This window comes from Methanoregula sp. (assembly GCF_028712425.1).
Taxonomy (GTDB): Archaea; Halobacteriota; Methanomicrobia; order Methanomicrobiales; family Methanospirillaceae; genus Methanoregula.
This window is the reverse complement of the sequence record NZ_JAQTQD010000004.1, coordinates 34,925-92,595: the sequence shown is the minus strand read 5'-3', so window position 1 is coordinate 92,595 and position 57,671 is coordinate 34,925. Positions and strand designations below refer to the sequence as shown.

The window sequence follows — 57,671 nt, the reverse complement described above, 5'->3', positions numbered from 1 at the left end:
AATCGGTACAGGAGATTCTTGACGGTATGAACCAGATCCAGCGCCAGATGGATATGGTTGGAATGAACGTCATCAAGCTCTCCGAGCAGAGCCAGGCAATCGGTGAGATCATCGCAACCGTGACGGACATCTCGGAGCAGTCCAACCTGCTTGCCGTCAACGCATCGATTGAAGCGGCCAAGGCCGGAGAACTCGGGAAAGGTTTTGCCGTGGTTGCCCACGAAATCCATAATCTTGCAGAGCAATCGAAGCAGGCGACATCAAATATCCGTACCATCTTAACAGATATCCAGCGGGGCGTTTCGTCGACGGTGATATCAACCGAACGGGGCACAAAATCCGTAGCCGATGCAGTCCGGCTCACAAGCGATGCCCGGGAGGCAATCGAGGTCCTCACGCGATCGACCGCCGAATCGTCACGGCAGGCCATTGATATCGCCTCATCCATCCATGAACAGGCAACCGGCATGGATCAGATATCCCTTGCCATGGAGAAGATCCGGGACGCAGCCCAGAAGAACCTCGAGATCACCCGGAAAGCAGAGAAAACGGCAGAAGACCTCCACGAGCTGGGTCTCCGGTTAAAGAAACTCACCGTCCAGTACCATGTCTGAAGTGCACCTTCCATGAAAGGAACGGATGCTGAATTCACGAAAAAACTCCTTGCCACGTTCCGCGAGGAAGCACGGGAACACCTGGACGTCATCGTCGCAATACTCCTCGAGCTGGAGAAAACACTCCCCGTACCGGATAGTGCAACGGTCGAGCGGATTTACCGGACAACCCACAGCCTCAAGGGTGCGGCACGGGCTGTGGGGCAGAAGGAGATCGAATCCGTCTGCCAGAACCTGGAGAACATCTTCTCCCGCATGAAAAAAGGGACCTATGTCCCTGATGCAGATGATTTCGATATCTTCCACCAGGCAGTGAGGGTGATCCAGTGCCTCCTGGATGGAGGTGGGCAACCCGTTACCCCGGTAACGGATATTGTTTCTTCACTCAGGTCCCTTTCCCGGAAAGAATCATCTCCTGATAGTTCCGGGACTCATGGGAAACAGGAACGGGGAAAACCTCAGGAGATTATCACTGCAAAATCCCCTGAGGGTAAGCCGGGAGCAAAATCCTCCTTACTGGAGAGGGATCGTGGTGATATCCGGAAACCTCCTGCGCTCCTCTCGACCACAGGCAGACCAGAGAGGGACGGTGCAACGGTGCGCATTGCAGCACACAAACTTGACCGGCTCATCGCGGGTTCTGACGATCTTCTCACAACGCGCCTTTTTATAACGCACCGCATGCGGGAACTCGAGGAATGGCTGGCACGCTTCACCATCTGGCGATGGAACCAGGCCGCCATATCCTCGGATATCCATCGTATCCGCGAGCGATCATATGGGTCCGGAAAGGCGGACCTTCCGGCAGATCTCGTCCTGCCGCTCCAGCGGCTGGTGGAGTTTTTGGACTATGACCGCGAGTTCGTCACCTACCTCCAGCATGATCTTGCGGAATTTATTCGCGCAACAGACCGGGATCGGGCTGCACTCGAAGCCAGCACATCGGAGATCTCCGAACTCATCCATGATGCCGTCCTCCTGCCGGTTTCAAGCGTTCTTGCTCCGTTCCATGGCCTAGTGAGGGAGTATTCCCGCACTACCGGAAAGCAGGTTGAGCTGGTGATCGAAGGCGGGGAGATTGAGGTAGACCGTCGTATCCTTGACAGCCTCAAGGATCCCCTGATGCACCTGATCTACAACAGTATCGACCACGGGATCGAATACCCGGATTTACGGGCCCCGCACAATAAATCCATACGGGGAACGGTCCGTATCCGCGTTGTACTTGTCTCCGGGGGGAAAGTTGACATCGAGGTATCCGATGACGGAAAGGGTATCGACGGGAGCGAGATCAGAAAAGCAGCAGTCAGGATCGGTCTTATCACGGAACAGGAAGATGCACGGCTTACCGATGCCGAAGCGATCTGGCTGATCTTCCGGTCCGGCTTCTCGACCAGCCCCATTATTACGGAAGTCTCCGGAAGGGGTCTTGGTCTTGCCATTGTGGAAGATACCATCACCCGTCTTGGCGGGTATGTAACCATCGCGTCCGAGCACGGGAAGGGTACAACCACCACCCTGCGTGTCCCGGTCCGCCTTGTGACCTTCCGCGGCGTTGTGGTCCGGTCCGGAAGCCAGGTCTATGTCATCCCCATGCAGCAGGTTCGGCAGGTCTTACGGATAAAGCCCGATACCATCTTCACCCGGGGCAGACGCCAGTACATCAGGGTTGACGACCAGACTATCGGCATTGTCAAACTATCCGATATCCTTGATGTACCGCCATCCAGCCTGCCACATGGGAAAGATGCCCCGGTCTCCCTTATCGTTATCGCATACGGTGCCGGCCAGGTCGCGTGCCAGGTGGACGAGATCGTGCATGTCCAGGAGATTGTTGTCCGGCCGCTCGGGAGCCAGCTCAGGAGGATACGCCGGATTGCCGGAGCGGCGATCCTTGGCGACGGGACGCTTGCGCTTGTGCTCGATCCTCCTGAACTGATCCAGGAATCGCTCAGGATCAGCACCCGCGGGGCAGCGCCGGTGCAAAAAGGCGCTCCCGCACCAGTTGTCCTTGTTGTCGAAGACTCCGTGACCTCGCGGGCGTTCCTCCAGATGCTCCTGGAGCGCGAGGGGTACCGGGTGATGACAGCCACTGACGGAATGGTGGCTTTCGCAATTCTTAAAGAGCATCAGGTCGATATTGTCGTATCGGATGTTGACATGCCCCGCATGAACGGATTTGTACTTACCGAGAAGATACGGAGCGATCCAAAACTCCACTCCCTTCCGGTCGTTCTCGTAACCTCGCTGGACTCGGCAGAAGACCAGAACCACGGGATGGCTGTCGGAGCGGATGCATATATTGTCAAAAGCAGTTTTGAGAGAAGCGCCCTGCTTGCCGTTGTCAGGAACCTGATCAGGACAAAAAGGCCGCAGGGTCGTTGAGGAGCAGGACGCTGAATCATGGAACAGATTGCCAAAAAAATCGTAAAGATCCTGATCGTGGAAGACAGCCGCACCCAGGCGGAATACCTCCGCCACATCCTTGAAACTGAGGGCTATCGCGTCCTGCTGGCCGAGAATGGCAGGGACGCACTTGAGAGTGTCACAAGCTTCCTCCCCACCATGATCCTCTCGGATATCGTTATGCCCGAGATGGACGGGTATGAACTCTGCACAAGAATCAGGCAGGATGACAAGACCCGCGATATCCCGGTCATCCTTGTCTCCCAGCTCTTCGATCCTGCTGACGTGATCCGCGGCCTCGAATGTGGGGCTGATGATTTCATTGTCAAACCCTATGACCCGGACTATATCCGGGCCCGAATTACCGGCATCCTTGAAGCGATCGACCAGCCGGATCCGGAAGGAGTCCCGTCCCCCCTCGACATCTCCCTTGCAGGAAAGACCCACCGGATCACGGCAAGCAGGCTCCGGATCATCCGGATCCTGCTCTCAACGTACGAAGTCGCGGTCCGAAGGAACACCGAACTCGAGGAGGCACGGGAGCAGCTCAATGCCATGAACGAACAACTCCATGGTGCCGTCGATGACATGAGGCAGTCAAATGCCCGGCTTGAATCGGAGAACAGCGAGCGGAGGAGGGTGGAAAAAGCGCTCGATGAGGCCAACAAGAAACTGAACCTGATGGCAAGCATCACCCGGCATGACGTGGTAAACCAGCTCACAACCCAGAACGAATCCCTCGAATATGCACTCAGGCTGAAAGATACCGACGCACCAAAGGCATGGGAATATGTCTCCGCCGCAGCCCAGATCGGGACCCGTACCCTCAACTCCATAAAATTCACCGGGGACTACCAGAAAGTCGGGGTCAAGTCACCCCAGTGGCAGGATGTCCGTTCCCTTGTCGATGCCGCAGCCGAAGAGAAAGTCCCCGGTAACCTGAAGGTCAGAAACGAAATTCCCGCCGGAACCAAGATTTATGCCGATCCACTCATCGGCAAGGTATTCTCCAACCTGATGGAGAATTCGGTGAAATATGGTGAGAATGTGACGATGCTCCGTGTCAGCCTGGAAAACACCCCTGCCGGGTCAACAATAGTCTGCGAGGACGATGGCATCGGGATCCCTGACGGGAGAAAGGAGTCGATATTCACCTACGAACACGGTATGACCATGGGTCTTGGTCTCTTTCTGGCCCGGGAGATCCTGGCCATCACCGGGATCACCCTGCACGAGACCGGGACCAGCGGCTCCGGGGCCCGCTTCGAGATCCGCTGCCCGGAACAAGCCATCCGCAACCATGATCCCGCATCCGCGTAATCCCTCCCACGGGGGCTGCATCCGCAAGAAAAAAACCTGTCTGCCCGTTTGCATCTGAACCAGCATCTGAGTTGAGTGTCAAGGACGCCCTGCCATGAACATCCCCTACCTGTCCGTTATCTCCCATCCCACCCAGAAAAACCGTATCCTCCTGCTCTCGACAGTCACTGCATGCACCCTTGCCGTAAACCTCTTTGGTATCCTTGCCGGGCTCACGGCAGTCCTCTCCCACCTGCTCTACTTCCCCATCATCCTTGCCTCCTACTGGTATCCCCGTCGGGGCCTTTCTTTCTCCCTCCTGGTCGCAGCTCTCTTTGCCCTGCAGGTAATTCTCTTTGCCCCGCTCGATCTCGTGCTCGGCCTCGCCACCATCACGCGATGCGCGATCCTCGTGCTTGTCGGGTGTGTTGTCTCGCTCCTGTCGTGGAACCTGGCACAGTCTGAAAAGCAGCTCCAGGACATCATCGAGTTTTTGCCCGATGCTACCTTTGCCATCGACAAGGAGGGGAAGATCATTGCCTGGAACCGTGCACTGGAGCTTATGACAGGGCGGCTGAAAGCCTCGATGCTCAACCGCGGCAATCACGAGTACGCGCTTGCGTTTTATGGCGATCGCCGCCCGATGCTTGCTGGTCTGATCATCGGTGACGGAAGCGACATCCCGAAAAAATATCCCCAGGTAAGAAACGAATCCGGGACACTGATCTCAGAGATATTTCTCCCGCAGATGCAGGGCGACCGGGGCATGCACCTCCGCTTCTCCGCCTCACCGCTCCTGGATGCAAACGGGAACATTGCCGGTGCCATCGAATCCATCCGGGATATTACCGACCGGGTCATGACCGCATCCGCGCTGGAGAAGACCAGCCACCGCCTCAACACGCTTGCCGGCATCCTGAGGCACGATATCTCCCGGAAACTTGCTGTCCTCTACGGCCAGCTCCGGTTTGGCGTCATGAAGTTCTCGGATCCCGAGATCATCGCGTACATTGGAGACCTGAAGGTTGCTGCTGACGGGATAACACGGCAGATCGATATCTCCCGCGAGTTCCGCGATATCGGTGGTACTCCCCCATCATGGATCGCTGTGCAGAATGCAATTGCCACAGCCGCCGATCGCCTTGAGTTCAGGAACGTGACATTCCATGCATGGACCGACCGGCTCTGTGCCTTCTCGGACCCGCACCTGCCCACGGTCTTCTACCACATTCTCCACAACTCGCTCCAGGAGTCAACGCATGCAACAAAGATCGTCATCACGTACCAGGTCCGGCCTGAGGGCTGCGCCATCATCATCGAGGACGATGGGACGGGCATTCCGGAGCATCAGAAAGACGCCCTGTTCGTGCAGCGGGAGGACAGTTACGGCAGGGGGCTTTTCCTCGCCGCAGAGATTGTATCCCTGACCGGCATGACCCTTCGCGAGACGGGGGAGTACCGCAAAGGTGCACGGTTTGAGATCCTGGTCCCCCCCGAAGGGTACCGGATAGAAAACGCTGTCACCAGGATTGCGGTGCCCCAGCGGTACACATCTCCCGATGAGAAGGGGGGCCCGGTGGGACGGGAATTGCTCGCAGGCGAATTCTCTCTTGCCGATGAAATCTGGAAGGAGTACCATGACACCAGCGGCGATCCCGCGGTGGACCGTATTTTCGGCGTATACCAGTCCGGTGAACTGGTCTCCATTGCCCGCTGCCGGCGGCACCCGGACGGGCTTGAGGTGGACGGCGTCTTTACACCGGCCTCATTCCGGAAGAAGGGATACTCCCGCATTGTCGTTGGCGCGCTGGTGGAGGCCTGCCATAATGACGACCTCTTCATGTACGCAGTCCGCCATCTTGAAGGATTCTACCACCATTACGGCTTTGAGCCCATACCGGAAACCCTGCTTCCCCCGGCGATCCGCGAACGATACACGTGGGCTGCCGGCAATCTGGAGGGGGCCGAGGTTCTCCCCATGCGGCGGAAGGCCGGGCTCTGACCGCAGAGAAATATAATTAAAAGCTCTGAAAAAATCCTTCCCTCAACATACTCGACTGAAGTACGAGTGTGACACCCACTCTCCTCAGACCAAGAGCCAGCCTAAGAGGACAAGCCTCCTTGATTCCCCAGTTTTTTTTGCTCTGTGGAAAATCTTTGAAGTAATGATGGGGGCTGATGCCCCCATACCCCAGGTTGAGATGAACGGCCGCTGCCAAAGTCGAAGGCTGATGCCTTCTCCAGGTAATCCTCGCTGATGCCCCTATACCCCCGGTTGAGATGAACGGCCGCCGCCATAGTCGAAGGCTGATGCCTTCTCCAGGTAATCCTCGCTGATGCCCCCATACCCCAGGTTGAGATGAACGGCCGCCGCCAAAGTCGAAGGCTGATGCCTTCTCCAGGTAATCCTCGCTGATGCCCCCATACCCCCGGTTGAGATGAACGGCCGCTGCCAAAGTCGAAGGCTGATGCCTTCTCCAGCTAATCCTCGCTGATGCGACGATTACCTTCCCGAAGGGCACCCCGCGGCGGCATCAATTTCTTATACGAGACAACGCTTTGTAAAAGTATCCATTTCAGGTAATACAGAGGCATCGCCTGCCCCCCCGCCCCCTTTGGGGGGTGTTGAATCTCATCAGAGATGAGACACGAGAAGAACCTGCAAGGTTCTTCGAGTCAGGGGAAGTTCGAAGATTTCCCAAAGGGAAATCTTCTCATCCTCCAGGTCTGATGACCTGTCGGAGGCGCAAGGGGGGTCAATCATCTGGAAGGAGAGATTCTACAGAGGAGCATAATTAAAAAAAATGAATGCGGGACGTCCCTGTTACTTGTGACGGAAGAGAGGGATCATTGGTTTAAGGGGATCGTACGAACCCCGTGCCGAGAGATCATAGGTCCGTAAGAAGGCGCCCCCCATCACGTTCTCGAAGCTTGCAACAGCCTTTGCCTCCGGAAGCATCGCCTCCAGCGGGTACTCGTTGACCTGGTCGGCGGCAAGTGCCTGGATGCAATACTCAATATTGACCGGGACAAGCGAGACGTGGACGTTTACGGCATCGGCATTGCCGGAATTCCGGATGATGATCCCCTTTGCATCATCCTTCAGTTCAACGACAATGTCGGGCAGGTTCTTTGTATCCTGCATGATGAAGAGAGACATGGCAATAACTGCAACAAGGACAAGGACAACGCCGCCAGCGTAGATACTGATGTAGGATGCGACAATCGTGAGGATTATCCCGGCACCGGCCAGGATCAGGATTTTCCGGTCCATAGTTTTCATTGTCCCGTTCCCTTCATCTGTTTAACGGTTTTTTGCCGGGATTTGCTTTTCGTGTTCCTCATGTGACAGTTGCATCCACGATCTGCCCGTCCCAACTCGTTCACGGGAGGTTATGGAGCTTTTTTAAGAGATCGATGGTCTTCCGGTTGGCTTTTTTGACCGGCTCCTCCGGGACCCGGGCCGGATTTGTCGATCCCAGTGTGTCGAATACCGAGCGGATCGCTTCAGGCTGGGACGGGCCGTAACCCCCTTCGAGCACGAACGCCAGGGGACAATCCCTCCCGTCACGGACCAGCGCTGCGAGCGTCCCGATATCTGCGGGCTTAAGGAGCATGCACTCCTGCGGATCATCGGACAGGGTGTCCTGTCCCGCGGACACGATGACAAGGTCGGGACGGAAGCGCTCCACAGCCGGGAGGATCACTTCCGTGAAGACCGCGTAATAATCGGCGATACCGGACTTGTGGACAAGGGGGGCATTGACATTGAAGCCCATGCCTTCGTTACTGCCGATCTCCTGTAAGGTCCCGGTATGAGGAAAATTGTCCATCTCGTGGGTTGAACAGTAGAGCACCCTGTTGCTGGAGTAAAAAATATTCTGTGTTCCGTTGCCGTGGTGGGCATCCCAGTCGATGATCGCAACGCGGTCGACCTGCTGCAGCGCATGGGCGGCAGCCACCGCGGCGTTATTCAGGAGGCAGAACCCCATTGCCCGGTCCGCCTCTGCGTGATGGCCCGGGGGGCGTACGAGAGCAAAACAGCACTCCCCGTCAAACGACCGGTCCACGGCAGCAATGGCGGACCCGACCGCGTAGGTGGCCACTTCATAGGAACAGGGATTGATGTACGTGTTCTGGTCAAGGTATCCCTGCTTGATCTGGTTGTTCTCGAAATACCCGCCGGTGTAGATGTACTCGTCGAGCGTACAGAAGTCAACGTGTTTCACGCACTGCCGCTCAAGCCAGGTGAGGTACCCGGGAACATGCACCCGCTGAAGTTCCTCAAAGGTAGCGGGAACCGGGGGGTAGATAAAGAGACCTTTTGGCAGGCGTTCAAGGATGCTGACCAGCCGGTCATGGCATTCCTTGTGCCCTTTGCAGTCATGGTTGGCAAAGATATCCCCGGTTATCGCTGAGCACTTCATGGTACCGTATGGAGCCCTGTATTGCAGTAGTCTTCTCCTTTTTCCTGTTTGAACCTTATTACTGTAACACCCGGTCCCAACGAAAAGTGACTGCACGGATGCAGTGAAAAGCAGCAATGCTTGGCGCTGTACCTGTTTGCTCGTCCCAGTTTATGTCTTTCCGGCTTCTGGGCGCGCAAACAAAAAACTATCCAGATTAAGCCTCCACATGTTCCCGTTATAACCGAGAAAAGACCATCAAAAGTGAATTACTGAACGAAAATACCGAGAAAAACCTTTTTCTTCTCTATCCACGGCGGACATTGCAGGACTATTACTGTTGCCTGAGCCCTGTCCGGACGGCGAACGATTCGAAAATTATTAATAACAACATACCCGAGATTCTGTTTAACCTATACGAGACCCGTAATGTCAGTTGCTGGTATAGGTGATTGATTCAGAGGTGTGTAAAAAAATGGTGTTTCATCCACCGGTAGCTATCACGGCCAAGGCCGGAGATGCCGGGAAGTACAAAGTTGGCCTGCCGGCCTGGAACATGGTCCTCCGTGGATTCATGTCCGGTGCATACATCGCCATGGGTGCTGCTCTTGCGACGGTCTGTTCAACCGGTATTCAGGCAAGCGATCCAGCGCTTGCATTCGGCACGGCAAGTGCCGGTTTTGCCCAGTTAATCCTGGGTGCTGTGTTCCCTGTTGGGCTTATTATCACCGTGCTTACCGGTGCTGAGCTCTTCACGGGCGACGCAATGCTCGCCCCGATGGCCGCGTTCGTCCACAAGGTCACCTGGACCCAGGTCCTGAACCTGTGGCTCTGGGTATACATCGGGAACTTCATCGGATCGGTTGTCTTTGCCTACATCATGGCAAACGGGCCGTTCGTCAGCTTCGATGCAGCAGGTGTCGGTACCCTGACAGCCTTTGGTACACGCGCCATTGCGATTGCCAAGGCCAAGACCGCATATGTCGGCCTTATGGGCTTCTGGTCTGCGTTCCTCAAGGGCATTGCGTGCAACTGGCTCGTCAACCTCGCCATCCTGCTCGGTATCTGTGCAGATGACGCGGTCGGCAAGTTCTTCGGTATCTGGTTCCCGATCATGGCCTTCGTTTCCAGCGGATTCGAACACTCGGTCGCGAACATGTACTTTATCCCCGCGGGTATCTTCGCGCAGGGTTTTGTTACAGATCCCACCAAGATCGTTGCAAGTGTCAACTGGGTCACGATGTGGACTGCGAACGTCATACCGGTTACGCTCGGTAACATCGTCGGAGGCCTGCTCTTCGTTGGTGTGATCTACTGGGTCGCATTCCGGAAAGAGATCGCAGCGCTGAAGTAGATCCTTAATCATAACATTTTTCGATGAAGATCGGAAATGTTGATGTAAAGGTCTCAATTCTCGCAATTGCGGTCTTTGTAATCTTTACTATACTCGTAATAATCGCCTCAATATACAGTCCGGCAGTCAGGTCACACCTGATCTGGCTTGTTCCGGTCCTTTTTATGCTGATCATCCTTCCCGTTGCTCTCAACTACATGAGCCAGCGGCAATATGCTGATCTGAGGCCGGAGTATGAACGGCAGGCAAAAACCGTCCGCGTGAGACTGATCAACGAGAGCATGATCGGCAAGATCGTCCGGATCGAAGGTGTTGTTGAACACGCCCGCTTCCAGTTCCTGAACCGTCCGCAGTATTCTGTTGCCGACCGGACCGGTGCAATTCCGGTCAAGATGTTCACGAATCCTGAAGAAGATATCAAGGTCAATGATATCGTCGAGGTCCTCGGCCAGGTCATCCGGCGGTATATCGTCACCGGTGATCCCATCATTAATTGTGTCTCCATCAGGAAGACGGGAAAGAAACCGGGGAATTAGAAAAATCCGGGATTGTCAGGCAGCCAGGGGAATTTTCCATGTCTACGACAGATTCTGAAGGGGCTCCCTCCCAGGGTGCAGGACGATATTTCGAAGCGGCCGTGCCGATCATCGCATTTGGCGTGACGGGTGTCGGGATACTCTTCTGGAGCGCGGGATACCCAGTTGATTTCCAGTACGTCTCGATCGGCTGCACGATCAGTTCGTTCATCCTTGCATACCTTGCCTGGATCCGGCCGCGGAAGGATATCGTTGCGCTCTCGACCCCGATTTACGGCATCGTTTTTCTGGCCACCCCCATCGAGGCTGCGGCTGGGGCTGTACTCCAGCTTCTCTATGCTGCAGGACTGACGGTCCTCCTTTTCAGGCTGAAACGTCGTTTCAGTGCCGGGATGGGCAGACCTGCGGCATTATCTTCCGATGAGCCGCTGGGAAAGTACCAGGCCCGCATTCTTGCGGAAATGCCCGCGGTCTCTCCCGCGCTCGCGCTTGCGGCTGCCAGGATCTTTATCCGGTTTTCAGAGGGGGAATATGATGAGTCCGGCAGGCTCGCTTCAACGGTGCCGGAGGTTGCAGCCGGGACTGCTCCCCACCTGTTGGCACAGGCTTTTGCGATCATCTCCTTCCAGGCAGGCCGCATGGGTGAAAAAGAATCCGTTCCCGGTGAGTACCCGGTCTTTTCCGCAGAAGAACAGCACCTGCTTTTCTTCCCCCTTCCTGACTCTACGGACAAGGAAAGGGCGTACAGTCTCCAGCTGGATAACGCCCTGGTCCTGCTCTACGTAGTCGCTCTTCGCTGCACAGAAACCGAGATTCAGGTGAGCCTTGACAGGCTCTGCCTCTTTGCGCGACGCCTTGTCGGGGAGTGAGAGGCAGACGGATAATTCCGCATCCGGATTATTTCAGGGAAAATGAAATGGTGAGAAAGAGTGATGGGATCAGTCCTGGTACCTGGTGATATGGTTCAGAGGTGTGTATATCATCCATGAAAAAGGCAGGTACTGCCCATCTGACCGGTATGCTGTGCGCTAGTGCACAAACACTATGCACGATATCTATGTATATCACAGCCACTAAATAAGCGTTATTACATATCTTTCACAATAGCAGCCGATCTGTGCAGGGGACAGATTTGATGGGAGACATTCAGAGTACAGATGAAGCCGCACGGATCCGCGCCGTGTTGAAAGATCATCCCCTTGGCATGAGTATCAAGGAGATCTCCGCTGCCGTGAACATGAGCCGTAATTCCGTGGCAAAGTATGCCGAGGTCATGACAACTGCCGGGCAGCTTGACGTCCGCCATGTTGGAAATGCCAAACTCTATACCCTCTCACACCGCGTCCCGGTCTCGGACCTCTTAAACCATGCAAAGGAACTCATCATCGTCCTTGACAACGATCTCCGGATCATCCAGGCCAGCAGTTCATTCTGTATGTTTGCCGGTGTGACAAGAGAAGCAGTCCTCAATACCCGGCTCAGCGCCCTCCCGTTTCCCCTGCTCTCTCCCGAGGACGAGCGCGAGATAGTCGCTCTCCTTGCCGGCGGGCCCCTGTGGAAAAAGGAGATCACCGTCTCCCATAACGGCAGAGAGGTGTATTTTGAGGGAAGGTTCATCCCGACAACCCTGGAGAACGGGTCCTTTGGAATAACTCTTATCCTGGAGGACACCACCGAACGCACGATCGCCCGCCGCGCATCCGAGGAGCGCGACCGGCTCCTCCGTACGCTCTTCCAGATCCCGACAACTCCCCGGTTCTTCATCGACAAGAACCACAAGGTCGTATACTGGGACCGGGCCCTGGAGATCCTCACCGGGATCAAGGCTGAGGATGTCGTGGGGACAAGCGACCACTGGAAAGCGTTCTACTCCCTGCCCCGGGTGTGCCTGATTGACCTGGTGGTTGATGGCAATGTGGAAATGATCGCCCGCCAGTTCAGCGGCATGGGTGCGCCAGGTGACGGGACGGACGGCAGAGTAGAGTGCACGGACTTCTTCCCGGATATGCATGGCGGGGGGAGATGGCTCCGCGTTACAGCGTCGCTGATCCGGGATACCACGGGAACGGTAACCGGCGCGATGGAGACCGTTGAGGATGTCACCCACCTGAGGAAAGGCCAGTTCATCATCCAGAAGGCGTGACAGAAAAGGCAAGCCGTTCCCCTGAAAACAAGACTTGATTAAACGAACGATAATTTTCAGGGTGTCCCGGATACCGCATCAGGCTTTCCCGGCTCCCTCCGCATGGGTGTGACCTGGATGCTGTCAAGGTCCCCGAAAACGAAATCGAACCGGTCGCGGATGCTTGTCGGGAGTTCCACTTCCGGGATGAGCCGGAACCCGAGACTGCCATAGAAGTTGACCAGTTCTGTCTTGGAATGCATGTACAGCGTCTCGTTCCTCCCGCATTCCTCGATGAGGAGGATCATGACCGAGCGGGCAAACCCCCGCAGCCGGTACTCCTCCAGGACATAGACCGCATCCACCTCAAGGCCGTCCTCGTGCCGCGAGCACCGGGCCACACCGATAATCCGCTGGCCCGAGAAGACCGCGAAGAGCCGGTCGTGCGACGGGTCAGCCTTCTGCTGGTGATAGTGGATCCAGAGCTCCCGTTCGGCCCGGACCATCTCTGCCGGCGTGAGTTCCCGGACCGTGACAGCCTCGACCATCCGTCCCGCAGAGGGCGTTGTCTTCTCCGAGAAGATGACCTGCCCGAGGTGACGGATGAAATGCGGGTGGATGGCATGAAAGCCGCTGCTCTCCTCGCCGGCAAGCGAATAGAGCGTGAGGAGAGTTAAGTCTTCGTTGTAGCGATCGGACTTTCCCGGTGCGGTGATCGTTGGCATGGTCTGGGACTCTTTTTGGGCATCCTTGGCTGCCGGTTGTTCTTTACATGTTGCCAGTCATCCACAATAATGGTGATGTTCGCAGGATCCATGAGATCCGGAAACCCGGTTCAGGAAAATGATTGCCAGCCCCTTCGGATCTCAGCAGTTCAAACGCCACAGGACTCTTCACCCCTCCAGCTATCGATTAAAACGCGCGGGATTGATGGTCCATCTGTCCCTGCGTTCTCGTGATTCACCCCTTCGGATCTCATCGGACCGTAACCTTCTTTTCTGCTCCGGACAAGTATCAATACATCATACGCCGGTGCGTGCGCCGGTCTATGTACACTGTCAGAGGTGTGTGTATGGCGATTGATAAATTATTACTAGGGAACCTCAGGTTTCGGGAATCGGATTTCACCCCGAATATCGATTACTACAAGGAACTGGTTGGCAGCCAGCACCCGGAGACTCTCTGGATCGGATGCTCGGACTCCCGGCTCCAGACCGGGCACATCACGCAGGCCCGGGCCGGCGAACTCTTCATCCAGCGGAACATCGGCAACATTGTGCCGGTCCATGACTGGAACTTTGCAACCGTGCTCGAATACGCGGTCATGCACCTGAAGGTAAAAGACGTCGTGATCTGCGGGCACTCGAACTGCGGGGCAATCCGGGCGCTCGACAAAGAGAGCACGGATGCGTATATCCCGCTCTGGCTGAACAATGCCCGCGAGGCAAAAGACCGGGTTGACTCGAAGATCGAAATGCCGCACACCCCCGCCGAGCAGGAGAAACGGTACCGGATGATCGAGCAGGAGAATATACGGCTCCAGATCGAGCACCTGTTCACGTACCCGCTCTTAAAAAAGGCAGTTGCAGAGAACCGGGTGGCAGTCCACGGCCTCTACTATGACCTTGGCACCGGTGCGCTGAGCCGGGTCTCCTGAACCATCGGTGCCCGGACCTGGATGTGTCGGCTCCCTGAGGCCGGTCCAATCATTTTTTCGCATTTAACAAAAGAACAACGGGACATTATCTGCCAGTCCCCGATGAGGACTGCGGACGGGAGCCTCCCGGAACCTTCCGGTACGCATTCTCCGCAGGTGTTTTTTCCACCACGGGTTCAGGGAGAAAGATCGGCTTTGACCGCGAAGTCTAAATCAAACTGCCCGCCGGGTAACCCGGCTTTTACACGGAGCAGGTAACCTTACGAGAAACCGGTCGTGAGCCCCTCGCGGGCATCCTTCTTCTTTACTGCATTGAGTGTCGCGATGTAGTCCTCGTACCGGTGGATCCGGGTGCTGACCGGGAACGGGATGCCAATAGTGGAGATGATCGCCTCGCCCCGGTCGAGAGTCTGGATCTCGATCTCCATCTTGCTTAAGTCCTGCTTGGCACTTCCCATGATGATCTCGCGGTCGCCCCGGTCTCCAAGACCCATAACAACGAACGTGTTGATCTGGGCGAGCACTTTTGCGTCCACATTCTTTGGCTGCTGGGTGATGACACAAAGCCCCACGCCGAACTTCCGGCCTTCCATGGCACACTCGCGGAACATCTGGGTGGAAGCACCGCCCGCGGCAAGCACCCGCTGCGCCTCCTCGATAGTGATGAGCACCTGGTGGCTTGCCTCCTGTTTCTCATCAATACCAAAGCCCCGGGCCTCGCTGCGGTGCTTTTCCATGATCATCCGGGTGATGATGGAGAGGACAAAGAGTTCGCTCCGCTCGCCCATGTCCGGGATATCGATCAAAACCACCCGGTTGTTGTGGAGATTTTTGATGATCTCGCCGATGGACGACCCGCTCTGCCGGAAGAATGCGCTGTTGGACTTGGTGATGTTCTCGATATGGCGCTGGATGACCCGGACCGGGCCTGCCATGGAGTTCCGGATCAGCCACGCGAGGCTCCCTTCCTGTACGCCGGCCGCAAGAGGGTCCTTGATGGGGAAGATCTCCGGATCAACCTGCTCGAAGAACCGGATCGCCTCGTTCCCGCTGACCCGGGAGAAAGCCTCGATGATATCGTACTGGGCGGAGGTGAGGTCGTACAGGATGGAGAGGTCGCTGATCCGGAAATCGTCATACTCCAGCCAGAGCCTGTTCATGGCGTACTTTTTCCGGTCCGCCTCGCCCCGGATTGTGAAGATGGCAAGCCCGTCTTTCCCGTTTGTGTAATGGACAAGCCCTTTTGTCGGATCTCCCGTGGAAGACTTGCCACCGCTGACATACTCGCCATGCGGGTCCACGATCAGGAGCCCGAACTTCTGCTCTTTCATGCAGGAGGCACAGAAGGTCTTCATGAAATTGGACTTGCCCATGCCAGTAGTGGCAAAGACGCCCATGTGCTGCGGGAGCACTTTTGCCGGGATGCGAACGGCTACATCACGGATCACGCCCTGCCCGCTCCGCATCAGGCCCACCTCGATCTCGCCCATCTGTTCGGTGAGGAACCGGAAATCCTCTGCCGTCGGGTCCTCAACCACAGAAAACTTGGAGGGGATGGTACGGGGCTTGTGGAACTTCCCGTCACGATCCACGAACCCGAGCGGCACCGCGTCGACGGTGATGAAGACATCCTCCCCAAGCCCGTAGAACTGCTCGGCATACACCCGCGTGTCCCATTTCGGGTCGGTGAAGTTGGAGTCGTGCGAGAGATCAGTGACCTTGGCAAAGAAGGTGGCACCCTTGGTCCGGTCCACGATCTTCTTAATGTCACCGATATAGAGCGTCTCGTCATGAGGGGCGATGAAGCGGTAGGAGAGCACGCTCCTGCCGATGAGCCGGTACTTGGAGAGGTCGGTTGTTTCAGTATCGCGCAAATGCATCATGGTAATCTCCGAACAGGATCTCATAGGTCTGCCGATCGATACCGGCGTTCGTGAGGCTCAAAAGAAGGTCGCCTTTGATCTGGTCGGTAATCTCCTTTGTCAGCACAACAGTGCGGTGGGCGTCAAGAAGGGGATACGGGTACCCCGGGATCCGGCCGTCTCCGGAACACGCGGCGAGCCGGTCCATGACCGACGCTGCGTTCCGTGTGTCCCGGGGAAGTTCGATCTTGAGCGGCCCTGCCGCGTGCCCGTGCAGGCAGGCCACGTACATTGCGCCATGCTGCCACTGGGCATGGGGCTGGTGGTCGAGGATAGCGGGATCGATTGCGATCCACCAGGGTGCCCGGACTCCGCACTCCTTTGCGAGGCCCGCCACCGCGGGAAGGAGCGGGTGGCCGCCACCCCAGGTCGCTGCCGACCGTTTCGAGATCCCCGCAAGGCTGATCTCCCGGTCGCGGCAGGCGAGCACGATCCTCGTGAGCACCGGATTGTGGCTCTCGTGCGATACCCGCAGGGGCCCGTCCCGCAGCAGGAGAGCGCCCTCCCCGAGCCCGCGGGCCATCGTCTCCGTGACCCAGAACTCAACCGTGTCCCGGAGGACTTCTGCTGCCCGGGCAATGTCCTCATTGTTCAGCGACTTTCCCGGCGGGTGACCGAAACAGTCTGCGTAGAGCACGGGAAAGTCCTGGTTCTCCTCTTGCGGGCCGATGAGGGAGAAATGCAATGGCGTGACGGAACGCTTCGTTCGCTCCATGCCAACAAACGTTGCCTGCGCAGCCCGTACGACCGCGAGCGCCATGCTGCCGGATTCAAGGAGCGTGACATTGGAACCGTCGACAGCGCAGACCTCACCGCAGGCCCGGAGCGTACAGGAGACAAAATCACTGTTCCGGATACCGCAGGTCTGCCGGAACTTTCCGATGAGATCGCCAGGGACCTTTGCCCGGATCCGGCCTGCCGCCTCGTTCACTGCACCCGCGTACTCGTCCTTCATCCGTTGAATCCTAGTTTGGCATGTAATGGGATATAAGGAGGTGGGGGAGGGGGTGAAACTGAAAGACCGGAGTGCGTGGTACGATACGATGCGGTTCTCAGGACCCTTTTTTTATGAACGTCCCGCGCTCGTATTCATCGAAAGCCTGCCGGAGTTCCTCCTGCGTGTTCATCACGATCGGGCCGCCCCAGGCAACCGGTTCGCGGAGGGGCTTTCCGGCAAAGAACAAAAACCTCACGCCTTCTTCCCCGGCACGGACATCGATGGTGTCCCCGTCATGATCATACCGTATCATCGTTCGGTTTCTGAGCGGTTCTGTCATATCGGGCGCAAATAAACCCGAGCCGGAAAACACGTACGCTGCCGCCAGGTACCCCGGTTTCACCGGGTGGGAAAACCGCATCGCCGGCCCCAGCGTTACATCGAGATATTCTGGATCTGCCATCAGGTCCCGGACCGGGCCGGTCACCCCGCCAACAGACCCGCAGATAACCCGGACCTCTGCTCCTTCCGGCAGCGTGACACGCGGGATCTCGTCGGCGCGCAGTTCCTGGTACCGCGGGTCCATCATCTTGCTCTCCCGGGGCAGGTTCACCCAGAGCTGGAAACCACCCATCTTCCCGTCCACCGGTTTTGGCATCTCCTGGTGGATGATCCCCGAGCCGGCCGTCATCCACTGGACGCCCCCGGCCGGCACGTCCCCTTTATGACCCATGCTGTCGCCGTGCTCGACACGTCCCTCAAGCATGTACGTCACCGTCTCGATGCCCCGGTGCGGGTGCCAGGGAAACCCTGCAAGGTACTCGTCCGGGCGGTCTGCCCGGAAATCGTCGAGCATCAGGAACGGGTCATACGCGGGGATCTCGCTGTACCCGAATGCACGGTGGAGCCGGACGCCGGCCCCCTCACGTGTCGGGCGGGAAACCGAGGTTCCTGCAATCCTTCTGGTCCTGTTCATACGGTGCTTTTTGGGACGACTGCACCATAAACCTGCGGGAAGTGCCATGAATGAGAGGGCTGTTGCATGAACGCGTCCGTCAGAATTGGATCTCCTGTTTTTGGTTTTGAGGTGCCACTGCCGCTCCCGGCATGACGGCGTCACAAAAATAAAACACAGCCGCCAGCACCAGCCGCAGGAAACCGGCCGCACGCGGGGAGCCGTTTTCAGTTCAGCAATCGCAGGGCAACACGGATATTCCGTTCGCTGAACGGCTTTAAGATATACCCTTCCGGATCGATTTCACGGGCCCGGTCAATGGTCTCCTTGTTACAACAGCTGGTGAGGAAGATGACCCGCGCATCCGTTGTCTTCCGGATCTCGGCTGCAGCGGCGATCCCGTCCCGTTTCCCCGGCATGTTGATGTCCATGAAGACAAGATAGGGTTGTTTTTCCGCGGCCACGACCACAGCCTCGTCACCGGTCCCGGCTTCGATGATGTTTTCATACCCGAGGTTCTTCAGGTTCTGAATTAAGAGGCTTCGGAGGATGCGGCTGTCATCCACGATAAGAATAAGGATGGACGTATCGCCCGGTTTTTGGGATTCACCCGTTTCCTGCACATCCCCATTCATGGAAGCAGACGCATCTTCACCGCCCTTCCCGTTGCCCGTCTCAGCCGCTGCACCGGCCCGGGCGTTCATGAACGACTTCCTCTGGAACGCGAGACTCTCCCGGATCCGTGTCGCGACCTCATTGTAGGCGTCGAAAGCGCTCCTCCCAAGGCCACTCTTCGGGAACACTTTTTTGAGTTCTTCCTTTGTGAATATCCGCTCGACCGCCTCGATATCGTACACGCTCAGGTCGCCAAGGCCAAAGACGGAAAAGAGGACCGGTATCCCGTCCCGGTCACAGACACCGGCGAGCAGCCGCTTCCCGGCTTTCTCGATAAGGAGCGGACGGGTGTTCTTGTCGCAGATCCTGATGAGCAGGGTGAGAGCCGGTTCCCCGTCCTGCGTGACCAGGGCGAGGTCATTGAGGTTGGCGATGACGACAAGCGCTGCCCGGTCAAGGTCTGCCCCTTTCTGGAGGATAGAGAAGACAAATTTTCCCCCCCGGCGGGCACAGTCCTCGTGGACCACCCGGCTCAGCAGCTCGCGGTCTTCCCGGCTGATCGTATCGATGTCGTCCTGGAGATCCGAGCTCGACAAAAAAAGGTTGGAGAACAGGGTGCCCCATGCCATAAACAGGCTCTCATCATCGGGTCTTTTCTGGCCTTCGGCAAGGGATAATCCTAACAGATCGATCAGTTGCCGGGGCGAAGCCTTCTCGATCCAGGAAAGGCTGGAGTGCGGCATTGCCATGCGGAGGGGTAATCCTTCGGTGGGTTTTGTTGGACCGACTGCATTCTTGATGGTTTTTAAGATCCTGTTCTCCAGTTCCGAGAATTTCGCATCGTACTCTTTCCGGATCCGCTCTACATCCTCCGCTGTATATACTACCGGGGCGGGCCTGCCCTGTTCCTTCCGCATATTGTCACCGGATCGCTGCGCGGGTTTGGTCATACGAGAAGAGCAACCTCATCTTCAGGAAATTATCTGATTTCCCGCTCTAAATAATCCTTCGACACTTCAATACATTAAACTACCGGGACCTGCGGAAGTGGGGCAGCTGTTCCATCATCGCAGACAGCCGGCAGGGTTGCGCGGGATACGCTGCGGTTGCATGCAGGCATCCCCGGCCCGTCATGCAAAGCCCCAGGCGGCAGGCATTTCCGTACGCTTTTTTTACAAGGGAAACACACCTTTCATTATGTCCCGCTGGTCACCTGCCCTCGTCCTTTCTGTCCTTGTTGCTCTCCTGCTCCTTTCTGCCGGCTGTACGCAAGGACCATCCCGCCGGAATCCCTGCCGCAGTCCCCGGCCCGGAGCCTGCCATCATTTTTAACGAGACCCTTGTCGCATTTGTCGATGAAGCGGTCCGGTATGCACAGGCCCACGGGAAAGAAGATGCGCTTTTGGAGTTCTCCAACCCGGACGGTTCCTTTGTGCGGGGCGAACTCTACATCTATGCGTACGACTTCGACGACGTTGTCCTTGCCCACCCGTTCAGCCCGGAACGTATCGGAACGAACCGTACCAATGAACGCGATGCATATGGCAACCTGTATTCGTATAAGTTCATCAACGCCGCAAAGAACGGCTCCGGCTTCGTGCGGTTCGCGTACAGCAATCCGGCCCGCAACAAGACGATCGAGGAAAAACTGGGATACGTGAAGAAGGTGGACGATACCTGGTGGCTGGGGTCGGGCGTGTACACGGGGCCGGCCCGGGACACGGCGTAACATCACAGGAAACCAACCCCCACAGGCATGGCGGAACAACAGCGAAAAACGCGACAGGGATACTGGAGGACCTGGCCGGGCACGACAACACATGGTCCACCTTCCCAAAAAAAACCTGCACTAATGAGCGGTTTTAAGGCATCCCGTTGTGAATAACCAGTTGGTGAACACCAATGTCAGACGAAGCATGTGTTGCATTCCCCATTTTGGGAGAGCCCGCGCCGGACTTTGAAGCGGAAACAACCCAGGGCCCGATCAGGCTTTCTGACCTGAAGGGAAAATGGGTGGTACTCTTCTCGCACCCGGCAGACTTTACACCGGTCTGTACCACCGAGTTCATTGCCTTTGCCGAAATTCACGATGAACTAAAAAGCCTCAATGTCCAGCTGCTCGGCCTTTCCATCGACAGCATCTCGGCCCACCTTGCCTGGATCCGGGCGATCAGGGAGAAGATGGGCGTCTCGATCCCCTTCCCGGTCATTGCGGACCTGAACACGAAGGTGTCGCAAAAATACGGCATGGTCCATCCCGGGCAGTCATCGACCGCCGCAGTCCGGTGTGTCTTCTTTATCGATGACAAGGGGATCATGCGGGCCATGATCTACTACCCGCTCCAGAACGGCCGGTTCATGCCGGAGGTCATCCGCCTGGTAAAAGCACTCCAGACAACCGACAAACACAAGGTATCGACACCGGCTAACTGGCAGCCGGGCGACAAGGTCGTTGTCCCGGCCCCAAAGACTGCCGCAGAGATGGAGAAGCGGGAGACCGAGGGGTACGAGTACAAAGACTGGTATTTGTGCTACAAGAAGATCTGAACACTCTTCTTCCCTTTTTCCCGTTCGTTTGAAAAAATCTGGTGAAAGAAAACCGGGACACATCTTTCGGTTACCGGGCCGCAAAGCCGGAAACCATGTCGCGAATCAATCGCTGATGCTGATGATCTGCACCGGGCAGAGCTCCGCAGCATCCCGGGCACATTCTTCGAGCTCACCTGAGGGAGTGCCTTCCGCGATGTTGCCGTTGCTGCGGAATTTCCCGGTAATCTGGCTGAATGAGTCATCCGGGTTCTCTTCAAACAATCCCGGGCATGCGCCCCGGCAGGACCCGCAGCTCACGCAGGTCACCCGGTCGATTGTAACGTTCATGAATATTACCGCCGATCACGCGGATAGTGGCACACGGGGAACATCAGAGTATCAGCGCCCCTACGAAAAACGCGGTTCAGAGCAGGCCAAAGAGTGCCTGCAAAAGAAGGCTGCTGACCGCAACAAGGACCCAGAGGATCCCACCGAGCGCTACCGGCCGCCAGCCGGCATTCCGGATGGCAGCAAACGAACTGCTCATCCCCACGGCAGCCATGGCTACAGTGATGCCGAAGAATGCAAGGAACCGTATGGTGTCGTTCCATGCCGGGGGGATGAGCCCGGCCGTCTGGATGAGGACGGCGACAAGGAAGAGGACCAGAAAGAGGGGGATGAGCCGGTACCATGCCGTGCTCTTCCGCTCATCTTCGGGCAGCCCGCGGTTCTGGAACCAGGTCTGGAAGAGGGCCAGCGGGACGATGGCAAGTGTCCGGGTCAGTTTCACCACAACGGCGTAGGAAGCAGCAACGACCCCATAGACCGTGGCGGCCGCGACAACCGAGGAGGTGTCGTTGATTGCGGTGCCGGCCCAGAGCCCGAAGGCCGGCTCCGAGAGGCCGAGCAGGTGGCCGAGCATGGGGAAGAGGACCGCTGCCAGGACATTGTAGACAACGATGACCGTGACCGAGATCGCAATGGCCGGGCCGGCCGCCCCGATGACGGCGCTCATGGTGGCAATTGCCGAGGCCCCGCAGATGGCCGTGCCGTACGTGACAAGGATCCGGGTGTCACGCTCGACTCCGAGGGCCCGGCCGACAACGATACCGGCAGCAACGCAGATGACGAGCGTCCCGATCATGACCGGCAGGCCGGCAAGACCGATTGTTGCAACCTGCCAGAGGGACATGCCGGCGCCGAGCAGAACAATAGATGCCTGGAGGATTGTCTTTTGTGCAAACGTCTTTCCGCCTGCCCATTCCTTCCGCTGGCCAAAGATCTGGCCAACAGCAAGGCCGATGAGGATGGCGGCAACAGGCCCGCCGAGGATGGGGATGAATACGCCGATCTCCCAGGCAATGCAGGCGATGATGAACACCGGGAGGAGACCGTACGCTATGCCGAGAGCAGCCGTAATGCGGGGAGGGAATGATGGTGACGGGGTCAACATAGAGATGTCATATGGCATCGCGCATTAAGGTAATCCTGCCCGGTCGCCGCACAGGAATGCAGGACGACCCGATAGAACAGGCACTCTTTTTTGCCCAAACGCTTGCGATCTGTTCGCGGGGAGGTGTCCGTTATTGGCGGGGTGGGACCGGGGCTCTGCGGGAAAAACGTCCGGCGGTTACCGCAGAGATCCGGATCCAGCCGGCATCATTCCGCTTCCCGCACCCGGCTCGCGCTGTCCGTGCCCATCTCGACAACAAGCGTGTTGGCGAATTCACCCTGGATCTCGGCGATGTGCGAGATCAAGAGAATCTGCGGGAACCGGGACTCCTGCGTGCGAAGTGCAGTTAAGAGGTTCGCTCTCCGCTCCTCGTCCTGGCTCCCGAAGATCTCATCAAAGATGAGGAACGTTGACTCGTGGACCTGGTGGAGCTCGGCAAGGTACCGCGAGAGGGCGATTCTTAAGGCGACTGCGATGTCGTCCTGTTCGCCCCCGCTGAAACGCTCGATGGGGTAATCGTTGTCAATGTCCCGCACAAGGAGGTTGAAGATCACATTCGCAAAAATTCTCGATAGGTCATTGAAGCCAATAGTAAATTTCGAATTGGAGGGAATATCGAAGTATTGAAGATTCAATAAAAATAATACCGTCATTACTGGGGGCAAAAAGGATGGTCAGATTTCTTCATACCGCAGATTGGCAGATGGGAATGCGTGCGGTACATACAGGAAATAAATCAAAAGAAATCAGGTTAAAACGATATGTAACCGCTCAAAAAATCGTAAATATTGCTCAACAAAAAAAAGTAGGTTTTGTGCTTATTGCAGGAGATCTTTTTGAACACCCAGACGTCGATGAAGTTGTCGTAAAAAAAACTGTTGACATTCTAAATCAATTTGCTCCAATTCCAGTATTCATACTTCCTGGGAACCATGATCCATATATTCCCGGTGGAATCTGGGATCGTACTAGCTGGCAGAGAGTAGGTTCGCATATCCATTTACTCACTGTTGAGGAGGAGATCGACTTGGGAAGTAATGTGGCTATCTTTCCATGTCCTGTAAAACAAAAGCGTAGCAGTCTTGACCCAACATCATGGATACCGAAAAGAGCCATCACTGATGAGAAAATTCGTATCGGGATAGCTCATGGATCATTGGACAGTTTACCCGGGGAAATAAATTTTCCAATATCAATAAAATGTGCTGATGACAAAGGTCTGGATTATCTCGCTCTTGGGGACTGGCATAGCTTTTCTCAATATGGTCGCAGTATCTATCCAGGTACATTCGAACCGACAAGTTATGATGAACCCGATTCCGGAAATATTGTGATTGTGGATATTCCTGCACCACAGGTTTCCCCAAATTTCGAAAAATTAAGATGTTCCACATTAACTTGGGCAAAATTTTCATTGGATATTCAAGACATTACAGATTTAGAAAAATTTGAAGAGAAATTAAAGGCACTCGGATCATATTCAACATTAGTAATACGAATCAATCTCCGTATTCATATTCAGCACGATGATCGCGTTTTTCAACAGCTGAAAACACTTCGCGATGAATTGGATGAGATGGCATTTTTTTTGCAGTGGGAACAAGTGGAGATCTCTGTTAATCCGGATTTAGAGGCGCAATTGCCTGAAGGTCTTGTTCAAGGAGTGAATGAAGCACTAACTGATATTTTATTGGGGAAGATTCCACAACCCCCCTGCAATGTCTTTGCGGGAGAAGATCGTGCCGTAGTTCAAAAAGCTAAAAGTATGCTTCGTTCATTTCGGAGGGGGGGGATGAAATGATCATTGAACAAATCTCCCTAAAAAATTGGAGAGGATACAGGGAACCCCATACCTTCTCTTTTGATAAGGGGTTTAACCTTGTTGTTGGAAGAAACGAGGCCGGGAAATCAACATTATTCGAAGCACTTGCGAGGGTAATGTTTGATCGTTTTTCATCAAAAGCGGAAGAAATTAGAAAAATTCAACCTTTGAATAGTTCACTAGGTCCCGAAGCTGAGATAATTTTTATTGATAATGGTAAGCGATTAAAAATTAAAAAGCGATTCCTTCATGCCCCAATCAGTGAACTTAGCTCAGAACGAAATGGTCGTTGGGAATTGGATCACGAGGGTGATAAAGCAGATATTGAACTTCAAAAGATCCTTAAGGGAAATTCATCCAGCAGAGCATCTCAACCTGAACACCGGGGATTGGCACAAGCATTGTGGTATTTGCAGAATGAAGATCCCCTCCCAAAAAAAGTGTGGGCTGATGGGATCAAACAAGATCTTGCTGGAATAATCGAATTTGTTATAAAACGTCCTGAAGAAGATGCGATATGCACTTCAATTGATGATCTTTATGATCGATATTGGACATCTCAAAGTGGGAAAATAAAATCTGGTTGTGAGCTTGCCAGCCTTAGAGAAGAAATTAGTCAGAAAGAAAATGAGTTTGAAGATCTTCGGATAAAGGCTTCCAATGTAGAGAACCTTCGTTTAGAACTTGAGGGATTCTACGAGATAAAAAAAGAAAAACAGAATTCCTTGATAACTGCACAACATGAGTTGACCAGTCAAAAACAACAATTAGAGAATGCCGACAGAATTGAAGATCAAAAACGCGTGAAAGACTCTGAAATAACGGAATTAAACAATAAAATAAGTGGCCTTGAGAAAGAATTAAAAACGATCGATCGGCGTATCAAAATAATTTATGAATTAAATCAGAAATTATCTGAAGCAAAAGAAGTTGCAGAACGATGCGAAGCTGATTCCAGGATTGAACAAAATACCGAAGAAAAATATCATCAAAAGTGGAAAAATGATCTTGAACCCCAGTTAAAAAAGATTGAAGATGAGTTGTCGTTGTTACATAAAATAGAAAATCTTTCGCGATTGGAAAACTCAAAAGAAATTTTACATGAATACCTTTCAAAATTATCTAAAGCCGATGAAGAATACAAAATAAAAAAGAAAAAACTTACTGAATTAATTGCGCCCTCAAAACATGAATGGCACGAATTTGAAGAAAGTTGGGATCAATTTCAGAGAGTGGAAGCAGAAGCAAAAGCGAGTGCAATTCGTATAAAATTTGACCTGAACATCGAGGATTCGGATATTAGATCTACACCAACAGCATCCCATACCGATGTTAAACACGAATATTCGGTCCTAACCCCGACAATATTTGACATTAAAAAAATAGGTAAGATTCATGTTAGAGGTGGCGGATCGTCTCTTGAAGAGATCATCGAGAAATCACAATCATTCCAAAAAAGTATCCAAAATACCTTCTCTCGGTTTAATGTCAGAAATAAACAGGATCTTTCTGATCGTTATCAGAATAGGATCGACTTAGAAAGAGAAGTAAAACAACTTAAGAAAAACTTGGATACCCTTCTCGATGAAAATAAAGGTAAGAATTCTGATGACGAGTTCAGACGTTTAGAGCAGGAAATTGCTGAAGAATCGCAATCTATAGAAAGTGCACCAGCGACTTGGAAAAAATTGTCTGGCAAAGGCCTTCGTGAAAAAATTATCCAGACAGAAAAAACAAAAAAACAGCTGGTCGAGGATATAGAAAAAGAACAATTAATGGAAAAATCATCAAGAGATAAATCCCGAGCATTAATTCAGAATGCAATCGATGAACGGAGTAAATTTGAGCGCAGCAATTCAGAAATTAACAGTTTAAATAATGAAAATGTAGAATCGCTTAAAAATTATGGTTCTCGTGATAATTTGGTCACTCTTATTGAGAAAAACCGTAACCTCTTATCGACAGCTACTGGCGATCTTAATCATATTTTAATGGATTATGAAAAAATGGTTGTTCTTCCTCGAAAACTGTATGCTGAAGGAGAACATAAAGTCACAGCTCTCGAAGAGCAAATTAGGACTAATGAAAACCAAATTATTGATCGTAATGCTCGAATTGAAGAGTCAGCTGCACAGGGTTTGTATTCTCAAATATCAGATCTTGAGGGGCTCCTTGAAACAAAAAAACGCAGACTGGCGAGTGTCCAACTCGAAGCAAATTCAATAAAATTATTGCATGATATGGTAATTGCTCTCAGAAAAGAACAATCAACCATGCTTGCTGGACCGATCAGTGAGTTAGTGAATCGGTACCTTGTCATGTTGACCGATGATTCATATGCGGGCTTGGAGCTTAATGAGGAATTATTACCAATTGCAATTCAAAGTAACAGATATGGTACACAATTACCATTGGACAGTTTGAGTTATGGGACGCATGAACAAATTGTCGTGCTTTTAAGATTGGCGTTAGGTGTCATCTTGAGTAAAAATGAACGTAACCTCGTTGTAATCGATGATCGTTTGGTAAATGCCGATCCCATGCGAATGAAACGGTTAAGTTTAATTCTACAAGAAGTGTCAAATAACTCGTGCCAGATAATTGTGGCAACTTGTAATGATACGCCATATACTGGAATTAAGGGACATGTAATTAGTGTTCCATCTGATGGTAAATTGTCATAACATTCAAAAAATTTTGAGATAAAATTTGTTATCATTAAGATGATCGAGACGTCCACACATCTTAATTCTTATAATAAAAATCCCCCATCTTTTTTCTTCCGGCAGGTTGAAAATTACATATCATGCCAGCAAGATTTTCTCCGGAATCCGAGAATCGGGCAGTCACGTTCGATTACGGACTTCCCGGGGAAAAGCTGGATTCGGTTATCGATCGTTTTGTTGCAACTGCAAAGGAAGATTCCTTCACAACATGGCTCCTTCTGCCCACGGAGAGACTTGTCCTTGAGGTTACCGATCACCTGATCAGAAACAATATTCCGTTCATTCCTTCCCGTATCTGTACCCTCAAGGGATTCTGCAGGATCCTGTTTGAAGAGAACCGGACAACCGAACGTCTCCTGTCAAAAAGCGAATCCAAACTATTACTTTCCCGGTTACTGGAAGAGAACAGAGAAAACGTCCGATTCTTTGTAAATCGCAATCATCCTTCCCCAGGAACTGTGGATGATCTCCTGATGTTTATGAACGTCACCTTCACAAGGAAAGTTGCCTTTCCTGAATGTCTCGTCGGTTTACAGAGCGAGAAGAGCGATCAGCTCGATGCGATCATAACCCTTTACCGGGATAGCTTGAGAGATCTCGATCTGGTTGACAGCGATACGATCGTTCAATGGACAATCAATCAGGTAAACCGTTGCGAACTATCCTTGCTCGGAACGATTTTCATCTACGGATTCCATGAACCTTTGCCGATTGAACAGGATCTTTTTGAGGCAATCCGGGACCATGCCGGAACGGTTTTTCAGAGTATTCCCGATGGTCTTGATCGGAATATTTTCCGGAGTCATCTCCCAGATGGACACAATTCCGGACAACCGCCGTCATGCGATCCTTCTTCAGTACGATCTCAGATCACCGGTCTCTTTTCCAGCAGCACACACCTGGATGCGAGAGAATTTTTCCGGCTCCGTACCTTCCCCTCGCGCTATGCCGAAGTATATGGAATCGCGGCTGAAATCCACCGGCTGAATGCCAGCGGGACTCCTCTTTCTTCTATTGCCGTGGCATTTCCGGATCTCCGGGAGAATTATGGAATTATTGAAGAGGTTTTCTCGGATTTTGGGATTCCCTGGAATGCAGGGATCGGCCCCCGGCTTTCCCAGGCGCCGGTCATCCAGTTTCTCATAGCGATTGCCGGTATCGGCGAAAGAGGATTTTCCCGGGAGGATGTTGTCCGGGTTGTGGGCAGCCCTTATTTCCGCTCTGCTGTCCCGGGAGGGACCGCACATCTTGATGCCGCTGAAGTTGATCTTGTATCCCGGTACGCCGGGATTGACGGGCCCCACCCTTCGTGGGACCGGCAGCTGGAATGGCTCCACCGGGAATTGAGAGATCCGAAAAAAGCCAGGAACTACCCGGGTATCTCGGTTCAGACCGTTGAACGTGTTGCGGAAGGATTGAAGGTTTTCCGTTCGGACCTGGAAATTCTGGCAGGAAAGAAAAATCTCCGGGATCATATCCGGGGATTCCGCTCGTTCCTGGCATTGTGGAATATCCCGCACCTGTATTCTGCACCCGATGAACCGACAAAGGACCGGGAGATCCAGAGTTATCAGAAGTTCTGTTCCCGGCTTGAGGCACTTGAAAAGGCTGCATGGCTCCCTGATGATGAGGTAATCACTGCCGGTGCATTCTCCCGCTATATCACTTCCATTACCGAAGAGCCGGATGAGAGCGGGCTTGAAGATTCTGATGGAGTTACGGTGCTTGGCCTTCGCGAATCTCAGCACCTAAGGTTCCCGGTTGTCTTTATCGGGGGACTGGTTGAAGGTACGTTTCCCCGACTGACAACCCGGCTCCCGTTCACCAACACGCTCGAAAATGCCCGCATGGGAACCCGTTCCCTTTCCGAGATCCTCCGGGAGGAACAGTATTTTTTCCTTGCGGCGATTCTCTCTGCGCAGAAGACCGTTTACCTCAGTGCCCCGCTTGCCGACGGGGAAAAGCCCCTGCTCACCTCCGCATTCTTTGAACGCGTAAAGATGAGAATTGGAAATTCTCCCTGGCCCGATGCAGACGCCACCGCACGATCGGCATCCCGTCATACCGCTGCTATCGAAGCGGGTTCCCTGATCCGTGACGCAAAGGTTTGCGAAGCACTTGAAATGATTCCGGATGCTCTCGGGATTGACAATCTCGCAGAACGCGTCAACATGGAACGGTATCACCGGACCGGCGTGTGTGATTCATCGTATGATGGCATCCTGTCCGGCGATGAGACAATTCAGGAAGCACTTGCTGGTCACTATGGGCCGGATCACGTGTATTCCCCGACAAGCCTTGAGACCTATGCCAACTGCCCATTTGCCTACTTCCTAGGCCGGGTGATCAATCTCAAAGAATTACCGGAAGTAGAGCCGAATCTCTCAGCCAGCGATCGCGGAACTGCCATCCACGATATCCTGAGTGCCTTTTACCGGCAGTGGCGTTCTGCCGGTCACAACAAGGTCAGTCTCGCTTCATTGAACGATGCCACGGAAATGATCCTGAAGATCGCATCGGAAGAACTGGCACAGTATTCCTTCCAGAGCCCGCTCTGGGACGCGACCCGGATCCTGATGCTTGGGGACAAATATACCGGGCCCGGATACTTTGAGAGATTTTTAATCAATGAAGCGGGTGAAGAAAATTCACCGCTCATTCCCTCGCGATTTGAATTCTCCTTTGGCATGGAGGCGGGTGAATCAGATGATCCGTCATCTGTTCCGGAACCGGTTGAACTTGTTTCGCAGGATGGCGGACAGAAGATGTTCATCCGGGGCCGGATCGATCGGGTCGATCTTACACCTGATGGGCAGTTCGTGATCTATGATTACAAGTCCGGCCTGCAGCATCCCAAAGCAAAAGAGATCGAGGCCGGAACTGCCCTGCAGTTGCCGCTCTATCTTTCAGCATTCGAAACGATATCCGGCAATCACGGTGTTGGCGGGGGATATTATAAAATACGGCGCGAGATTACCCGGAGTCTCGTGCTCGCGGATCCGTCTGCAAAGGACCTGATGATCTCCCGTGTTCGTCCATCTGCAGATTTTTCCGGCACGATCCAGCACTCCCGTGACTGTGCCTTTGCCTACATCGAAGGGATCCGGAACGGCCGCTTCCCGCTGCCGGCTGAAGAGGAATGCCCGAATACGTATTGTGAATTCAGACAGATCTGCCGCTTCGATCCGTACCGGGTATTCCAGTCGGGGGAGGAGACCTGATATGGCAGCAACACCACGACAGGGCGAAGCGATCACCACCCACGACCGGAGCATGGTAGTCACGGCCGGAGCCGGGACGGGTAAGACCTACGTGCTTGTGCAGAAATATATCGATCTGCTCAAAACCCGGCCCGTCACGGTACCCCAGATCCTTGCGCTGACGTTCACGGATAAGGCCGCAGCCGAGATGAAAGAGCGGATCCGGGCCGAGATTCTCCGGTACGAAGGTCAGCGGTGGGAGAAGGCTGCCGAGGATTTCATGATTGCACCGGTCCAGACGTTCCACTCGTTCTGTGCGCAGGTGCTCCGGGAATTCCCGATCGAAGCCGGCCTTGAGCCGGGATTTATTGTGCTGGACGAACAGCAGGCCACCCGTATCCGCAACCATGCATTCGACGAACTCATTCATTCCCCGCAGGATGGGCCGGTCAATGAGGCACTCGTGCACGTTCTCTCCATCACGGACCAGACCAACCTCCGGAAGATCCTCTCTACAATGTACGAACGGCGGGAGCGCTATGCACAGTTCTTTGCGGCTCTTGATACTGATGAGACGCATGTGCTGAAAACCTGGACGAGAGAAGTCAGCGAATTCCGTGACGATGAGATTGCCGCACTCCGGAACAATCCCTCGTTCTCTTCCAGCGTCCGAACCCTGCTGGGGTTAGCATCCGCGTATGCAGGTGTTGATGACAAGGCTGCACAGTTTTTAGGGGAGATCCAGCCCCTCCTTTCCCGGCTTTCTGATCCTGAAGATACGGAAAAATTCTGTTCGGCTGCTCTTGAGCTGGAGCGGAAGAGACCCGGGAATATCGGGAGCAAAAAGAACTGGAGGGGCAATGATCTTGCTGAGTTCAGGAGTGCACGCAAGTGCCTGAACGACATTCTCGAACAGAAAATTTCCCTCTTCCGGATGACGATGGATCCCTCCGACCCGGTGATCACCGGGTCGATCCGGTTCCTGCACGACCTGTCCCTGGTTTTCTTCCGGTACCTGGAGCTGGTCGGGACCGGCAAGGGTTCTCTTGGGGGCCTGGACTTTTCGGACCTGATCCTCCATGCCCGCCGGCTTTTCCTTGAGCAGCGCGATCTTGTCACCACGCACTTCATGCCCCGGTTCCGGTACATCCTTGTTGACGAGTTCCAGGACACGGACCTGACGCAGTTCGATATCATCCTCTCCATTATCGGGACGCCGTCCCCATCCACGGATTGTCTCTTCATTGTCGGGGATCCCAAACAGTCGATCTATCTCTTCCGCGATGCAGATGTGACCCGGTTCAAGGAAGCACAGGAGATCATCACAACGGCATGCACGGGAAGGAAGATCGATCTCGATACCAGTTTCCGGAGCACGAAAGAGGTGATCGGCCTTGCGAATTTCCTCTTCTCCCGGCTCCTTGCATCCGCAGAAAAACCATGGGAGTTCGGGTACGAACCGGTCAGGATATCCGGAAGCCGTGCGGATCATACCGGTTCCGTTGAACTCCTTCTGCCCCCGAAAGGAAGCGATGCTGCCGGAACCAAACGGAACGAAGCTGCGATGGTTGCCCGGCGGATCCACTGCGCTATCCATTCGCAGCCCCTTACGGTGTACGAGGAACAACCGGATCATTCGTTTGCCCAGCGCCCGGCCCGGTACGGCGATGTCGCGATCCTGCTCGAACAGCGGACCAACCTCCCGCAGTATATTTCTGCGCTGGGCGAGTACGGCATCCCCTTCTATGTCCACGGGGGGACCGGGTTTTACCACCGTCAGGAAGTGTACGATCTTACGAACATCCTCTCGTTCCTTGAATACCGGCATGACAATATCAGCCTTGCCGGCATTCTCCGGTCCCCGTACTTCGGCCTGCCGGATACGGAGCTCTTCCATATTGCACAGGAGAACGGCCGGACGCTCTGGGACAAGCTCGGGAAATACGCAGAGCGGACCGGTCCCGGGCCGGCAACCCGTTCCCGCGATCTTCTCGCTTCCTGGCAAACATATGCCGGCCGGACCGGCCTGGTGTCCCTGCTGCGCCGGATTTTATCGGAGTCCGGTGTATACCCAATCTATGCAGCGCTCCCGGCCGGCGAACAGATCCTTGCCAACATCGAGAAGCTGGTTGCCATGGCCCGGGCCAGAGAGGAGGCCGGGAATTATTCGCTTGCCGATTTCACCGCGGATCTCCGGCTCGCGATGGAGGATGATGAACGGGAGGGCGAGGCCCATCTCGATGCCCTTGCCGAGAATGCCGTCAACATTATGACCGTGCATGCAGCAAAGGGGCTGGAGTTCCCGATTGTTTTTGTGCCGGACATGGGCATGAATTTCCCGAACACTACTTCACCGATCCTGATCGGAGACAACCCGCTGATGGTTGGCGTAAAGGTCCCGAACCCCCGGGAGAATTTCGAGATGACCGAGAGCCCGGTCTTCCTTGCATTGCGAGAGCAGCAGAAGCAGAAGGAGCGGGCTGAACGGAAGCGGCTGCTCTACGTTGCCCTCACCCGGGCCCGGGACCATCTCATCATGAGCGGGACCATGCCGGAGGATTCCGGGTTGTCGTACGATCTTGCCCGGTCCCGGATCGAATGGATCTTCACAGCGTTTGGCGTGACCGGGAATGCTATTACCTCTGGTGGGCTTGATCTCGCACTGCCGGATGGGGCCGGAACGATCCGGTTGTCGATCGTCTCCGATCCCGGATCGATCCCGGCCGAGACCGGGCGGGTGGAGCCGGAACTGATTGTCGTGCCGGAGGAATGTGCGGGAAAGACCGGGACGTGGCAACAACCAAAACCGAAGAAAGGGAGAGAGAGAATTCGACCAGAATCGGTTTCAGCTATCGAAGAGAAAGAAAAGAATCATTTGCAAAAATCCCATAAAACGGTAGAATCAAAATACCTGTCGGAGGTCGAGGGCGCAACGAAGGGAACGATCATCCACGAAGTGCTCCGGGGCCGGGATGTTGCGACGGTTTTGCGCGAGTATGGCGAATATTCGGAGGAGCATGTCCGGCAATGCGAGGAGATCCGTTCTGCTTTTCTCAATTCTGATTTGATGAAGAAGGTGAAGCGGTCGTATTGCGAGGTGCCGTTTGTTGTTACGATTGAAGGGAAGCCGGTGGTGGGGAGGATTGACCGGTTGTGTGAGATGGAGGATGGGAGTTGGGTGGTAGTGGATTATAAGTCAGAGACTATACGTTTGGCTTCGGGTCACTCAAAGAATATAAATTTTTATTCAGTATCAATGGATGTTTACATTAAAGTGGCAAAACAGATGCTTTGTGATATGAGGGTCACTGGGAGATTATACTTTATTGATAGTGGCGATTTTGTGGCGAGTTGAAATGATCGGCTCCCGCTTTTTTTGATTATCTAATACCTTCAAAAAACAATTTTTTAGGAGTATATTTCCGTCACGATGCTTTTGAGTTCAATTGGTATTTCATCTACCCCTTTAGTGCCAAAAAAATCTACTGCTGCGAGTGCTTTACCTTTCTTATCTACCTGATTTAACGAAATGCCCGCAGCTTGTTCAAAATCTTTAGTAATTACAAGCGCAATTCCAAAATCAGGATTAATTTGGGTAGCAATCTCATGGTTCAGTTCGAATGTTTTTGTCTTTTCACGAATTTTATCAGGATTCCAATCGGGTGGAATGGTTGAAGGAAGGGGATCTTCATCATGAACGACAACATGTTTTAGATTAAATGCATTCGCGATTGCAATATACATCGGTAGGTTATGTTTTGACCCGCAGTCGATTATTGAGACGTCGTGTTTAAAACAGCCCATTTTATCGGCTAAAAATGGGAAAATTACTTTTTCCGTCTCACCCTCAACAAAAACGACTTTCTTTGCAAAGAACATTTCACCACGGTCTGGATTTATCCAATGAGCCGCGTGAAATTTCTTTTTTCGATCTTGATGTGTTGTCCCTTCAAAAAGATCTTTCGAACACTGTCGAACAGATGTTCCATCCCTTGGATTTTCTTTTGAAATGATACAAATACTCCGGTATTTTTCAAGGTCTACAAAATGACTTGAATGACTGCATATCAGAACTTGATGTTGAGGAGTAACTGCAATTTCCTGTAATGCTTGTGCCATTTTTCGTTGTGCTTGAGGATGAAGAAATAATTCAGGTTCTTCGATGGCAAAAATCAGTGAATCTGATGATGCGCGAGGGACGGCCGCATCAGGTTGAGTGTTGCTTCTTAAGGTTTTTGCCCATGCTCGAAAGATAGCAAAAATTACTGCTCTCTGCAGACCATGGCCTTTTTGTTCTGCAAGGGTCTTAACACCATCATCCAAACTCAAATTTGTCCCAAGTTCAAAAATTTTTTCAATTTCTGGGGGGATTACTTCAATTTCCACACTAACACCCCAATCACGCAATTCTTCAGATAAGCGTGTTTCGAGATCCACCATTTGCGTAGGTCTATTCTGAGGATCTGCATCAGAACGATTAAGTCTTTTTACAAGTTGCTCAATTCCATTGCATAATTGTTGATATTGGGGATCCCGTTCGGCCATCTCTTGAATTGTTCGCCCAAGTAATTTTCCAAACATTGTGGTATTTTTTATTCTTGTCTCGTCAGATAAATCGCGAACCGCTGGGATGATATAGAAATCTGGAAGGCTGCCTCCTCCAATATTTTTAGGTCCTAAAAAATTGGTTGTTGTGAGATTTTCATGAAAAATAAGCTCTGCTCGATGTTCTTCAATATATTGGGATTGTGCTGTTTTGACCATATCCTGAGTTATTCGTCCAGCTGCAGGGACATATTCCCGAAGCGGGATTGGATTAATTGCATCTCGGGAAGCCAAATTCCTTATTTCTGATTCTTTTAGCCAGGATTGTTCCGGTTCTAACATTGATCCCCGGTATTCGGTCTCGATTTTACCTTCCTGTGATTTCTTTGCAGTTTTCCGTATGAGGAACGTGCCATCATTTCGGAGATATTTTTTAAATGTATTTTTTTCCTGTTCCGATAGTTCATGAAAAGTGAGTTCAACCCAAATTTCGTAGTCTTCTCCGCAAAAAGCATTTAGATCTTCATCTTGAGGTTTCGCTGATGGAGTAAGTGCAAATTCAATAGCAGAAAGGATGTTCGATTTTCCATGGTTATTTGGTCCAAGAAGAATCACCTCCGGTTCGCATAGAACCTCCAAAGAACAGATGCTGCGATAATTGCGGATTTTTACTTTTTGAATTCTCATCCTTTTTCCCCATAAATATATTTTAGATAATCTTACGTTGTTTTATTTAGCGATATTAATTCTGGTTTGAGTCAACGATTATAAAATTGAGTCTTTGCATTAGCACAAAAATCGAATGCAAGTTGGATAATTGTTATAATAATCAAATTTCTATAAGACTCAACAGAGATTTGCGATTAACCTTTCTCAACGGAAAGCAGGATATTATTATCAATAAACCTCCTCGCATACTCCGCAATTTGCAGATCCTCCGGAACAAACTGATCATACTTCTCGTTCGTACGACCTTGGAACTTCGCCGCAATCTCATCCGGAGTCGGACACGATTCAAGTATCTCTTTGTATTTTTCGAGGATCTGCGATGGCGAGACTCCTTTAAACTTAAGGGCAATCTCCTCATCCTCGACATGGAAGCCGGCAAACTCCTTTCCCAGCGTGAAAAGCGTCCGGTGTTTTGCCGAACTGGTCCAAGTGAACCAGTACGTGAAAGGACCGTCAACCACGAATGAAGTCTCTGAGAGATTTACTGATTTAGCTACCTGTTGGGCTTCCTTAAGCATCTCCTGTGCTCCTGAATTGAGATAAGAAGGAATTGAATCCGATATGACAATCTCCTTCATTTTTTCACGGATTCTCTCGTGGATCTCGGCCCCGCCCCCTCCAAAATATTTCGGCACTTTCCCACCTTTAGATGGCTCGACAAGGATCTCGCATCGCTTGAAATCAATCGAGAGGATCTCCCACCGGCGGCCGGCAAGAATCAGGAACTCGCGGGTTTCGAGATCTGGAGCAGACGGGATACTACCGATCTTTCCTCCCTTGTGGACAACACTGAATTCCTTCGGTGTTGCGAATGCCGAATAGAATTCAAAATTGTTCGCAATCCTCTCTCCTTCAAGACCGAGTATCAGTATCCCCCGATCATCTTGTTCAATAAGGTCTGCGGATCCCATGTTTCGCAAGATCTGAATGAAATCCTCCTGTCGGACGTTCTCGAAAGATCCTTCTTTGACAAGAGTATTGAAAAGATCCTTTGCAGTTGATCCGCCATGTTCCCTGATAACACTCAAGATCTGCTGGATCAAAGTAGAGAAATGAAAAAAACCGATCTGGGGCGGTTCGCACCATTTTTCAAAGAGCATGAGTTCCGACATCGCTACCGCCCTGATAAGTTCGGGATGCATCCGTTCGATGAGCGAATCTTCCTTTGTGTCCCTCTCGATGATAAACATAATCAGAATTTGTGCCTCACTCTCCTTGCGCCCGCTCCTGCCGATACGCTGGGCCAGCGAATTCACCGACCAGGGGGCGCCGATCTGTCCGATGCGTGAGACATTCCCGACATCTATTCCCATCTCCAATGTGCTCGAACAGAATGTTGCTGTTGGCTGGTCCGATTTCAGGGCCGCCTCTGTCTCCTCCCGTTCACTTTTCGAGAGCGATCCATGATGAATCCTGAAATAATCCGGGAGGTTTTTTCGTTCGAGATGTCTACGTGTACTATCGGTATAAAATTCAAGAAGTTCCCGACTGTTCACGAAAATCAAGGCGGTTTTTCCATAGAAAAATTTCAGGATATCTTCGATGATAGGTGATGTTTCCGGTTCTCCAAGTGCAGGCTGTTCTTTGGAGGGTTTTTCAAAAACGTATCCCCGGACAAGATACTTGATCTCTTTATGTATCTCGGGATCGGAAATAATCTCGATTGAATCCGGGTTTCTCGGGATGAGCCACTGTTTGACTCGCTCTGGATCACCAAAGGTTGCCGAGAGGCCAATAAACCGGACTCCTTTGGGACTTTTTTGAATGATCCTTGAGAGCAGGCTTTTAAGGTGCGATCCTCGCTCGGAGCCGATGAATGAATGCATTTCATCGATAACAATGAACGACAACGAACCGAAAAGACGGGAGAGTTCATTGGGATGGTTTATGAAAAGTGATTCAATGGATTCCGGGGTGATAAGAAGAATCCCGGAAGGTTTTTTCAGAAACTTTGCCTTTCTGCTGCTACCCACATCCCCATGCCACATAAAGACGGGTATATCTGATAATTCACAGAGTCTTTCCAGCCGCTGGAACTGATCGTTGATGAGGGCCTTGAGAGGACCGACATAGATCGCAGAAATACCAATCCCTTTCTTCTCTACAATCTGCGACAAGATTGGAAGAAATGCAGCTTCAGTTTTTCCGGAAGCAGTTCTTGCAGAGATTATCAGGTTTTTATCCGTTGTAAATAGAAAGCGGATAGCATCCTGTTGGATTGGCCTCAGTTCCGTCCAGCACATCTTGTAGAGTTTTTCTTGAATTGTTGGATGGAGGTAAGAGAATGCGGTTTTTTGCATCGTAGTGTTCCAAAAAATTACAATTTAAAGGAAACCAGTTCATCATCGGGTTTTGATTCAACAGGTTTTTTGGGGATATTCACATCCGGTTTTTCACAGGTTTCATCTGGCTCCTGCGTTTTTTGGATGGGAGTTGTGTTCAACAGGCTTTCCCAAGATGTACCTGGATTCTGTTCAAGAATTGAGAGCATCCGGACGTAACTTCTGATGATGTCCCGTGGTGTAAGATAAAAATCTGCGCCAAGTGTATTCTGGCAATGTGCAAGGAACCCCTCAATTCCCTTATCAGGAATAAGATACTTTGCAGGATCCTCGAATGCGAACACATTCCGGATATTATGAAGAAGGACGTATGTATCCTCCTTTGATAGGTTTTCAAGTTCAATGACGGGATTGCTGAAATCTTTCAGGTCAGCAACATTGAAATCGCTTTTCTGGGAAAGACGGCTTTCAAGTGCTCCATAACTAACGAGTCCACGGCGGGGATCTTTCAGGCATTCATCAGTTCCTGCAAAAATGAATCCTATACCGGAGACATTTCCCTGATTGCAGTCATTTACGATATGGAGAATTGTCTCATAATTTGAATTGCGGGCCTGTGCATTATTCAGGCGATGTGACAAAACAGCCAGCTCGTCAAGATTGACTAGAAGCCCGGAATAACCCGCCATCCTGACAAAGCGTCCCCATAATTTCAGGTAATCGTAGATGTTATTATCCTCAATGATTGTCCTGACTCCGAGATCCTGTCGGGCCTCCGTCTTCGTTGAATATTCTCCTGAAAGCCAACGAAGGGCGGACGCCATGAGGGCATCGTTACCTTGCTGATAGCCCTCGAAGTATTTTCCAAGAACTGTTGCGAAATCGTAACCGCTGACATAATCCTGAAGTTCTTTCAACTCAATGGGAATCTGTTGAAGAATTTCTGTATTACTCTTTCCATCTTTTTTCAAGCGCAGTTCAAGATCGGAAATCCATCGCTCAACCAGACCACGAAGTGCGCCACCTTCCGGTTTGGCCCTCACAGCAAAATTATGTACAAGCTCCGTGTATAATGCCCGAGCATGGTTGTCTGAGGAATATAAACGTCTTTCAAGACTGATGTCTGCCTGAGCCACGACAAATTTCTTCTCAAGAGCGACTATCCGGCAGAGATTCAGGAAAAAACTCTTACCCGATCCATATCGCCCGATAATAAACCGGACCCTGGCACCATCATCCTGAATCTTTTCTAAATCTGATAATATTGCACTGACTTCGTTTTTCCTGCCAACTTGAATATGCTCAAGCCCGATTCTTGGAACAACACCGGTACTCAGGGACTGGATTATTGCATCTCGCTCTCTTGGTTTAAGTTTCCCCATATCATCTCACACTCCGCCGAACAATCATTTCTTGTAATTGATCACGATACGGCTTTCGTTTTCTTCCAGAAGGAAATCGCCCAATTCCTCATCAGCCCATGTATTGATATCATCAAATGCAGCCCTTGGCATCAGGTTATGTTTTCGAGCAAGACTGGTAAATTCATCTTGGCTTAATTCATTGATCTGCATGATATCGTGCAGCATAAAGAGATACTTAACATCAAGCAAGGGTATGGTTTCCGGAGGGAATGGCAAATCGATATCCGGTTTCTTGATATCAGTTTTTTCTGGAATTTTTACTTCCGGTTCAATTTCGATTAGGCTCTCTTCCTGTTCCTGCTGGAATACTGCCGATAAAATATTTTGGACTGCCCGAGTATCCTCCATAGTTTGCTTTAATTTTTCACGGTCAATAGTAAACTCCGGTTTTGGAACTCGTGCCGGGATTGTCTCACCCTTGCGGACACGACCGGCCTTTTGGACAGTGATAGGTTCATCAGGAATGTGTTTTGCAAGGAATTTTTTGAAGAGTTCATCGGAAATTGCCGGTTCTATCTCTAATGCTTTGAAAACACTTTTTATTGCTTTTTGCTCACCTTTCACGAATTTACTATCAAGCAATACAATATCTCCAAGGAAATTGGCGAGTGCAATTTTTTTCTCCGGATCAAGATGTTTACTCAGTCGCTTACCAATCTTGGACAGAACGGGGGGTTGTGTTTCGAGGACTCTTTGAAGGGCATTGAGGCATTTGATCTCAAAAACATTTAATGAAAAATTTTCTGAAACAAATTTATTTAGATAGTTTTCCTCAATCTCCGACACATCTTCATCCGATGCTGCAATTCCATATGCTATTCCAAAAACTAATGCTGCACTTTGAAAGTTCTCCGTTATCGTCCATTCATTGTCCCTGATTGGAATTATTGCGACAGTATCGTCCCACTTATATGGAGTACCGGAGATTGTCTGATCCGGTGTGATAATCCCTCCCAAATCCTTGACCAAAGATGTTATCGTATTGCTTTGACTTGTTGTGAGGACATTCCGTTTCTCAATCCCAATCAAGTGTGCGATATCTGAAACAGGAAGGAGAACCGATCCATCAACCAATTGTTTGGTTGCGAGAAAATTTTGCCATGCTATTAAATCCGGATGTGGAATATCTTCTTTTAACGTATTCGGAAGAAGACAAAAGACATCTCTTGTGATCGATCCCTCTGTTTTATTCAACTTATTTACAACAGGTTTTAGTTCATCAATGCAATTGTTCCAGATTTTCTTCAGTGTTTGAAAAGGTTGTGAATTGAGATTTGGGATGGACAAAGATAATGGTTCAATAAAATTCGAACCGGAAGTGTAACCAACTTTTTCTAAAAGCGATGGACTTGCGGGTCGATAATTTAATACGAATTGTTCAAATTCGCAAATACGTGATATGCCTTCAGGGAAGCTTTGTTGGAATTTTTTCCGGAATAACAGCGTCAATAAATCGGGAGTTTTTTTTGCAATATTAGTTCTCTGGAATTCGGGGGAATTTTTTGAGAGTGAGTAGCATATTTTCCATTGAAGAGATCGATTATTTGAGTAAAACCATGAGATGAGAATTTTTGTTGATCTTTCGTCCAGATTATCAAGAGAGGGAAAAAATCTCCTTATTTCCTCATCATTCAATTCGTTGAGTTGCGAACCAATTAAATATGCTTTGAATTGATTCAGGTATGAGTTGAATGAATTCGAAGAAGGATATCTCGACAAAAGACGATTGACCTCATCTAAGATTAATCCAATGTCTTTTCTCTCAATAATCGCTCTCCTCTCAAGTCCATAAAAAAAGATGAATGCATATCCGATTTCGTCAAGATCAGTATTTCGTCCTTGAGAGAGCCATGAGAGATATTTCCATCTCTGAATTGGAGTGATAACATGATATTGTGGCCAATAGGGTAAGGATGATAAGGACCCATTTTTCGGTTTTTCAACTTTCAAAGAGGTAGAAATACAGGACGCATCTGGATGTTTATTATTGGACCAGTATGTTAATGGATTGTGAATAGTAAATTCCTGAATTTGGATCGACTCACCATTTCCCACCCACGTCATCCCTAGCATTGCATAATTTTTATGCGATACGGGAGGATCGAAGATTGAGCGCCCATGAACTGTAATTGAATGATAATTATCATCAGGATGATCGAATTGAGTAATATTTGGAGAAACCGAGATGAGATCAATTTGTTCAATATCGCTCTGATCCTCTTCAGAAATGATTCCTGTGGATGTCTTTTCCAGACTTCCGGAATCTTTGGGTTGTAATGACGAATTAGGCCGCTTCCCGAATAAACTCAGGACAGAATCAATAAATCCAGCCATAACAAATTCTCCTTTTGTATTGAATCTATAAAATTGATTTGAAAAAAATTGCAGGATGAGAATTCCCCCGAGAAATGAGATTTTCTCGTACATCTGATTTCAAAAAAAAGTGTCAATTGGTCGAGTAAAATAAATATGATTATTACAAAGTGACATTATGTTCCTTTTCTTCGACACTGAAACCACCGGCCTCCCGAAAAACTTCGAGATCGATCCGGTAAAGAAATGGCCACGGGTCGTCCAGCTGGCCTGGTCGTTATATGACAAAGAAGGCACCCGACAAAGTCAGAACAGTTTCATCATTTACCCGACGGACTTTTCCATCCCCATGGACGCTGCCCGGATCCATGGCATCACGACCGAGCGGGCCCGGGCCGAGGGCACGTCGCTCTATAAAGTGCTTCCACAGTTCAATGCCGATGTCATGAAAGCGACAAGGATCATCGCCCATAACCTGGATTATGACCTGCCGATCGTTGATACCGAGTTTTCGCGGTGCAAAATAGAGACGGGGCTGTTGAAAAAGGAACCGTGCTGCACGATGAAACCCCGGGAGATTGTGGAGTTCTGTAAACTGCCGGCAAAGTCGGGCCGGGGATACAAGTGGCCAACCTTAAACGAGCTGCACATGCAATTGTTCGGCGAGGGATTTACTGACAGCCACAATGCCGGGGCTGATGTCGAGGCATGTGCACGGTGTTATTTCGCATTGAAGAAACAGGGAATAATCCAATAATCAGATTCGAAGAGTGATTACTTCGCTTCTTTTTTTAGGGTGCGATCCGGACAAACTTCCGCAAACTTACAACTCATGCATTCCCGGGCAGAAGGACTTGCCGGAAAATTCTCGTACTCATACGATGCATTCATCGCCGCAAACTCTCCCTGAATCAATTCTTCTTTGTCCTGCAATTCCTCCGGGTAAAACGAGTACGGTTTCACCCTCCCGGTCTTCAGGAATACGAGTTCGGTCGCGATCTCATCGGCACTCTTCAGGTAATGATTGCGTGCCCAGAGAACATACGCAGCCATCTGGAGTTCCGACTCGTACTCGTCATCGTCCCGCCCGGTCTTCCAGTCCGTAAGGATAAGTGTGCCGTCCGGCATCTTCCCGACAAAGTCCACCTTGACTGTCACGCTTACATTACCGGTGGTGAAATGATCGAACTCCTCGTGGCGCAGGCATTCCTGTTTCGCGTACTCCGGCCACTTGCCAAAGAACGTATGCAGGCAGGTTTTCCCGTTCTCCTCCATTGCTGAAAAGAACGAGACCGAGATCTTCTCGCCATTGTGATATTCCGTGAAAGTCTCGCCACAGATAGTTTTGAACGCTGCAACTTTTTTCACAAACGCCTTCATCGCCTCTTCCGGTTTCATCGGCCGCTCTTCGCAATGGAACTGGATCTGCTGGTCGATGATATCGTGAATGAGCTGGCCCTGGATAACAAACTTTGACGTGAAATTCTTGAGCCACCGGATTTTTTCCGGAGGAACAACCGGACTCGTCTTCACGTACGGGGCAATGTATTCAAAATAATATTGGCGCTGGCAACGGTTCCAGACCCGGTGTTTGGTGAAGGACCAGGAATTGATTTTATGAAAAAATGGATCCAGCTCTGCCATACTCTTTAGTGGGATACCGTTGTGAAAATACTTCGCCTTTCTTCCAGGGTTGTCAACATCCCGCGTTTGAATAGTTCCAGTCAGTATCTTCGTCGAAGATCCTCATTTTTGAGGATCTTTTCCGACCGTCAACTCCCAAAAACCTATCTCCCCGTAAATCGCTCCTTTTTCAAATCAGAGCCCATTTTGAAAAACCGACTTTCTGGAAGTCGCTTTTTTTCGCGAATTACAGCACACTGTTTTGAAAATACGCTCATTGCGTTGATAGTATCCCCATTCAAGGCCATATCAACCTCGAAAAACGTCCTAATTGGTGCCTTTTATTTCAACGATCGCCTTTTTTTCTGGGCATGAGCACGTGAAATGAACCGGGAGAGGGTATTGATCCGGGGTGCTCCGTCGGAGAATGAGATATCTCCGTCGTAGACCCTTCCCTGAAAAAGTGGGTTTCCCCACATCCCCCAGCTCATAGCCCGATCCCATCCGCGATCCGCCGCCCAAACTGTGCCATACCTGCCTGTTTTTCTCCGACGGTAAAGTGAGAGAAAATGGGGGGTTAATGGCTGCTTTTTCGCGAAATGTCGAACGTCATCTGACGTGAGACACGAGAAGACGATAGTCTTCGAGTCCTAGTTGCCGGGAATGGAAAAGTGGGGAATCCGGGGCTGTAGCGGGGCCGGATTGGATTGCCCCTGAACCCTCCCAACACTGTGACCCCGGCAATCAAATAATCAGGAATATAATGTTTCAAATAAATGTTGAAGTAATGGATTACATTTCTCTGCCTATCGAGCGCCAGAAAAAACTGGCCGTGCTTATCGATGCTGACAATGCCCAGGCAAGTATCATCAAAAATCTTCTTGAAGAAGTTGCCAAGTACGGGATAGCATCGGTAAAAAGGATTTACGGAAACTGGACCACGCCGCAGCTTCAGCCGTGGAAGGATGTACTACTGGCACATTCAATCGTCCCCATCCAGCAGTTCAATTATTCCTCGGGAAAAAATGCAACGGATAGCGCATTGATCATCGATGCAATGGATCTGCTTCATGCCAATAACCTGGATGGTTTCTGTATCGTTTCCAGTGACAGCGATTTCACCCGTCTCGCATCACGGATCCGTGAGTCCGGTCTGATCGTGTACGGGTTCGGTGAAAAGAAAACCCCGAAACCCTTCGTTGATGCATGTGATAAATTCACGTACACGGAAATCCTGCGTTCGACTGAATCAATAGAATCACCGGCAGCCATCCAGAACGAGAACACCGGAATTAACCCGGCCAAAAATGACAAAAAATTCCTGACAAAGTTAAAGAACAGTGTTGAAGATTCATCGGATAATGAAGGATGGGCGGAACTCGGTCTTGTCGGCAATAATCTCCAGAAGACGATGCCTGAGTTTGATGCGCGGAATTACGGGTTTAAGAAATTATATGATCTGATCAAAACGCTTGATTTATTTGAAATTGATGAAAAACAATCCAAAGACCAACCAGGAAAAATAATTTACATCCGTGAAAAGGCAAAGAAATCCAAAAAGTAATCCGTTTTTAAATTTTTTTGGAAGTGAGCTAATGAAAGAAGAAATTCAGGCATTACATACAGAATTCAAAGAGCATTTTATCGAACGTGATGAAGAGATCCTTGGCGCAATCCTCGCGATTCTTGCCAATGAAAATGTCCTCTATCTTGGGCCTCCAGGGACGGCAAAAACATACCTGGCTCAGAATATCTGTAAATCGATCGATGGAGCCCAGTTCTTCTATTATCTCCTGACCCGGTTTACAACCCCGGAAGAGATCTTCGGGCCGCTCTCAATCAAATCCCTTGAGAAGGATGAGTTCAAACGCAAAACCGATGGTTGTCTTCCGACATCGCATATCGCACTCCTTGATGAGATTTTCAAGGCAAACAGTTCGATCCTCAACAGCCTTCTCACCATTCTCAATGAGCGTCGGTTCCACAATGGAACAGAGGTTATCGATACACCTCTTCTGACGGTCTTTGGTGCATCGAACGAGTTGCCGGAAGAAGATGAGAACCTGGAAGCACTCTATGACCGGTTCCTGTTCCGGTATGATGTCCGGTATATTCAGAACGAGGACAATGTCAAATCCCTGCTGTTTAGTAATAATGGGGAATTCTCTCCAAAGGTCAAACTCAATGTTGAAGAGATCAAAAAAATCCGGGCTCATGCCCAATCCGTTGAATTATCTGAAGAAGTGCAGGATATCATCCTCTCACTAAAAAGAGATCTGGAACGAAAGGAGTCTGATGATACTGAAAGCATCAGAATTTCTGACCGACGCTGGAAGAAGATTGTCAATGTGCTGAAAGTTGCCGCAGCAGCGAACGGGAGGAAGAAAGTCGATCGGACTATGCTGATTCTCCTGCAGCATATGCTCTGGGATGTGCCGGATCAAAAGGCAGCCCTGAGAACGTTAATCATTCAGAGACTCGTTACCGGAGGTATCGATTCCGAGAAATTGGAAAATGATGTAAAATCTTTTAAAAACCTCGTTGATTCGGAGACTGAGATACTCAGCGATGAGAATTTCCCAGTAACTGTCTATTATGTAGATCGTAGTGGATATCCCAATGGGAACTTCAAGAATTACCCCGAACTCCGAGATTATCATAACCGCAATAAAAAAACAAAATTTACCCTCGATCGTAATTATTACCAGGATGGTGAAGATTTTGAAAAAATAATTGAAAAGTTAAAAAAAGAACATGCTTATTCCCCAATCGAGGGCATCAACGCGGATAAAAGAATTCTCTATCAAAAAGAATTCCAGTCCCTTGAAGAGAAGTATATTCGGCAGAGAAGATCGGTTAAAGACAAATTTGATCAGGTGAAAAAAAATCTTGAGGCAAATATTTGGATCACTCCTCATGACAAAGATGAAATCTCACATGTCCAACAACAAAAACTGAACCAAATATACAATCTTGAGAAAAGTCTGGATTTAGTTCGCGGATCTTTTAATAATTTTTCATCAACCCAACAGAAGGATGTGGAAACGACTACTGACGAAAGGTCCAAGACATTGTCAATACGGGGTCGGTAAAGGAAAATGGAGTATTCCCGAAAAAACAAGATTCTTATCGACGGAATAATAGCGCAACCCCGCCATATTCCCCAAACTGTCCGTGAGGATCTGGCATCAATCCTCGTTGCAGAACTGATTGAGGGAGAATCAATCGAGATCAAAGACTCCAAGAAATTCATCCAGCGATACGGAGTTTTTTACCCACTGCTCATCCATCTCCGCCATTCGGATCTTTGGAAATCCCTTAAAGGACTGGCTGCAGAATCTCCGGAAGCAGCCGCCCCAATCACGGAATTGTTTATTACAAAAATCTTCGATCTCATCGACAATTTCCCGAAAATACGGGAGGGGATCTACAACGATCTCGATGAGGAGATGCAGAATCTTCTCGCGCAATTTGCCAAACTCCTTGAAGAAACGGAGGAGCAATGGAACAAGGAAATTGAGAATCCCCCAGGTTCAATGAATGAGGAGATCATCGACCTGCTCCAAAAATTATCTGAACTGATTAACCGGATGTCCCATGACGGAGATATCCCTCCTGAATCTATTGAACAAATTTGTAACTCAGTATCAGAACCCCTGTCTTCACTTCAGGAACTTATAGATTCAGTCGAAAACACAGATGCAGAAATTGATCCTGATGCGATCGATGATCTCATTGATGCATTAAAAAAAGCGGTTGATGATGCCGAGAACGAATTGGCCTCTGCTGGTCAGGAAGAAACTCAGATTCCTGAAGGTGATGACAGTAATCAGTTGACTGATTCATCTGATGCCGAAGATACAGAGATCTCAGAAAATCCGGAATCACTGGATCCTGAATCTCACAATCAAGAAGCCGGGTCGGAAGATTCGGAGATAGAAAATGGATCGGATTCCGGAGGTGAACCCGCAGAGGGGCAGGGGTCACAAGGAGAGGAGGGGGGTAATGAGCAGCGGATGAGTCCCTCCGAACTGAATGAGATGATTCAACAAATGCTCCGACAGATTCAGGAGAAAAAACAAAATCAAGACGGTGATCAAACCAAGTCAACTTCACCGAGGACTGAAAATATCTCAAGTTTTTCAAAGATGCCGAACACCGAAAAGATGCTCCAGGCACTTATGCAAAAATCAGTTTTTGATCCGGTTAATCAAATGCTTCAGACACTTCGCCCGCATCTTGAAACGATTGACTTCCTTGCTCAGCTTTTCCCGGCAAATCAATGGGGATTGGATTCAACCTCATTGAAACAGGAATATATCGCCAACCTGGAAAAATATGCAAAAATTGTTGAAAAGAACGCTGAACTCAAAGAGATCCTTTGGCTTATCGGGCGGATAGAACTGGAATATGGAATAAAAAAGCAATCAATCTCCCCGATGGGTCGATCGGAAGTCCATTCGATCACACGCTCGAACGATATCTCCCGCATGTTGCCTATGGAAGCGGTGAAATTTCATCACCCGCTCCTCAGGAAAAAACTGTATGCTGATTTTACGGAAGGTAAACTTCTCACCTACAACCTGCGGGGAAAAAACTGGACAGATGGTCCCCCAAAGAAAAAAGAGCAGGGGCCGGTTGTCGCACTTGTTGATACATCGGGCTCGATGCAGGGAACTCCGGAAGTCGTGGCAAAATCTGTCATCCTTGCACTAACGAAAAAGATGATCAAACAGGAACGGGATGTCAAGGTAATCCTGTTTTCCGGACGGAACACTACCGATGAAATCGAACTGACATCAAAGAAGAAAATGGCAACAGAATTCCTGAAGTTCTTGCAGGGAACCTTTGGCGGAGGAACTGACTTCAATACCGCATTGAAATCCGGTCTGGAATCATTAAAGCAACCGGCCTTCAAAGGTGCTGATTTACTTTTCATCACCGATGGTGATTCAGCAATTTCAGATCAGGCTCTCATTAATGAGTGGAAAAAAGTAAAAGAAGACCAGGAAGCCAGAGTCTTTTCCCTGATTGTTGACCATCATTCGGCCGGGGGGCTGACACCCATTTCTGATTATACCTATTTCATCCAAAGGGACCAGAACTGGTCTATCAGGAATAGTCCTGCAACGATGATCCGGTTTATTGCATCACCAAATAATCCAGAAAAAACAAAGAAGAAAGACCGTTCCAAATCCCCCCGAATCGGACGGTAATTTTTTGCACAAAGGTATTAAACATTTTTTTCCTATACTCATTCCGGTGGAATACAATGGCAGCAAATCAGCGAGCTAATGTAAAGAACCCGAACAACGCGAGTCACAAATCTGCCGCGGATAATCGATCAAACCAGATGAACCCAAATCATGCCCCAACAAAATCAGGTGGCAAAAGAAAATAATTCTCCAATCATCGTTTTTCAAACTCCCCCGGTTGTGGCCCAGCGAAAAACCGCCTCCTAGTTCAAACGCCCCTGCCAAGGCCTCGTGCAGCCTCGTGATCGTCCAGCCAATTTGTGCTATTTACGACAAAAATTCTCGGAGAACCCACCGGACGACCTTGTCCCCGGCACCCCCGCCCCTCACTCCCCCCGTGCCGTTATCTCCCGGTCAAGCTTTCTAAGGGCATCATCGAACGCATGCTCCCATTGCGAGAATATCCGGACACACTCATCCAGTTTTTTGATCTTCGCTTCCGATTCAAGCCGGAAAACCGGGTATGATGTACTGTACCCCGGGAGTTTTTTCCAGGAGAACAAACCATAACTTTCAGACATAATCGTTTCATATTCCCGCTTGAGCCAGTCGGTTTCATCAGAAATTTCCCGGAATTTTTGTTGCACTACACTATCGTCCCTCAACCATTCCGTTCCAGCTATTTTCCGGTAATACTTCCTGACCTTTTCCTGATAGATTTCATCACGGATAATCTTCTGATAAAAATCCCTTAACCGGAGCAACGCAGGAGAGGCTTGGGATCTCAATTCATGTTTTCGTTGAAAGATCGCGGCGCTTTCCTGGAGATACTTCTGGTAGTTTCCTTTCAGGACTTCCCGCACCCAGACTGCAAGCGGAATTTCCGGATTATTGGTGGTGTAGAGCGTCTGCTTTTTCGCACGGAGCCCGACCGTCCGGATATTCTTGGCAATGAAAAGGTGGTTCTCGGTCCCGGTGAAAAAGAATGAGCGATCGATATACGGGATTCGTTCCTTCCTCCGGTCATCATCAGGGTAAACAAGGCTGTCATACCATGACTTGAATTCTTTTGCCCGGTCAAGGTAGTTGTTTAAAAGCCAGTACGACTCAATCCCTTCATCCCGGTATTTCTTATCGCGGGTCAGCAGGTCTGATGATGGGATAGGACTCAACTGGATTTCAAAAACGATCTTCCTTCCATCCTTCTGTGCAAAAACATCGGAGATCCATGTACGATCTGCTGAAGGGAATTCTACCGAGGTCTCCCATTGTTCGGCCTGACAAATCCTGTAGATGAGATATTTGATCTCCAGGTGTTCTTTTGATTCGTTGTCATGGGGACATCCGGTATCAGCCGCATGGTAAAAATGCTGAGTTCCTTTTATTGTCCGCAAATGCCCCGGGGCACCACAGCAGCACATCCTGACCGGGAGCCCTTTTTTATGCCGGATCTTCAGCTCTGCCCATTCGTCTTTTGAGAGATCAGGACCGATTATTGTTTCCCCGTCAATAATCGCTTTCAAGGGCATGTGATCCAGATTTGTTTTCCACCCTATAACGATATTTTCCCGGTTCTCCCTATCCACATCCCCCTACAGCCCGTCCGATCACGAGTTCCCCGACACACCCTCGTAAAAATTTTCTCCCCGTAAATCGCTCCTTTTTCAAATCAGAGCCCATTTTGAAAAACTGACTTTTGGAGGATCGCACTTTTTTGCGAATTACAGTACACTGTTTTGAAAATACGCCCGTAGCGCGAGTATTTCCCCCATCCGGACGCACATTTTCCCCGAAAAAATGTCAATATAGGACCTCCCGGTTGGCCGATCTCTGTTTTTTCTGGGCATGGGCACGTGAAATGAACCGGGAGGGGGTATGGATCCGGGGCACACCGTCGGGAAATGAGATATCTCCGTCGTAGACCGTTCCCTGAAAATGTGGATTTCCCTCCATCCCCCCACCCAGAGCCCCATCCGGCAGGAGATCGGCCAAAAGAATGTGGCTAAAATTTACCGCTGGTTTTCAGACGTAAAAATGGTCAATGAAACGTGAATTATTCCCTCATTTCCCGGGATGTCGAATGCTGAAAACATGAGACATGAGAAGACGGAGTCTTCGAATTATTCCCTCTGGAACCGGAAAAGAGGGAAATCCGGGGCCGTAGCGTGGCCGGATTCTCACAGCCCTCTTGAGGGATTCTCACTATCAGGTCGGCAGGATCCAGACCTCACTCCCCTTTCCCCTCAACCACCGCAAGAACTTTTTTTCCCGGCCTCGGTTATCCGGTAATACCGGCCCATCCGTTCATCCGGGGTCAGGCACTCGACGAGCCCTTTCCCGGTAAGTTCCAGGACCACGCGGCTGATCGTTGAACGATCAATACCGGTCTGCCGGGAGAGATCTGTTGGCGAGCTTGGTTTATAGAGGGCTTTGAGAACCTGTCTCCTGTTTCGCCCCCTGCCGACAAAACTCACCAGCTCAAACATATTATAAAAATGGGGAAAATACAAGATGAATATTGGTAGCAAGTGCGTGGTATCGACGTTGCAAATACACTCACAAAAAAATATCATAATCCCCTTCCCCGTCCAATACTCCCCCGGTGCCTGGCGAACATACACCGAATCAACAGGGACGTGTGTACGCCCCGGAGTGGCTCCCCCGGCTGAAAAATCTTGTCTGAATAGGGACAAGGTCACTCCGTGAGGACTATACCAGACACCGACATCGGGGATCCAGTTCGTCATGCGACAGTTCTTCAGAATCCGAAAGGTTCGATAGAATCAGAGAGGTTCATCAGGACCTCGATGAAGAGAAGATTTCTGCAGAAATCTTCGAACCTTGAGGAGGAGAAGGAGCCGAAGGATCCTTCGACCTGGAGCAACAGAAGAACGCAAGGGGTTCTTCGTCGGGATCCCCATATTCTGGAATACTCCCAAAAATCGATGATACGGACTCCGATTCCCTGTTTTTCCGGATAATCCTCACATCGCACTTCCTCCAACGACTTCCCCGCTTTTCTATGCCAGAGCCCTACATCCCGTCCAAGAGCCTGCCTAAAGAGACATAAAGAGACATGTTTTAGAACGAGAATTTGTATTAATTCGGCAAACAGAGCGCATTCTTACCCGGTCTGAAAAATAAGGACATGCAAAATCGCGAATGAGACATGTAAAACCTGCCGGATGGAAGAATCCGGGCCCTATACGCGCCCGGATTAAACACCCCCACGAAAAACCCACCGGGCGACCTTGTCCCGGACCCCCCCTAGATTACCCTGCCCCCCTTCGCAATCCTTCGCGCTAATTGTCCCATATTGTCCCGTGCTCCGGAGTCATTCCACCGTCGTAAAATTGACAGGGATCCCAGAGAAATTCGCGAAACAGTCACGCTTTTTAGCGAAACTATCACAAATTTTCTGATTTTGAGAGGATTCGGAGCCCGTTTCGGGCCCGGATTCCTCCCTCCGTCGTACCCTGTAGGAACACCTATTAGGAACGAGGTACCTCATTGATAGTATCCCGGTCAGGGAATAATCACATTCATGTTTTTTTATTGAGATGTTGCTCGATTTTTTCGAGATTCAGGCGGATCGATGACAAAGTCTCGATCAGATAATCGGCGATCAGGAACAGGATAAAAAATGCAATAATGCTACAGGTCATCACCCACTGAAATGAGATTGCCCCGTAGATTACGAGGATTCCGCAGACGATCGTGAAAATGATCAAGTGATTTTTCTTCATAGCGTTAGATCCCGTTTTGCAATCTATTCTTCTCAACATCCAGTGAATTCAATCGAATCCTGATTTTCAGAATCGATTGCCGGATGGACTCAAGGTTGACCTAATCTTTTACTGAGGGGGCTTGCAGATTCTTCATCGCTTCAAGATACCGGTCCTGCCGAATATCAAGCCACTCCTTTACAGAGTCAAGAGTATTATCGGTAAATATCATGAGTGTGATCACCGCCCACAAGATCCAGTAGTTGGTCATCATACTATAGAATGTGATTAGCACAAATGCCAGAAGCGAGAGATACTTTTTAGCCTGTCTATCCATAATACATTCTCCTGAAGAGTATTTGCAAAATTATTATAAAAAAATATTTGGATTATCCTGTGCATCCATCACCGTTTCCAGACATCCAGGTACTTTGGCTTCCACCCTGCCATGGATTTAGATTCATCCATGCATTTTCGCCAACCCAATTATCCATCTGAGCCCTTGCAAATGCCGCTCCTGTTTTAAGATGAGCATTTACCTGTCCGGCAGTTGACCCCGTGCCTGAACCAGCATGAGTAAACGAACACATCGTGTAGGGGAAACTCACATAATACGATGATTGATCAATGATTGAAGAAATGCTGATACCATAATCCACATAGAATTTTCCCGTTACTGTGAGACTGGCCCTGATTTCCCCCAAATAATTTTTATACTCATCAGTTCGTGTTTTAGTAACCTGATAAATTGTCTTGACCGCCGATGAAGATTCAGGAGACTCGATTGAGATAGAATACAGTTGTGTAAGAATATTTGTAGTAACTGAGTCCCCAAGTGTTTTTTGCTGGAGTGATGCCGGTTTTGCAGGCCCGGATTCTTTCATTTCTCCTAACAATTTGGGAACAATTTTCGTTGTTTTTACCTTATTTCCATCGTAAGAAAGGGCAAGAACAGAATCTCCGCTATCAATGAGAAGAACCTGAGATGATCCAAAATCGTATAATCCTATCACCGATTTTGCTTCATTCGTAACTTTTCCGATTGCCATTATTCTCTCGACAATCTCCTTCGATTCATCATACCGCTTCAGTGGAATCGAATTTTTCTCGATTTCCGGTCTTTGTAATCCCATTTTATCAAACAGGTTGATATCACCATTTGAAACAGGATTGATTAGATCCAGATATGTATTTCCTGCAGCGTCAGGATTACCACCTCCCGCACTCACCATCGGTACCATCGCCATCGCCGCCAGTAAAAGTGCAAGCAGGACGACCCATGTTTTAGGAATGTTCATTTTTCGTCAACTCCATTTTCTTATGCTCCACTCGCCGGCACTGAAGATTGTCTTCAGAGAATCAGAAGCCACTCTTCACGTACCGTCGGAGAGATTCGGGTCCAGCCGCACTTCGATCCGGGGCGGGCCCGTCCTCAGGTTCTGGGACAACCTCCGGCTGTCCACGGGTTCAAATTATATTTTATTATAAATACGATTTGTCGGTCAAAACTTAACACGTTCGGACACATGCATACAGGAAATGAGGTTTCTTATCCGCTGCAATGAAAGAATCTGAAAAATACAACCCGGAGAGAGAAAGGATGTGATACCATGGTCTCTCCGGATTGGCGGACATCTGGATGATGGCCGCCCAGCCAAAGGTATAACCCTTTTCGAAAATACAGCTCCTGCTTTCATGCATTACCCGAATAATGATTCCGCTTTTTAAGGCAATATCCTCCGGCAGCCCCGGTAAGAAGCAGAAGATCCCAGGAGATCGGATCAATTCCGCTCTGAACAGTTGTTGCCAGCGCTACCGGCTGCATGGGGGAAATATTCCCGGAAACGGGTAGCGTGGTTTCCATATCCCGAGCCAATCCCGGCAGTGGCATACTCCAGATGTCGCCAGCTATCCGGTAATTATCCGTACCACCGAGAACCCATATCCCGTTCCTGAACACGACAACTCCCTGCAAAAAGCGTGGGCTGAACCCGGGATCTTCATTCTCGAGCGTCCAGTTATAACCATCGGGCGAAGACCAGACTTCGCTGAATGCGTGGGGGGAAGCATATTTTGTATGTTTTGCCAGGGTTTCCCAGTTTCCCCCGCCGATAACCCAGATCTTCCGGTTCGCGGAAACTACCGGAGTAAATTCCTGGTATTTGAACGGAGCATCTGCTGTGACCAATGTCCAGTTTAATCCGTTTTTGGAAGACCACACATCTTTCGATCCACCTTCGCTGATATACGTATAATCCGTGACGGGATCCGTGTATGTACTGTCTCCGGTACCTCCGACCAAATAGAGCCGGTCATTAAATACCACAATTCCCTTTCCATACCTTGGGCTGAATGACGTGCTGTTCGTGATCTCAGTCCATGTTATCCCATCAGGAGACGACCAGACGTCGTTTTTCAGATTGTCAAATGTGCCTCCGCCGATAACCCAGAGCCGGTTGTCAAAATCTGCTACCCCCATATCGCTGCGCGGACTGAACCCGGCATGCCCGGTTTCCAGCGTCCATGTTACCCCATCGGGAGATGACCAGACATCATTCGTTCCGGATCCTCCTATGACCCAGAGACGGTCATGAAATACCAGTACACCATGACCGGAACGTGGGCTGAAAGCTGCATGATCGGTCACCTTTTCCCATGATTGCCCATCGGGAGATGACCAGATGTCATTCATATCGCAGGTCGAATTGCCGGAACAACCCCAGAAGTATCCATTGCGGGTATGACCGCCAATCACCCAGATGCGGTCGTGGAATACTGCGGTACCGAAATCATATCGTGGCCCGAATTCAGGGGATATGACGACATTACTCCAGTTTCCCGTATGAGGTTCTTCTGCACCGACAATCCCGGTACTAAAAATGAGCAACGAAATAATCAGAATATGGCGGGCGTTCACTGGTATTCCTCCCAAAAAAAGAAGGGGATTAATTGTTGCCGGTATTCAGTGAAATCGATGCAGGCCATGATGAATTCGTTACCGATAAACCGTAAGCAGTCGGACTCCAGTTCGCCGTATTAACATATCCGGGCATAGATGCCGGTATCACAGAATTCCCATATATATCATTGATAAGAATATTAGTAAATGTTGTGTTTCCCGGCAGGTAACTGGAGTTGTAGGATTGCGGGTTTAAGGCAACGGTATTCCATCCCTCGAGTACAGTATATGCCTGAAGATTGCGATAGGTCAGATCTGAAGACTGAGATGAATTCAGGAAGAGTGTCGAACTGATTCCCAATGTCAGGTCAGTAATCGCGCCACTCCAGATTGCTCCCGAGTGGTAAAGATTTCCCTGGATGAGATCTCCCGATTCAACCAGTTCTCCGGTCGAAGGGATTCCGTATCTCCGGGTTGAGTGAATTCCATTCCCGTTATTCTCTTTGGGAGAAATCCACCATGATGCGATGCTCCAGTTCGCTTCAGTGGGATAAGGATCACTTGCTTTGCTTCGTACATACCATTCAAGAACCGGCTGAAGGAGGTAGGTCCCATTGGTGTCTTCTAGACCATTCCAGACAGTGCTTTGCGATCCATCAAGAGAAATTCCGGGTGAGTAGGGGGAGACAAGGACAGGTTCTTTTGGGACATTCCACCGGGCAGAGAATTGTCCAACCGTTGAAATTCGCGCTGTTTCACCGTATTCAATCCATTGCGGTGACAGTGTCTGGGGGCTGTAGGTCTGCAATGATGACGAAACGAATTCGTGTACCCCGCCGGATTTTCCAACTATCGATACTATCCGGTTATTATTGAAGAACACATGGGTAATATCGCCTTCGTCAACGATCAGGGATTGATCCGGGACTTCGAATACGAATGTTGCCGGCAATGCTCCGCCAACAGTATTGGTCAGGGGTGCAGTTGCATCGTCAACAGCAAAGAGCTGGATCCCGTCAGAATCAAATACCGTTGTTACCCCGTTGTTGGAATGCTCGACAATCGCACCAAATGGAAGATTTGTCACAATGGGGACTGCCGATTCAGCTACCCTCATGGCAACCTGCGAGCTCTGCGTACTATCGCTCATCCTGAATTCTCCATTGATTATTGCTTTCTTCTGGGTCTGGACGTATTGTAACCGAGGTAATTGAGTATTACTCTGGTTGAGGGAAGCAGCGTTCAGTTCTGATATTTTTTCACTATCGGTAGCACTCAAAGCATTCGCACTCACGCACGGTATCATCGCCATCGCCGCTACCAGCAGCGCCAGCAGCAGGAGGTTTATTTTTCCAAGTTTCATTTTTGATCACGTCCTTAGATTTTTTCCATTGGCTCCGCTCGCTTGCACAAAGAAACCTTCAGTGAATCAGAAGACTATCTTCACGTGCATTCGGGCAGGATCCGGGTCCAGCCGCACTTCGATCCGGGGCGGGCCCGTTCTCTGGTTCTGGGACAACCTCCGGCTGTCCACGGGTTCAAATTATAGTTTATTATAAATACGATTTGTCGGTCAAAACTTAACACGTCCGGTCTCCCGCAAATAGGAAACCCGGTTTCTTATCCGCTGCAATGAAAGAATCTGAAAAATACAACCCGGAGAGAGAAAGGATGTGATACCATGGTTTCTCCCCGGATCTGTGGATATTGAAACAATAACCGTCATTCCGATACTCGCATTTTTTCACGGATTACAGTACACAGATTTGAAAATACGTTCCATACGCGGATATTCAGACAATCCGGCCCCATTTTTGCCCTTAAAAACGTTAAAATATTGCCTTTCTGTTGGATGATCGCCTATTTTGTCGAACCGGGGGAAGTCCGGAGCAAACCATGGGGGGTTTTGGTCGACCCCTGGATGCAAATCTCGGTCGATACACGCTCGTTCTCTATTGATAAACTCGATCGGGAAAAGGTAGATTTCCCACATCCCCCCACCTCTTGCCCGATCCCTTCCGCGATCCGCTGCTGTAACTGTGCCATACCTGCCTGTTTTTCTCCGGTGTCCGACAGGTCTTAAGACCTGGAGGAGAAGAAGATTCCAAGGGAATCTTCGACAGGAAAGTGAGTGAAAATGAGGGAATTAATGGCTGTTTTTTCGCGAAATGTCGAGCGTTTTCAAACGTGAGACACGAGAAGACGAAATCTTCGAGATTCAAGAGGTTATCAAACCTCGAGACGGAGAAGACGAAGTCTTCGAGATTCAAGAGGTTATCAAACCTCGAGACGGAGAAGACGAAGTCTTCGAGATTCAAGAGGTTATCAAACCTCGAGACGGAGAAGACGAAGTCTTCGAGATTCAAGAGGTTATCAAACCTCG

Annotated in this window: 41 protein-coding genes (1 of these 41 cut by a window edge); 20 read left to right on the top strand and 21 right to left on the bottom strand. The window is 50.5% G+C overall.

The window, feature by feature from the left end; all coding sequences use genetic code 11:
- The 4 genes from PHF39_RS03215 to PHF39_RS03200 all read left to right on the top strand — a co-directional run.
- Positions 1 to 614, top strand: partial view of a Cache 3/Cache 2 fusion domain-containing protein gene (locus tag PHF39_RS03215; protein WP_300220123.1) — the 3' end only. The gene continues 1,774 nt to the left of window position 1, outside the view; 614 of the gene's 2,388 nt are visible here — the last part of the coding sequence; its start codon lies beyond the left edge, outside the window; the stop codon is at positions 612 to 614.
- A 12-nt stretch (positions 615 to 626) separates the two neighbouring features.
- Positions 627 to 2,999, top strand: a complete 2,373-nt coding sequence (locus tag PHF39_RS03210) for a response regulator (RefSeq protein ID WP_300220121.1) — start codon at positions 627 to 629, stop codon at positions 2,997 to 2,999.
- Between the two features lie 18 nt (positions 3,000 to 3,017).
- Entirely contained in the window at positions 3,018 to 4,340 is a 1,323-nt protein-coding gene (locus PHF39_RS03205; protein ID WP_300220119.1) for a hybrid sensor histidine kinase/response regulator, read from the top strand.
- Positions 4,341 to 4,434: 94 nt separating this feature from the next.
- Positions 4,435 to 6,321 carry a PAS domain S-box protein gene (locus tag PHF39_RS03200; RefSeq protein ID WP_300220117.1) on the top strand — a complete coding sequence of 629 codons (1,887 nt, stop codon included), beginning with the start codon at positions 4,435 to 4,437 and terminating at the stop codon, positions 6,319 to 6,321.
- Positions 6,322 to 7,143: 822 nt separating this feature from the next.
- Here the strand turns inward: PHF39_RS03200 and PHF39_RS03195 are convergent.
- Both PHF39_RS03195 and PHF39_RS03190 read right to left on the bottom strand, forming a co-directional pair.
- The gene (locus PHF39_RS03195; protein ID WP_300220115.1) at positions 7,144 to 7,602 is read right to left on the bottom strand and encodes a hypothetical protein; all 459 of its coding nucleotides are present in this window, start codon (positions 7,600 to 7,602) and stop codon (positions 7,144 to 7,146) included.
- A 100-nt stretch (positions 7,603 to 7,702) separates the two neighbouring features.
- On the bottom strand, positions 7,703 to 8,746 hold the full coding sequence (locus tag PHF39_RS03190; RefSeq protein ID WP_300220113.1) for a histone deacetylase: 1,044 nt from the start codon (positions 8,744 to 8,746) through the stop codon (positions 7,703 to 7,705).
- A 454-nt stretch (positions 8,747 to 9,200) separates the two neighbouring features.
- Here PHF39_RS03190 and PHF39_RS03185 point away from each other — a divergent pair, with 454 nt between their 5' ends.
- The 4 genes from PHF39_RS03185 (at position 9,201) to PHF39_RS03170 (ending at position 12,758) form a co-directional block, all read left to right on the top strand.
- A complete protein-coding gene (locus tag PHF39_RS03185; RefSeq protein WP_300220110.1) occupies positions 9,201 to 10,079 on the top strand; it encodes a formate/nitrite transporter family protein in 879 nt (292 codons plus the stop codon).
- A 23-nt stretch (positions 10,080 to 10,102) separates the two neighbouring features.
- The gene (locus PHF39_RS03180; protein ID WP_300220108.1) at positions 10,103 to 10,615 is read left to right on the top strand and encodes a nucleotide-binding protein; all 513 of its coding nucleotides are present in this window, start codon (positions 10,103 to 10,105) and stop codon (positions 10,613 to 10,615) included.
- A 38-nt stretch (positions 10,616 to 10,653) separates the two neighbouring features.
- Complete coding sequence (locus PHF39_RS03175; protein ID WP_300220106.1) at positions 10,654 to 11,484, top strand: hypothetical protein; 831 nt, start codon at positions 10,654 to 10,656, stop codon at positions 11,482 to 11,484.
- Positions 11,485 to 11,750: 266 nt separating this feature from the next.
- Positions 11,751 to 12,758: a PAS domain S-box protein gene (locus tag PHF39_RS03170; RefSeq protein ID WP_300220104.1), complete on the top strand. Its 1,008-nt coding sequence runs from the start codon at positions 11,751 to 11,753 to the stop codon at positions 12,756 to 12,758.
- Between the two features lie 56 nt (positions 12,759 to 12,814).
- On the opposite strand, the gene PHF39_RS03165 is transcribed toward PHF39_RS03170, so the two are convergent.
- Positions 12,815 to 13,462, bottom strand: coding sequence for a GNAT family N-acetyltransferase (locus tag PHF39_RS03165; RefSeq protein ID WP_300220103.1), 648 nt, complete (start codon positions 13,460 to 13,462; stop codon positions 12,815 to 12,817).
- A gap of 347 nt (positions 13,463 to 13,809) precedes the next feature.
- Between PHF39_RS03165 and PHF39_RS03160 the strand changes: the two genes are divergently transcribed.
- On the top strand, positions 13,810 to 14,394 hold the full coding sequence (locus PHF39_RS03160; protein ID WP_300220102.1) for a carbonic anhydrase: 585 nt from the start codon (positions 13,810 to 13,812) through the stop codon (positions 14,392 to 14,394).
- Positions 14,395 to 14,654: 260 nt separating this feature from the next.
- On the opposite strand, the gene PHF39_RS03155 is transcribed toward PHF39_RS03160, so the two are convergent.
- The 4 genes from PHF39_RS03155 to PHF39_RS03140 form a co-directional block, all read right to left on the bottom strand.
- On the bottom strand, positions 14,655 to 16,277 hold the full coding sequence (locus PHF39_RS03155) for an ATP-binding protein (RefSeq protein WP_300220100.1): 1,623 nt from the start codon (positions 16,275 to 16,277) through the stop codon (positions 14,655 to 14,657).
- On the bottom strand, positions 16,255 to 17,271 hold the full coding sequence (locus PHF39_RS03150) for a DNA double-strand break repair nuclease NurA (protein WP_300220098.1): 1,017 nt from the start codon (positions 17,269 to 17,271) through the stop codon (positions 16,255 to 16,257). Before PHF39_RS03150 ends, PHF39_RS03155 begins: the two co-directional genes overlap by 23 nt.
- 97 nt (positions 17,272 to 17,368) lie before the next feature.
- Positions 17,369 to 18,229: a pirin family protein gene (locus PHF39_RS03145; RefSeq protein WP_300220096.1), complete on the bottom strand. Its 861-nt coding sequence runs from the start codon at positions 18,227 to 18,229 to the stop codon at positions 17,369 to 17,371.
- A 206-nt stretch (positions 18,230 to 18,435) separates the two neighbouring features.
- Entirely contained in the window at positions 18,436 to 19,773 is a 1,338-nt protein-coding gene (locus PHF39_RS03140; RefSeq protein ID WP_300220094.1) for a response regulator, read from the bottom strand.
- 284 nt (positions 19,774 to 20,057) lie between these two features.
- Between PHF39_RS03140 and PHF39_RS03135 the strand changes: the two genes are divergently transcribed.
- Together PHF39_RS03135 and PHF39_RS03130 are read left to right on the top strand one after the other, a co-directional pair.
- Complete coding sequence (locus tag PHF39_RS03135) at positions 20,058 to 20,552, top strand: cache domain-containing protein (RefSeq protein WP_300220092.1); 495 nt, start codon at positions 20,058 to 20,060, stop codon at positions 20,550 to 20,552.
- 173 nt (positions 20,553 to 20,725) lie between these two features.
- A complete protein-coding gene (locus PHF39_RS03130) occupies positions 20,726 to 21,370 on the top strand; it encodes a peroxiredoxin (protein ID WP_300220090.1) in 645 nt (214 codons plus the stop codon).
- 105 nt (positions 21,371 to 21,475) lie between these two features.
- On the opposite strand, the gene PHF39_RS03125 is transcribed toward PHF39_RS03130, so the two are convergent.
- The 3 genes from PHF39_RS03125 to PHF39_RS03115 form a co-directional block, all read right to left on the bottom strand.
- Positions 21,476 to 21,700 (bottom strand): ferredoxin, encoded by a 225-nt coding sequence (locus tag PHF39_RS03125; protein ID WP_300220088.1) that lies wholly within the window; start codon positions 21,698 to 21,700, stop codon positions 21,476 to 21,478.
- A 76-nt stretch (positions 21,701 to 21,776) separates the two neighbouring features.
- Positions 21,777 to 22,805: a putative sulfate exporter family transporter gene (locus tag PHF39_RS03120; protein WP_300220087.1), complete on the bottom strand. Its 1,029-nt coding sequence runs from the start codon at positions 22,803 to 22,805 to the stop codon at positions 21,777 to 21,779.
- Between the two features lie 206 nt (positions 22,806 to 23,011).
- Entirely contained in the window at positions 23,012 to 23,359 is a 348-nt protein-coding gene (locus tag PHF39_RS03115) for an SbcC/MukB-like Walker B domain-containing protein (RefSeq protein ID WP_300220085.1), read from the bottom strand.
- Between the two features lie 116 nt (positions 23,360 to 23,475).
- On the opposite strand from PHF39_RS03115, the gene PHF39_RS03110 reads away from it, so the two are divergent.
- The 4 genes from PHF39_RS03110 to PHF39_RS03095 all read left to right on the top strand — a co-directional run bounded on the left by PHF39_RS03110 (position 23,476) and on the right by PHF39_RS03095 (position 33,908).
- Complete coding sequence (locus PHF39_RS03110) at positions 23,476 to 24,606, top strand: DNA repair exonuclease (RefSeq protein WP_300220083.1); 1,131 nt, start codon at positions 23,476 to 23,478, stop codon at positions 24,604 to 24,606.
- Positions 24,603 to 27,311 (top strand): AAA family ATPase, encoded by a 2,709-nt coding sequence (locus PHF39_RS03105; protein ID WP_300220081.1) that lies wholly within the window; start codon positions 24,603 to 24,605, stop codon positions 27,309 to 27,311. The genes PHF39_RS03110 and PHF39_RS03105 overlap by 4 nt, the downstream gene beginning before the upstream one ends.
- 1,061 nt (positions 27,312 to 28,372) lie before the next feature.
- Entirely contained in the window at positions 28,373 to 30,574 is a 2,202-nt protein-coding gene (locus tag PHF39_RS03100; protein WP_300220079.1) for a PD-(D/E)XK nuclease family protein, read from the top strand.
- A 1-nt stretch (position 30,575) separates the two neighbouring features.
- Positions 30,576 to 33,908 (top strand): UvrD-helicase domain-containing protein, encoded by a 3,333-nt coding sequence (locus PHF39_RS03095; RefSeq protein WP_300220077.1) that lies wholly within the window; start codon positions 30,576 to 30,578, stop codon positions 33,906 to 33,908.
- 53 nt (positions 33,909 to 33,961) lie between these two features.
- Here PHF39_RS03095 and PHF39_RS03090 read toward each other — a convergent pair whose 3' ends face one another.
- The 4 genes from PHF39_RS03090 to PHF39_RS03075 form a co-directional block, all read right to left on the bottom strand.
- Positions 33,962 to 35,785 (bottom strand): ATP-dependent endonuclease, encoded by a 1,824-nt coding sequence (locus PHF39_RS03090; protein WP_300220075.1) that lies wholly within the window; start codon positions 35,783 to 35,785, stop codon positions 33,962 to 33,964.
- Between the two features lie 176 nt (positions 35,786 to 35,961).
- Positions 35,962 to 38,127: a DEAD/DEAH box helicase gene (locus tag PHF39_RS03085; RefSeq protein ID WP_300220073.1), complete on the bottom strand. Its 2,166-nt coding sequence runs from the start codon at positions 38,125 to 38,127 to the stop codon at positions 35,962 to 35,964.
- A gap of 17 nt (positions 38,128 to 38,144) precedes the next feature.
- Positions 38,145 to 39,491, bottom strand: a complete 1,347-nt coding sequence (locus PHF39_RS03080; RefSeq protein WP_300220071.1) for an ATP-binding protein — start codon at positions 39,489 to 39,491, stop codon at positions 38,145 to 38,147.
- A gap of 24 nt (positions 39,492 to 39,515) precedes the next feature.
- Positions 39,516 to 41,867, bottom strand: a complete 2,352-nt coding sequence (locus PHF39_RS03075; protein ID WP_300220070.1) for a TerB N-terminal domain-containing protein — start codon at positions 41,865 to 41,867, stop codon at positions 39,516 to 39,518.
- A gap of 157 nt (positions 41,868 to 42,024) precedes the next feature.
- Between PHF39_RS03075 and PHF39_RS03070 the strand changes: the two genes are divergently transcribed.
- The gene (locus PHF39_RS03070; protein ID WP_300220068.1) at positions 42,025 to 42,603 is read left to right on the top strand and encodes a 3'-5' exonuclease; all 579 of its coding nucleotides are present in this window, start codon (positions 42,025 to 42,027) and stop codon (positions 42,601 to 42,603) included.
- Positions 42,604 to 42,620: 17 nt separating this feature from the next.
- On the opposite strand, the gene PHF39_RS03065 is transcribed toward PHF39_RS03070, so the two are convergent.
- Positions 42,621 to 43,490 (bottom strand): PD-(D/E)XK nuclease family protein, encoded by an 870-nt coding sequence (locus PHF39_RS03065; RefSeq protein WP_300220066.1) that lies wholly within the window; start codon positions 43,488 to 43,490, stop codon positions 42,621 to 42,623.
- A gap of 766 nt (positions 43,491 to 44,256) precedes the next feature.
- On the opposite strand from PHF39_RS03065, the gene PHF39_RS03060 reads away from it, so the two are divergent.
- From PHF39_RS03060 to PHF39_RS03050, 3 genes are read left to right on the top strand one after another with little or no spacing between them, the layout of a single operon-like run.
- Positions 44,257 to 45,033, top strand: coding sequence for an NYN domain-containing protein (locus PHF39_RS03060; protein ID WP_300220064.1), 777 nt, complete (start codon positions 44,257 to 44,259; stop codon positions 45,031 to 45,033).
- 31 nt (positions 45,034 to 45,064) lie between these two features.
- The gene (locus PHF39_RS03055) at positions 45,065 to 46,561 is read left to right on the top strand and encodes an AAA family ATPase (protein ID WP_300220062.1); all 1,497 of its coding nucleotides are present in this window, start codon (positions 45,065 to 45,067) and stop codon (positions 46,559 to 46,561) included.
- Positions 46,562 to 46,567: 6 nt separating this feature from the next.
- The gene (locus PHF39_RS03050) at positions 46,568 to 48,685 is read left to right on the top strand and encodes a VWA domain-containing protein (protein WP_300220060.1); all 2,118 of its coding nucleotides are present in this window, start codon (positions 46,568 to 46,570) and stop codon (positions 48,683 to 48,685) included.
- Between the two features lie 365 nt (positions 48,686 to 49,050).
- On the opposite strand, the gene PHF39_RS03045 is transcribed toward PHF39_RS03050, so the two are convergent.
- The 6 genes from PHF39_RS03045 to PHF39_RS03020 all read right to left on the bottom strand — a co-directional run bounded on the left by PHF39_RS03045 (position 49,051) and on the right by PHF39_RS03020 (position 56,651).
- Complete coding sequence (locus tag PHF39_RS03045) at positions 49,051 to 50,193, bottom strand: competence protein CoiA family protein (protein ID WP_300220058.1); 1,143 nt, start codon at positions 50,191 to 50,193, stop codon at positions 49,051 to 49,053.
- Positions 50,194 to 50,907: 714 nt separating this feature from the next.
- Complete coding sequence (locus PHF39_RS03040) at positions 50,908 to 51,150, bottom strand: winged helix-turn-helix domain-containing protein (RefSeq protein WP_300220056.1); 243 nt, start codon at positions 51,148 to 51,150, stop codon at positions 50,908 to 50,910.
- Between the two features lie 1,360 nt (positions 51,151 to 52,510).
- Positions 52,511 to 52,726: a hypothetical protein gene (locus PHF39_RS03035; RefSeq protein WP_015285904.1), complete on the bottom strand. Its 216-nt coding sequence runs from the start codon at positions 52,724 to 52,726 to the stop codon at positions 52,511 to 52,513.
- Positions 52,727 to 52,778: 52 nt separating this feature from the next.
- On the bottom strand, positions 52,779 to 53,687 hold the full coding sequence (locus PHF39_RS03030; protein WP_300220053.1) for a hypothetical protein: 909 nt from the start codon (positions 53,685 to 53,687) through the stop codon (positions 52,779 to 52,781).
- Positions 53,688 to 54,082: 395 nt separating this feature from the next.
- Positions 54,083 to 55,306, bottom strand: a complete 1,224-nt coding sequence (locus tag PHF39_RS03025) for a hypothetical protein (protein ID WP_300220051.1) — start codon at positions 55,304 to 55,306, stop codon at positions 54,083 to 54,085.
- Positions 55,307 to 55,334: 28 nt separating this feature from the next.
- Positions 55,335 to 56,651 (bottom strand): hypothetical protein, encoded by a 1,317-nt coding sequence (locus PHF39_RS03020; protein WP_300220049.1) that lies wholly within the window; start codon positions 56,649 to 56,651, stop codon positions 55,335 to 55,337.
- 805 nt (positions 56,652 to 57,456) lie between these two features.
- Between PHF39_RS03020 and PHF39_RS03015 the strand changes: the two genes are divergently transcribed.
- On the top strand, positions 57,457 to 57,671 hold a 215-nt coding region (locus PHF39_RS03015; RefSeq protein ID WP_300220047.1), incomplete at its 3' end, for a hypothetical protein.

Bases quoted from the DNA above. Each gene is read 5' to 3' on its own strand.
- PHF39_RS03160 (WP_300220102.1), top strand. From the start codon at position 13,810: ATGGCGATTGATAAATTATTACTAGGGAACCTCAGGTTTCGGGAATCG.
- PHF39_RS03065 (WP_300220066.1), bottom strand. From the start codon at position 43,490: ATGGCAGAGCTGGATCCATTTTTTCATAAAATCAATTCCTGGTCCTTC.
- PHF39_RS03180 (WP_300220108.1), top strand. From the start codon at position 10,103: ATGAAGATCGGAAATGTTGATGTAAAGGTCTCAATTCTCGCAATTGCG.
- PHF39_RS03170 (WP_300220104.1), top strand. From the start codon at position 11,751: ATGGGAGACATTCAGAGTACAGATGAAGCCGCACGGATCCGCGCCGTG.
- PHF39_RS03125 (WP_300220088.1), bottom strand. From the start codon at position 21,700: ATGAACGTTACAATCGACCGGGTGACCTGCGTGAGCTGCGGGTCCTGC.
- PHF39_RS03055 (WP_300220062.1), top strand. From the start codon at position 45,065: ATGAAAGAAGAAATTCAGGCATTACATACAGAATTCAAAGAGCATTTT.
- PHF39_RS03080 (WP_300220071.1), bottom strand. From the start codon at position 39,491: ATGGGGAAACTTAAACCAAGAGAGCGAGATGCAATAATCCAGTCCCTG.
- PHF39_RS03190 (WP_300220113.1), bottom strand. From the start codon at position 8,746: ATGAAGTGCTCAGCGATAACCGGGGATATCTTTGCCAACCATGACTGC.
- PHF39_RS03120 (WP_300220087.1), bottom strand. From the start codon at position 22,805: ATGTTGACCCCGTCACCATCATTCCCTCCCCGCATTACGGCTGCTCTC.
- PHF39_RS03155 (WP_300220100.1), bottom strand. From the start codon at position 16,277: ATGATGCATTTGCGCGATACTGAAACAACCGACCTCTCCAAGTACCGG.
- PHF39_RS03145 (WP_300220096.1), bottom strand. From the start codon at position 18,229: ATGAACAGGACCAGAAGGATTGCAGGAACCTCGGTTTCCCGCCCGACA.
- PHF39_RS03210 (WP_300220121.1), top strand. From the start codon at position 627: ATGAAAGGAACGGATGCTGAATTCACGAAAAAACTCCTTGCCACGTTC.
- PHF39_RS03140 (WP_300220094.1), bottom strand. From the start codon at position 19,773: ATGACCAAACCCGCGCAGCGATCCGGTGACAATATGCGGAAGGAACAG.
- PHF39_RS03030 (WP_300220053.1), bottom strand. From the start codon at position 53,687: ATGAACATTCCTAAAACATGGGTCGTCCTGCTTGCACTTTTACTGGCG.
- PHF39_RS03060 (WP_300220064.1), top strand. From the start codon at position 44,257: ATGGATTACATTTCTCTGCCTATCGAGCGCCAGAAAAAACTGGCCGTG.
- PHF39_RS03175 (WP_300220106.1), top strand. From the start codon at position 10,654: ATGTCTACGACAGATTCTGAAGGGGCTCCCTCCCAGGGTGCAGGACGA.
- PHF39_RS03200 (WP_300220117.1), top strand. From the start codon at position 4,435: ATGAACATCCCCTACCTGTCCGTTATCTCCCATCCCACCCAGAAAAAC.
- PHF39_RS03070 (WP_300220068.1), top strand. From the start codon at position 42,025: ATGTTCCTTTTCTTCGACACTGAAACCACCGGCCTCCCGAAAAACTTC.
- PHF39_RS03085 (WP_300220073.1), bottom strand. From the start codon at position 38,127: ATGCAAAAAACCGCATTCTCTTACCTCCATCCAACAATTCAAGAAAAA.
- PHF39_RS03185 (WP_300220110.1), top strand. From the start codon at position 9,201: ATGGTGTTTCATCCACCGGTAGCTATCACGGCCAAGGCCGGAGATGCC.
- PHF39_RS03035 (WP_015285904.1), bottom strand. From the start codon at position 52,726: ATGGATAGACAGGCTAAAAAGTATCTCTCGCTTCTGGCATTTGTGCTA.
- PHF39_RS03045 (WP_300220058.1), bottom strand. From the start codon at position 50,193: ATGCCCTTGAAAGCGATTATTGACGGGGAAACAATAATCGGTCCTGAT.
- PHF39_RS03075 (WP_300220070.1), bottom strand. From the start codon at position 41,867: ATGGCTGGATTTATTGATTCTGTCCTGAGTTTATTCGGGAAGCGGCCT.
- PHF39_RS03020 (WP_300220049.1), bottom strand. From the start codon at position 56,651: ATGAAACTTGGAAAAATAAACCTCCTGCTGCTGGCGCTGCTGGTAGCG.
- PHF39_RS03195 (WP_300220115.1), bottom strand. From the start codon at position 7,602: ATGAAAACTATGGACCGGAAAATCCTGATCCTGGCCGGTGCCGGGATA.
- PHF39_RS03165 (WP_300220103.1), bottom strand. From the start codon at position 13,462: ATGCCAACGATCACCGCACCGGGAAAGTCCGATCGCTACAACGAAGAC.
- PHF39_RS03205 (WP_300220119.1), top strand. From the start codon at position 3,018: ATGGAACAGATTGCCAAAAAAATCGTAAAGATCCTGATCGTGGAAGAC.
- PHF39_RS03150 (WP_300220098.1), bottom strand. From the start codon at position 17,271: ATGAAGGACGAGTACGCGGGTGCAGTGAACGAGGCGGCAGGCCGGATC.
- PHF39_RS03110 (WP_300220083.1), top strand. From the start codon at position 23,476: ATGGTCAGATTTCTTCATACCGCAGATTGGCAGATGGGAATGCGTGCG.
- PHF39_RS03050 (WP_300220060.1), top strand. From the start codon at position 46,568: ATGGAGTATTCCCGAAAAAACAAGATTCTTATCGACGGAATAATAGCG.
- PHF39_RS03130 (WP_300220090.1), top strand. From the start codon at position 20,726: ATGTCAGACGAAGCATGTGTTGCATTCCCCATTTTGGGAGAGCCCGCG.
- PHF39_RS03090 (WP_300220075.1), bottom strand. From the start codon at position 35,785: ATGAGAATTCAAAAAGTAAAAATCCGCAATTATCGCAGCATCTGTTCT.
- PHF39_RS03095 (WP_300220077.1), top strand. From the start codon at position 30,576: ATGGCAGCAACACCACGACAGGGCGAAGCGATCACCACCCACGACCGG.
- PHF39_RS03105 (WP_300220081.1), top strand. From the start codon at position 24,603: ATGATCATTGAACAAATCTCCCTAAAAAATTGGAGAGGATACAGGGAA.
- PHF39_RS03040 (WP_300220056.1), bottom strand. From the start codon at position 51,150: ATGTTTGAGCTGGTGAGTTTTGTCGGCAGGGGGCGAAACAGGAGACAG.